The organism is Microbacterium sp. Z11_20 (assembly GCF_057197605.1).
Genome location: NZ_JBXVOQ010000001.1, coordinates 452,140 through 508,404, shown reverse-complemented (window position 1 = coordinate 508,404; position 56,265 = coordinate 452,140). Strand labels below are relative to the sequence as shown.

The 56,265-nt window shown below is 70.2% G+C and carries 53 protein-coding genes and 1 pseudogene (2 of these 54 cut by a window edge); 12 read left to right on the top strand and 42 right to left on the bottom strand.

Annotated elements, in window-relative coordinates:
• Together AC2DFQ_RS02455 and pgl are read left to right on the top strand one after the other, a co-directional pair.
• Positions 1-444, top strand: partial view of a glucose-6-phosphate dehydrogenase assembly protein OpcA gene (locus AC2DFQ_RS02455; protein WP_484509421.1) — the final stretch only. Its footprint begins 504 nt before the window's first position; the window shows 444 of its 948 coding nt (coding positions 505-948); the start codon falls outside the window, past its left edge; its stop codon occupies positions 442-444.
• The gene (pgl, locus tag AC2DFQ_RS02450; protein WP_484532836.1) at positions 437-1,228 is read left to right on the top strand and encodes a 6-phosphogluconolactonase; all 792 of its coding nucleotides are present in this window, start codon (positions 437-439) and stop codon (positions 1,226-1,228) included. Before AC2DFQ_RS02455 ends, pgl begins: the two co-directional genes overlap by 8 nt.
• 18 nt (positions 1,229-1,246) lie before the next feature.
• On the opposite strand, the gene AC2DFQ_RS02445 is transcribed toward pgl, so the two are convergent.
• The 10 genes from AC2DFQ_RS02445 to uvrA form a co-directional block, all read right to left on the bottom strand.
• Entirely contained in the window at positions 1,247-1,600 is a 354-nt protein-coding gene (locus AC2DFQ_RS02445) for an RNA polymerase-binding protein RbpA (protein ID WP_484509423.1), read from the bottom strand.
• A 3-nt stretch (positions 1,601-1,603) separates the two neighbouring features.
• Positions 1,604-1,852: a preprotein translocase subunit SecG gene (gene secG, locus AC2DFQ_RS02440; protein WP_484509424.1), complete on the bottom strand. Its 249-nt coding sequence runs from the start codon at positions 1,850-1,852 to the stop codon at positions 1,604-1,606.
• 83 nt (positions 1,853-1,935) lie between these two features.
• Positions 1,936-2,727: a triose-phosphate isomerase gene (tpiA, locus tag AC2DFQ_RS02435; RefSeq protein ID WP_484509425.1), complete on the bottom strand. Its 792-nt coding sequence runs from the start codon at positions 2,725-2,727 to the stop codon at positions 1,936-1,938.
• Positions 2,718-3,932 (bottom strand): phosphoglycerate kinase, encoded by a 1,215-nt coding sequence (locus AC2DFQ_RS02430; protein WP_484509426.1) that lies wholly within the window; start codon positions 3,930-3,932, stop codon positions 2,718-2,720. Before AC2DFQ_RS02430 ends, tpiA begins: the two co-directional genes overlap by 10 nt.
• A gap of 9 nt (positions 3,933-3,941) precedes the next feature.
• Positions 3,942-4,946, bottom strand: a complete 1,005-nt coding sequence (gene gap / locus AC2DFQ_RS02425; protein WP_484532835.1) for a type I glyceraldehyde-3-phosphate dehydrogenase — start codon at positions 4,944-4,946, stop codon at positions 3,942-3,944.
• 101 nt (positions 4,947-5,047) lie between these two features.
• On the bottom strand, positions 5,048-5,674 hold the full coding sequence (locus tag AC2DFQ_RS02420; protein WP_484509428.1) for a superoxide dismutase: 627 nt from the start codon (positions 5,672-5,674) through the stop codon (positions 5,048-5,050).
• Between the two features lie 127 nt (positions 5,675-5,801).
• Positions 5,802-6,779, bottom strand: a complete 978-nt coding sequence (gene whiA, locus AC2DFQ_RS02415; protein WP_484509429.1) for a DNA-binding protein WhiA — start codon at positions 6,777-6,779, stop codon at positions 5,802-5,804.
• A 73-nt stretch (positions 6,780-6,852) separates the two neighbouring features.
• Positions 6,853-7,734 carry an RNase adapter RapZ gene (gene rapZ, locus AC2DFQ_RS02410; RefSeq protein WP_484509430.1) on the bottom strand — a complete coding sequence of 294 codons (882 nt, stop codon included), beginning with the start codon at positions 7,732-7,734 and terminating at the stop codon, positions 6,853-6,855.
• A gap of 21 nt (positions 7,735-7,755) precedes the next feature.
• Positions 7,756-9,702: an excinuclease ABC subunit UvrC gene (gene uvrC, locus AC2DFQ_RS02405; protein ID WP_484533124.1), complete on the bottom strand. Its 1,947-nt coding sequence runs from the start codon at positions 9,700-9,702 to the stop codon at positions 7,756-7,758.
• A 20-nt stretch (positions 9,703-9,722) separates the two neighbouring features.
• Complete coding sequence (gene uvrA, locus AC2DFQ_RS02400) at positions 9,723-12,656, bottom strand: excinuclease ABC subunit UvrA (protein WP_484509431.1); 2,934 nt, start codon at positions 12,654-12,656, stop codon at positions 9,723-9,725.
• A gap of 117 nt (positions 12,657-12,773) precedes the next feature.
• Here uvrA and AC2DFQ_RS02395 point away from each other — a divergent pair, with 117 nt between their 5' ends.
• A complete protein-coding gene (locus tag AC2DFQ_RS02395) occupies positions 12,774-13,010 on the top strand; it encodes a hypothetical protein (RefSeq protein ID WP_484509432.1) in 237 nt (78 codons plus the stop codon).
• A 39-nt stretch (positions 13,011-13,049) separates the two neighbouring features.
• Here AC2DFQ_RS02395 and uvrB read toward each other — a convergent pair whose 3' ends face one another.
• Both uvrB and coaE read right to left on the bottom strand, forming a co-directional pair.
• Positions 13,050-15,131, bottom strand: coding sequence for an excinuclease ABC subunit UvrB (gene uvrB / locus AC2DFQ_RS02390; protein WP_484509433.1), 2,082 nt, complete (start codon positions 15,129-15,131; stop codon positions 13,050-13,052).
• A gap of 63 nt (positions 15,132-15,194) precedes the next feature.
• Positions 15,195-15,791: a dephospho-CoA kinase gene (coaE, locus tag AC2DFQ_RS02385; RefSeq protein ID WP_484532834.1), complete on the bottom strand. Its 597-nt coding sequence runs from the start codon at positions 15,789-15,791 to the stop codon at positions 15,195-15,197.
• Between the two features lie 129 nt (positions 15,792-15,920).
• Here coaE and AC2DFQ_RS02380 point away from each other — a divergent pair, with 129 nt between their 5' ends.
• Complete coding sequence (locus AC2DFQ_RS02380; protein WP_484509435.1) at positions 15,921-16,289, top strand: response regulator transcription factor; 369 nt, start codon at positions 15,921-15,923, stop codon at positions 16,287-16,289.
• Positions 16,290-16,298: 9 nt separating this feature from the next.
• Here AC2DFQ_RS02380 and AC2DFQ_RS02375 read toward each other — a convergent pair whose 3' ends face one another.
• Positions 16,299-17,465, bottom strand: a complete 1,167-nt coding sequence (locus AC2DFQ_RS02375; RefSeq protein ID WP_484509436.1) for a hypothetical protein — start codon at positions 17,463-17,465, stop codon at positions 16,299-16,301.
• Positions 17,462-19,102 (bottom strand): sensor histidine kinase, encoded by a 1,641-nt coding sequence (locus tag AC2DFQ_RS02370; RefSeq protein ID WP_484509437.1) that lies wholly within the window; start codon positions 19,100-19,102, stop codon positions 17,462-17,464. The genes AC2DFQ_RS02375 and AC2DFQ_RS02370 overlap by 4 nt, the downstream gene beginning before the upstream one ends.
• A 108-nt stretch (positions 19,103-19,210) precedes the next feature.
• Here AC2DFQ_RS02370 and AC2DFQ_RS02365 point away from each other — a divergent pair, with 108 nt between their 5' ends.
• Positions 19,211-19,984 (top strand): GNAT family N-acetyltransferase, encoded by a 774-nt coding sequence (locus tag AC2DFQ_RS02365; RefSeq protein WP_484532833.1) that lies wholly within the window; start codon positions 19,211-19,213, stop codon positions 19,982-19,984.
• 15 nt (positions 19,985-19,999) lie between these two features.
• Here the strand turns inward: AC2DFQ_RS02365 and AC2DFQ_RS02360 are convergent, their stop codons facing one another.
• On the bottom strand, positions 20,000-20,548 hold the full coding sequence (locus tag AC2DFQ_RS02360) for a GIY-YIG nuclease family protein (protein ID WP_484532832.1): 549 nt from the start codon (positions 20,546-20,548) through the stop codon (positions 20,000-20,002).
• A 126-nt stretch (positions 20,549-20,674) separates the two neighbouring features.
• Between AC2DFQ_RS02360 and AC2DFQ_RS02355 the strand changes: the two genes are divergently transcribed.
• Entirely contained in the window at positions 20,675-20,860 is a 186-nt protein-coding gene (locus AC2DFQ_RS02355; protein WP_484532831.1) for a hypothetical protein, read from the top strand.
• Here the strand turns inward: AC2DFQ_RS02355 and AC2DFQ_RS02350 are convergent.
• The 13 genes and pseudogenes from AC2DFQ_RS02350 to AC2DFQ_RS02290 form a co-directional block, all read right to left on the bottom strand.
• A complete protein-coding gene (locus tag AC2DFQ_RS02350; RefSeq protein WP_484532830.1) occupies positions 20,838-21,311 on the bottom strand; it encodes a hypothetical protein in 474 nt (157 codons plus the stop codon). The two genes, AC2DFQ_RS02355 and AC2DFQ_RS02350, sit on opposite strands and share 23 nt — an antisense overlap.
• 9 nt (positions 21,312-21,320) lie before the next feature.
• The gene (locus AC2DFQ_RS02345; protein ID WP_484532829.1) at positions 21,321-22,550 is read right to left on the bottom strand and encodes an MFS transporter; all 1,230 of its coding nucleotides are present in this window, start codon (positions 22,548-22,550) and stop codon (positions 21,321-21,323) included.
• Between the two features lie 77 nt (positions 22,551-22,627).
• The gene (locus AC2DFQ_RS02340; protein ID WP_484509443.1) at positions 22,628-23,302 is read right to left on the bottom strand and encodes a response regulator; all 675 of its coding nucleotides are present in this window, start codon (positions 23,300-23,302) and stop codon (positions 22,628-22,630) included.
• The gene (locus AC2DFQ_RS02335; RefSeq protein WP_484532828.1) at positions 23,299-24,597 is read right to left on the bottom strand and encodes a sensor histidine kinase; all 1,299 of its coding nucleotides are present in this window, start codon (positions 24,595-24,597) and stop codon (positions 23,299-23,301) included. The genes AC2DFQ_RS02340 and AC2DFQ_RS02335 overlap by 4 nt, the downstream gene beginning before the upstream one ends.
• Before the next feature lie 10 nt (positions 24,598-24,607).
• Positions 24,608-25,426 carry an ABC transporter permease gene (locus AC2DFQ_RS02330; RefSeq protein WP_484532827.1) on the bottom strand — a complete coding sequence of 273 codons (819 nt, stop codon included), beginning with the start codon at positions 25,424-25,426 and terminating at the stop codon, positions 24,608-24,610.
• Positions 25,423-26,334 carry an ABC transporter ATP-binding protein gene (locus AC2DFQ_RS02325; protein WP_484509446.1) on the bottom strand — a complete coding sequence of 304 codons (912 nt, stop codon included), beginning with the start codon at positions 26,332-26,334 and terminating at the stop codon, positions 25,423-25,425. The genes AC2DFQ_RS02330 and AC2DFQ_RS02325 overlap by 4 nt, the downstream gene beginning before the upstream one ends.
• A 105-nt stretch (positions 26,335-26,439) precedes the next feature.
• Positions 26,440-27,618 carry an SGNH/GDSL hydrolase family protein gene (locus tag AC2DFQ_RS02320; protein ID WP_484532826.1) on the bottom strand — a complete coding sequence of 393 codons (1,179 nt, stop codon included), beginning with the start codon at positions 27,616-27,618 and terminating at the stop codon, positions 26,440-26,442.
• The gene (locus AC2DFQ_RS02315; RefSeq protein WP_484532825.1) at positions 27,615-28,208 is read right to left on the bottom strand and encodes a TetR/AcrR family transcriptional regulator; all 594 of its coding nucleotides are present in this window, start codon (positions 28,206-28,208) and stop codon (positions 27,615-27,617) included. Before AC2DFQ_RS02315 ends, AC2DFQ_RS02320 begins: the two co-directional genes overlap by 4 nt.
• A gap of 190 nt (positions 28,209-28,398) precedes the next feature.
• Entirely contained in the window at positions 28,399-29,871 is a 1,473-nt protein-coding gene (rpsA, locus tag AC2DFQ_RS02310; protein WP_484509449.1) for a 30S ribosomal protein S1, read from the bottom strand.
• A gap of 263 nt (positions 29,872-30,134) precedes the next feature.
• Positions 30,135-30,896 carry an HNH endonuclease family protein gene (locus AC2DFQ_RS02305; protein ID WP_484532824.1) on the bottom strand — a complete coding sequence of 254 codons (762 nt, stop codon included), beginning with the start codon at positions 30,894-30,896 and terminating at the stop codon, positions 30,135-30,137.
• An 89-nt stretch (positions 30,897-30,985) separates the two neighbouring features.
• Positions 30,986-32,272, bottom strand: a complete 1,287-nt coding sequence (locus AC2DFQ_RS02300; protein ID WP_484532823.1) for an HNH endonuclease signature motif containing protein — start codon at positions 32,270-32,272, stop codon at positions 30,986-30,988.
• A 98-nt stretch (positions 32,273-32,370) separates the two neighbouring features.
• Positions 32,371-34,821 carry a hypothetical protein gene (locus tag AC2DFQ_RS02295; protein WP_484533134.1) on the bottom strand — a complete coding sequence of 817 codons (2,451 nt, stop codon included), beginning with the start codon at positions 34,819-34,821 and terminating at the stop codon, positions 32,371-32,373.
• 260 nt (positions 34,822-35,081) lie between these two features.
• Positions 35,082-35,321: pseudogene (locus AC2DFQ_RS02290) on the bottom strand (DEAD/DEAH box helicase family protein); the annotation flags it as partial.
• A gap of 114 nt (positions 35,322-35,435) precedes the next feature.
• Here AC2DFQ_RS02290 and AC2DFQ_RS02285 point away from each other — a divergent pair.
• Positions 35,436-36,575, top strand: coding sequence for a hypothetical protein (locus tag AC2DFQ_RS02285; protein ID WP_484532822.1), 1,140 nt, complete (start codon positions 35,436-35,438; stop codon positions 36,573-36,575).
• Positions 36,576-36,593: 18 nt separating this feature from the next.
• Here AC2DFQ_RS02285 and AC2DFQ_RS02280 read toward each other — a convergent pair whose 3' ends face one another.
• Positions 36,594-38,129 carry an FAD-binding oxidoreductase gene (locus AC2DFQ_RS02280; RefSeq protein ID WP_484532821.1) on the bottom strand — a complete coding sequence of 512 codons (1,536 nt, stop codon included), beginning with the start codon at positions 38,127-38,129 and terminating at the stop codon, positions 36,594-36,596.
• A 270-nt stretch (positions 38,130-38,399) separates the two neighbouring features.
• Between AC2DFQ_RS02280 and AC2DFQ_RS02275 the strand changes: the two genes are divergently transcribed.
• On the top strand, positions 38,400-39,404 hold the full coding sequence (locus tag AC2DFQ_RS02275; protein ID WP_484509455.1) for an aggregation-promoting factor C-terminal-like domain-containing protein: 1,005 nt from the start codon (positions 38,400-38,402) through the stop codon (positions 39,402-39,404).
• Here AC2DFQ_RS02275 and AC2DFQ_RS02270 read toward each other — a convergent pair.
• The 4 genes from AC2DFQ_RS02270 to AC2DFQ_RS02255 all read right to left on the bottom strand — a co-directional run bounded on the left by AC2DFQ_RS02270 (position 39,401) and on the right by AC2DFQ_RS02255 (position 43,228).
• On the bottom strand, positions 39,401-40,006 hold the full coding sequence (locus AC2DFQ_RS02270; protein ID WP_484532820.1) for a GyrI-like domain-containing protein: 606 nt from the start codon (positions 40,004-40,006) through the stop codon (positions 39,401-39,403). The two genes, AC2DFQ_RS02275 and AC2DFQ_RS02270, sit on opposite strands and share 4 nt — an antisense overlap.
• A gap of 52 nt (positions 40,007-40,058) precedes the next feature.
• Positions 40,059-41,711, bottom strand: coding sequence for an ABC1 kinase family protein (locus tag AC2DFQ_RS02265; protein WP_484532819.1), 1,653 nt, complete (start codon positions 41,709-41,711; stop codon positions 40,059-40,061).
• Positions 41,712-41,803: 92 nt separating this feature from the next.
• Positions 41,804-42,409 carry a PadR family transcriptional regulator gene (locus AC2DFQ_RS02260; protein WP_484532818.1) on the bottom strand — a complete coding sequence of 202 codons (606 nt, stop codon included), beginning with the start codon at positions 42,407-42,409 and terminating at the stop codon, positions 41,804-41,806.
• Between the two features lie 168 nt (positions 42,410-42,577).
• The gene (locus AC2DFQ_RS02255) at positions 42,578-43,228 is read right to left on the bottom strand and encodes a hypothetical protein (RefSeq protein WP_484532817.1); all 651 of its coding nucleotides are present in this window, start codon (positions 43,226-43,228) and stop codon (positions 42,578-42,580) included.
• Between the two features lie 75 nt (positions 43,229-43,303).
• On the opposite strand from AC2DFQ_RS02255, the gene AC2DFQ_RS02250 reads away from it, so the two are divergent.
• Together AC2DFQ_RS02250 and AC2DFQ_RS02245 are read left to right on the top strand one after the other, a co-directional pair.
• Entirely contained in the window at positions 43,304-43,702 is a 399-nt protein-coding gene (locus AC2DFQ_RS02250) for a TIGR03618 family F420-dependent PPOX class oxidoreductase (RefSeq protein ID WP_484532816.1), read from the top strand.
• An 11-nt stretch (positions 43,703-43,713) separates the two neighbouring features.
• Entirely contained in the window at positions 43,714-44,655 is a 942-nt protein-coding gene (locus AC2DFQ_RS02245; protein ID WP_484532815.1) for an aldo/keto reductase, read from the top strand.
• Positions 44,656-44,733: 78 nt separating this feature from the next.
• Here AC2DFQ_RS02245 and AC2DFQ_RS02240 read toward each other — a convergent pair whose 3' ends face one another.
• Together AC2DFQ_RS02240 and pgi are read right to left on the bottom strand one after the other, a co-directional pair.
• Positions 44,734-45,636: an aggregation-promoting factor C-terminal-like domain-containing protein gene (locus tag AC2DFQ_RS02240; RefSeq protein ID WP_484532814.1), complete on the bottom strand. Its 903-nt coding sequence runs from the start codon at positions 45,634-45,636 to the stop codon at positions 44,734-44,736.
• Positions 45,637-45,779: 143 nt separating this feature from the next.
• A complete protein-coding gene (pgi, locus tag AC2DFQ_RS02235; protein WP_484532813.1) occupies positions 45,780-47,459 on the bottom strand; it encodes a glucose-6-phosphate isomerase in 1,680 nt (559 codons plus the stop codon).
• A gap of 115 nt (positions 47,460-47,574) precedes the next feature.
• Between pgi and AC2DFQ_RS02230 the strand changes: the two genes are divergently transcribed.
• Positions 47,575-48,015, top strand: a complete 441-nt coding sequence (locus tag AC2DFQ_RS02230) for a MarR family winged helix-turn-helix transcriptional regulator (protein ID WP_484509464.1) — start codon at positions 47,575-47,577, stop codon at positions 48,013-48,015.
• 22 nt (positions 48,016-48,037) lie between these two features.
• On the opposite strand, the gene AC2DFQ_RS02225 is transcribed toward AC2DFQ_RS02230, so the two are convergent.
• Together AC2DFQ_RS02225 and AC2DFQ_RS02220 are read right to left on the bottom strand one after the other, a co-directional pair.
• A complete protein-coding gene (locus AC2DFQ_RS02225) occupies positions 48,038-48,940 on the bottom strand; it encodes an NAD(P)H-hydrate dehydratase (RefSeq protein WP_484532812.1) in 903 nt (300 codons plus the stop codon).
• Positions 48,924-49,724, bottom strand: coding sequence for a histidine phosphatase family protein (locus tag AC2DFQ_RS02220; protein ID WP_484532811.1), 801 nt, complete (start codon positions 49,722-49,724; stop codon positions 48,924-48,926). Before AC2DFQ_RS02220 ends, AC2DFQ_RS02225 begins: the two co-directional genes overlap by 17 nt.
• A gap of 120 nt (positions 49,725-49,844) precedes the next feature.
• Between AC2DFQ_RS02220 and AC2DFQ_RS02215 the strand changes: the two genes are divergently transcribed.
• Entirely contained in the window at positions 49,845-50,906 is a 1,062-nt protein-coding gene (locus tag AC2DFQ_RS02215) for an NAD(P)-dependent alcohol dehydrogenase (RefSeq protein WP_484532810.1), read from the top strand.
• A 4-nt stretch (positions 50,907-50,910) separates the two neighbouring features.
• Here AC2DFQ_RS02215 and AC2DFQ_RS02210 read toward each other — a convergent pair whose 3' ends face one another.
• The 5 genes from AC2DFQ_RS02210 to AC2DFQ_RS02190 form a co-directional block, all read right to left on the bottom strand.
• Positions 50,911-52,050 carry a PQQ-dependent sugar dehydrogenase gene (locus tag AC2DFQ_RS02210; RefSeq protein WP_484532809.1) on the bottom strand — a complete coding sequence of 380 codons (1,140 nt, stop codon included), beginning with the start codon at positions 52,048-52,050 and terminating at the stop codon, positions 50,911-50,913.
• A 236-nt stretch (positions 52,051-52,286) separates the two neighbouring features.
• Complete coding sequence (locus tag AC2DFQ_RS02205; protein ID WP_484532808.1) at positions 52,287-53,402, bottom strand: acyl-CoA dehydrogenase family protein; 1,116 nt, start codon at positions 53,400-53,402, stop codon at positions 52,287-52,289.
• A gap of 49 nt (positions 53,403-53,451) precedes the next feature.
• Entirely contained in the window at positions 53,452-54,366 is a 915-nt protein-coding gene (locus AC2DFQ_RS02200) for an ABC transporter permease (RefSeq protein WP_484532807.1), read from the bottom strand.
• Complete coding sequence (locus AC2DFQ_RS02195; RefSeq protein ID WP_484532806.1) at positions 54,363-55,553, bottom strand: ABC transporter permease; 1,191 nt, start codon at positions 55,551-55,553, stop codon at positions 54,363-54,365. The genes AC2DFQ_RS02200 and AC2DFQ_RS02195 overlap by 4 nt, the downstream gene beginning before the upstream one ends.
• Positions 55,550-56,265, bottom strand: partial view of an adenine deaminase C-terminal domain-containing protein gene (locus tag AC2DFQ_RS02190; protein WP_484532805.1) — the final stretch only. The gene runs 1,096 nt beyond the window's last position; the window shows 716 of its 1,812 coding nt (coding positions 1,097-1,812); the start codon falls outside the window, past its right edge; the stop codon is at positions 55,550-55,552. The genes AC2DFQ_RS02195 and AC2DFQ_RS02190 overlap by 4 nt, the downstream gene beginning before the upstream one ends.

The following is a 56,265-nucleotide window of genomic DNA, read 5'->3' as shown; positions in this document are numbered from 1 at the left end:
GACTTCGCGTGGACGCGTCTGACGCGCTGGCGCGAGCAGCTGGCCGCCGTTCTCGACCAGCCGCCCTACGAGCCGGTCACCGCCGTCGAGGTGCGCGGTGCAGCCGACTCGCCGTCGACGGTGCTGCTGGCCGCGTGGTTGCGCCTGAAGCTGGGCGTCCCGGTGGATTCGGCCTACCTGCCCACCGACGAGTGGGCCAGCGGCATCAAGAGCGTGCGGCTGACCCGATCGAGCGGCGACACCCTCCTGGAGCGGCCCACCCCCGGCGTGGCCATCCTCACCCAGCCGGGCCAGCCCGTGCACGAGCTGGCCTTCCCGCGCCGGACGCTGCGCGAGTGCCTCGCCGAGGAGCTGAGGCGCCTGGATCCCGATGAGCTGTACGGTCGGGTCATCACCGAGGGCCTGGAGCTCCTGGCCCGCACCGACAGGAGCGACCGTGGCTGACTCGGGCACGGAAAAACGCGTCGTGATCAGCGACGATGCGGGCTCGCTCGCGGCGTCGGTCGCCCGCCGCCTGATCGACCGCGTGAAGAAGCAGGTCGACAACGGCAAGACCCTCCACATCTGCCTCACCGGCGGATCGATGGGCGGCGGCGTCCTCCGCGCCGCGGCCGAGGACCGCCGCACGGCGCGCATCGACTGGTCGAACGTGCACTTCTGGTGGGGTGACGAACGCTGGGTTCCGCGCGATTCGGACGACCGCAACGAGAAGCAGGCACGCGACGCGTTCCTGGATGCGCTCGACATCCCCGCCGCGAACATCCACCCGATGGCCTCCAGCGATGAGACCCTGGACCTCGACGCCGCGGCCGGGGCGTACGCCGACGAGCTGGCTCAGTTCGCGCCGTCGGACCGCACCGAGACGGGCCCTTGGCCGACCTTCGACATCTGCTTCCTGGGTGTGGGACCCGACGGGCATATCGCGTCGCTGTTCCCCGACCGCCCCGAGATCCAGGTCACCGATCGGGCGACCGTGCCCGTCCGCGACTCACCGAAGCCGCCGCCCGAGCGCATCTCGCTCACCCGCCCGGTGATCAACTCGTCCAAGCGGGTGTGGATGGTGCTGGCAGGACCGGACAAGGCATCGGCGCTCGGACTCGCACTTGCCGGTGCCAGCTACGTCAGCGTGCCGGCCGCCGGCGCGAAAGGCCGCAAGCGCACCATCCTCTTCGTGGACGAAGCAGCCGCGGCCCAGGTTCCGCCGCAGCTCATCGACCGCGAATACTGACGCGCGGGCGGCGCGGGCCTATTGGCCGCGGCGCTCGCGCAGCGACTGCAGGGCGTCGTCGAGGAGGGCTTCGGCCTCTTCCTCGGTGCGACGCTCCTTCACGTACGCCAGGTGCGTCTTGTACGGCTCGTTCTTCGCCAGCGCGGGCGGGTTCTCCTGATCGCGTCCGGCCGGAAGGCCGGAGTGCGGGGAGTCGATGGTCTCGGGGATCTCGTCCTCGGGGATGCCGGCGGCGAAGTAGCGCACCGTCTCGTTTCCGAGCGCGTCCCAGTAGGACACCGCCACGCGGTCGGCGTGGTAGCCGTGGTCCTGTTCGCCCATCGGGCCCGCGCCTACGCGCGTGCCCCGGATCGCGTTGCCGCCTGTCGCCATGTGTCAGAGTCCCTGGAACTTGGTGATGAGCCCCAGCGACACGATGGAAACGAACCACGCGAGCGCCAGGATGATGGTGAACCGGTTGAGGTTGCGCTCGGCCAGCCCCGACGAGCCCAGCGCGGAGGTCATACCGCCGCCGAACATGTCGGAGAGCCCGCCACCACGCCCCTTGTGGAGCAGGATCAGCAGGGTCAGCAGGAGGCTGGTGATGCCCAGCAGAACCTGCAGGACGAACTCGATGATCTGCACTGTGGATAGCCTTTCGTGGCGACCCTCCCCGGCCGCACAAGGGTCAAGTATACGGGCCGTGGCCACCCGCGCTCGAAGGAGGGCTAGACGCCGACGTGCTTCTGGTAGCGGACGATGGCGGCGAACTCGTCGACGACGAGGCTCGCCCCGCCCACCAGGGCGCCGTCCACGTCGGGCTCGCGCATGAAGCTCGCGATGTTGCCCGACTTGACCGACCCGCCATAAAGGACGCGGGTGCGTGCCGCTGCATCCGCGCCGAGCTTGTCGGCGACGACCTGCCGCAGCTTCGCGCACACGTCCTGCGCCTGGTCGGGCGTCGCCGCCTGCCCGGATCCGATCGCCCACACCGGCTCATAGGCCACGACGATGTCCGCTTCCGCCGGCACACCCTCCAGTGCTACCTGCAGCTGGCCCACCGGAACGGCGCTCGCGCCGAAGGTCTCCAGATCTTCGGAGGTCTCACCGACGCAGATGACCGGGACGATGCCGTGGCGGAGCGCGGCCTGCACCTTCTGGCCGACGATCTCATCGCTCTCGGCGTGGTACTGACGCCGCTCGGAATGGCCGACGATGACGTACCGCACGTCGAGCTTCGCGAGGAACTGCCCGGAGATCTCGCCCGTGTAGGCGCCGGAGTCCTGCGTCGACAGGTCCTGGGCGCCGAGGCCGAACGGGATCTTGTCGGCGTCCACGAGGGTCTGCACCGTGCGGAGGTCGGTGTAGGGCGGGAAGACCGCGACCTCCACGCTGCCGTTGTCGTGCTTGGCCTCCTTGAGCGTCCAGTGCAGCTTCTGCACGAATGCGACAGCCTGCAGGTGGTCGAGGTTCATCTTCCAGTTGCCGGCGATGAACGGGGTGCGGGTGGTTATGACCATCCGAGGACCTCCAGTCCGGGGAGCTTCTTGCCTTCGAGGAACTCCAGGCTGGCTCCGCCGCCGGTGGAGATGTGACCGAACTGGTCATCGCTGAATCCGAGCCGGCGGACCGCCGCGGCGGAGTCACCGCCGCCGACCACGCTGAGGCCGTCGACCTCCGTGAGCGCCTGCGCGACGGCACGCGTGCCGGCCGCGAACGGCGCCATCTCGAACACGCCCATGGGGCCGTTCCAGAACACGGTGCGGCTTTCCCGCACCGCGGCGGCGAAGGTCTCCGCGGTCTTCGGGCCGATGTCCAGGCCGAGGCCTGCCGCACCGAAGGCGGTGTCCTCGAGCGCGGTGGCATCGGTGACGACGTGCTCCGCATCGGCCGAGAAGGATGCCGCGACCACCGCGTCCACGGGGAGGACGATGTCCACCCCGCGCTCCGCGGCATCCGTGAGGTACTTCTTCACGGTGTCGATCTGGTCCTTCTCCAGCAGGCTCGCGCCGACCGAGTACCCCTGCGCGGCGAGGAAGGTGAACATCATCCCGCCGCCGATGAGGAGGCGGTCCACACGCGGCAGCAGGTGTGCGATGACGCCCAGCTTGTCGCTCACCTTCGACCCACCCAGGACGACCGTGTACGGACGCTCGGGGCGCTCGGTGAGGCGGTCCAGGACGTCGAGCTCCGCCTCGATCAGCAGGCCCGCCGCCGACGGCAGGATCTCGGCGAGGTCGTAGACGCTCGCCTGCTTTCGGTGCACCACCCCGAAGCCGTCCGAGACGAGCGCGTCACCGAGTTCGGCGAGTTGCGCGGCGAAGGCGCGGCGCTCGGCGTCGTCCTTCGCGGTCTCGCCCGGGTTGAACCGCAGGTTCTCGAGGACCGCGATGTCGCCGTCCTCGAGGGCCTCCACTGCCTCGTGGGCGGACTCGCCCACCGTGTCACGTGCGAACGCGACCGGCTTGCCGAGCAGCTCGGACAGACGCTGGGCGACGGGCGCGAGGCTGTACTTCGCCTCGGGAGCCCCCTGGGGACGGCCGAGGTGCGAGCACACCACGACGCGCGCGCCGGCGTTGATGAGGGCATTGAGCGTGGGCAGCGACGCACGCACGCGGCCGTCGTCCGTGATGACCCCGTCCCCGAGGGGAACGTTCAGGTCACAACGGACGATGACGCGCTTGCCTGCGAGCGACCCCAGAGAGGCGAGGGTGCGCAGAGCCATGATCCGGCCTTACAGGCGCTCGGCGACGTATTCGGTCAGGTCGACCAGGCGGCTGGAGTAGCCCCACTCGTTGTCGTACCAGGCGGAGAGCTTGACCTCGTTGCCGAGGACGCGCAGCAGGCCCGCATCGAAGATGGCCGAGTGCGGGTCGGTGACGATGTCGCTGGAGACGATCTCGTCCTCGGTGTACTTGAGGATGCCCTTCAGCGGACCGGCGGCGGCGGCCTTGTAGGCCTCCTTGACCTCTTCGACGGTGACCGGTCGCGAGGCGACGACGGTCAGGTCGGTGATCGAGCCGGTGGGAACGGGTACGCGCAGCGCGAAGCCGTCCAGCTTGCCCTGGAGCTCGGGCAGCACGAGGCCGAGGGCCTTCGCGGCACCCGTGGAGGTGGGGACGATGTTGATGGCGGCGGCACGCGCGCGGCGCAGGTCGCTGTGCGGGCCGTCCTGCAGGTTCTGGTCGGCCGTGTACGCGTGCACCGTGGTCATGAGGCCCCGCTCGATGCCGAAGGCGTCGTTGAAGACCTTGGCCAGCGGCGCGAGGCAGTTCGTGGTGCACGAGGCGTTGGAGATGATGTGCATCGTGGCGGGGTCGTAGGTCTCCTCATTCACGCCCATGACGAACGTGCCGTCCTCGCCGGTGGCGGGGGCGGAGATGAGGACCTTCTTGGCACCGGCGTCGATGTGCTTGCGCGCCAGCTCCGCCTTGGTGAAACGGCCGGTCGATTCGATCACGATGTCGACGCCGAGCTCGCCCCACGGGAGGTTGGCGGGGTCGCGCTCCTCGAAGACGCGGAACGACTTGCCGTTGACGGTGATGGAGTTCTCGTCGAACGACACGTCGGCGTCGAGGCGACCGGTCACCGAGTCGTACTTCAGCAGGTGCGCCAGGGTCTTGTTGTCGGTGAGGTCGTTGACCGCGACGATTTCGAGGTCGGCACCCTGTGCGAGCGCCGCGCGGAAGTAGTTGCGTCCGATCCGGCCGAAGCCGTTGATCCCGATCTTGACGGTCACGGAGTCACTCCTGAATGTTGGTGCGCTTTTGCGCTCTGATGAGGGTTTTCCAGGGGACGACGGGCGTCCCGGCGGGGGTCCCGCCGGGACGCCACCGTCGCTTACGACAGTACCAGCAGACCCGCCGTCTTCTGGCGGGCGGTGGCGAAGCGCTCCTGCGCGTTCGCCCAGTTCGCGACGTTCCAGAACGCCTTGACGTAGTCGGCTCGCACGTTCTTGTAGTCGAGGTAGTACGCGTGCTCCCACACATCCAGGAGGAGGAGCGGGACCGTCGCGGCGGCGATCTGGCCCTGCTGGTCGAAGATCTGCTGGATGACGAGGTTCTCCCCGATCGAGTCCCAGAACAGACCCGCCCAGCCCGAACCCTGCACGCCCAGGGCGGCAGCGGTGAAGTGCGCCTGGAACTTGTCGAACGATCCGAACGCGTCGTCGATCGCGGCCGCGAGGTCACCGGTGGGCTTGTCGCCACCGTCCGGAGACAGGTTGGTCCAGAAGATCGAGTGGTTGACGTGGCCGCCGAGGTTGAAGGAGAGGTCCTTGGTCAGCTTGTTGACGTTCGCGAGGTTGCCGGTCTCGCGGGCCTCCGCGAGCTGCTCGAGGGCGGTGTTGGCCCCGGTCACGTACGTCTGGTGGTGCTTGTCGTGATGCAGCTGCATGATCGTCGCACTGATGTGCGGCTCCAGCGCGGCGTAGTCATAAGGGAGGTCGGGCAACGAATACTTCGCCAATGTTCTCTTCTTCCGTTCGGCGCGCGCCGATACCTCGGCGCAGCGAGGATGACGTGTTCATCCTACTGAGCGGCAACACGCGCGCACCCGGGTTGCTTCCCCACGTGGCGCGCGCTATCGGCGGAGCTCAGTCCTCGGCGCCGGCGGGGACGGCCGACTCGGTGTCGGGGAGCCCCAGAACCTCGGCCTTCTTGTCGGCCATGGCCAGAAGGCGGCGGATGCGACCGGCCACCGCATCCTTCGTCAGCGGGGGGTCGGCGTGGTGGCCGAGTTCGTCCAGGCTCGCGTCGCGGTGCGCGAGACGGAGTTCGCCGGCCTCGCGGAGGTGCTCGGGCACCTCGTCGCCGAGGATCTCCATGGCCCTCTCCACGCGCGCACACGCGGCGACGGCGGCCTGAGCCGAGCGGCGGAGGTTGGCGTCGTCGAAGTTCACCAGCCGGTTCACTCCCGCGCGCACCTCGCGGCGCTGCCGCAGCTGGTCCCACTCGGCAGCCGTCCGCCGCGCACCCATCTCGGCCAGGGTCGTCCGGATCGCCTCGCCGTCGCGGACGACCACGCGCGGCACGCCGCGCACCTCGCGCGCCTTCGCCGGTACGCCGATGCGATGGGCAGCGCCGACGAGGGCCATGGCGGCCTCGGGCGAGGGACACGCGATCTCCAGCGACGCCGATCGGCCGGGCTCGCTGAGTGAGCCGGCGGCGAGGAACGCGCCGCGCCACACGGCCGCGAGGTCACCTCTCGATCCGGTCGTGAGCTTGTTGGGAAGGCCGCGGACGGGACGGCGACGCTGGTCGAGCAGTCCCGTCTGACGCGCGAGGGTCTCCCCCGCCTCGATGACGCGCACCGCATAGTGGCCGCCGGCGCGTCCACCCGATCCCTGCACGTGCACGAGTTCGGGGCGCACGCCGTACAGCTCCATGAGGTCGCGCGCGACGCGACGGGCGAGTTGCTCGGAGTCGAGCTCCGCCTCGACGGCAACGCGGTTCGCGATGGAGTGCAGCCCCCCGGAGAAGCGCAGCAGAGCCGTCAGCTCGGCGATTCGTGCCGTCGGCCGCGGGTCGCGGACGGTGGTCAGCTCGGCCTTCGCGTCGGCGGTCAGCGGCACAATTCTCCTCGGGACGGCGGGTGGGGGACGACGTTACAGCCTACTCGCGGCCTCGCGTCTCAGACGACCGGGCTTATTCGCGGCCGAGATCGCGATGCGCGACCCGGACGGCGACGCCGGGGGTCGACCGCAGCCGCTCGGCCAGTTCGCGCGCCATCACGACGGAGCGATGGCGTCCCCCGGTGCACCCGATCGCGACGACCGAATGCCGCTTGTTCTCCCGCTGGTATCCCTCCAGCACCGGGCGGAGGGCTGCGGCGTAGGCGTCGAGGAACTCCTGGGCGCCGGGCTGGGCGAGTACCTCGTCACGCACCGGGGCGTCCTCGCCGCTGAGGGCGCGCAGGTCGTCCTTCCAGTACGGGTTCGGCAGGAACCGCATGTCGGCGACCATGTCCACGTCGGTGGGGAGCCCGTACTTGAACCCGAAGCTCATGAGCGTCACCGTGTGCCGGGCGGCGCCCTGCTCGCTGAAGAGCTCGACGGCCCGGGTCGTGAGCTGGTGGATGTTGGTGGCCGAGGTGTCGATGAGCACGTCGGCCGACTCCCGGACGCCCGCGAGCTGCTCGCGCTCACGACGGATGCCGTCCAGGATCGTGCCCTCGCCCTGCAGCGGATGCGGTCGCCGCACCGCCTCGAAGCGTCGGACGAGCACGTCGTCGGCAGCATCCAGGAACACCAGGCGCACCTGGCGGCCGGCACGGATCGCCTCCATGACGTCGGGCAGATCGGCGAAGAGTTCGCGGCCGCGCACGTCGACCACGACGGCGACGCGGGGAACGGCGCCGCCGGCGAGTTCGGTCAGCTCCAGCAGCGGCCGCAGCATCTGGGGCGGAAGGTTGTCGACGACGTACCAGTCGAGATCTTCCAGGGCGTTGGCGACGGTGGTGCGGCCGGCACCGGACATGCCGGTGACGATCAGCACTTCGCCGCGATCGCGGTGTGCTTGATCGGTCATGACCACCCCCGTGACCCCAGCCTATCGAGCCAGGTGCGTGTGAATCGACTCCGCGAGCTTCGGCCCGATCCCCGGCAGCTGGGTGATCTCCTCTGGTGTGGCTTCGCGCAGCGCCGTCACCGACCCGAAATGCCTCAGGAGCGCCTTGATACGCGCGTCGCCGAGCCCCGGCACCTCGGCAAGCACGCTGGAGATGTCGCGCTTGCGACGCTTGCGCTGATGGGTGATCGCGAACCGGTGGGCCTCGTCGCGGAGGCGCTGCAGCAGGTACAGCGCCTCGCTCGTGCGCGGCAGGATGACGGGGAAGTCCTCCCCCGGCAGCCACACCTCCTCGAGGCGCTTGGCGATGCCGCACAGGGCGATCTCCTCGTGGCCGGAGTCGGCGAGGGCGCGGGCGGCGGCCTCCACCTGCGGCTTCCCGCCGTCGACCACCAGCAGCTGCGGCGGGTAGGCGAAGCGCGGACGCTTGCGGGCCGTCACGACCTCCGCCTCGGGGTCTGTGACGATGTCCGCCCCCGGATCGACGACGACGGCGCCGCGCGCGCCCGCGGAAGCGTCCGGCTCGTCTCCGCCCTGGGACTCGGGGCGGTCGAGGTAGGCCAGGCGCCGGGTGAGGACCTGGTACAGCGAATCGGTGTCGTCGGTGGTCTCGGGCACCCCGAACGAGCGGTACTGGTCTTTGCGCGGCAGGCCGTCTTCGAAGACCACCATCGATGCCACGACGTTCGTGCCCGACAGGTGCGACACGTCGTAGCACTCGATGCGCAGCGGTGCCTCGGCGAGGTCGAGAGCCTCCTGCAGGTCGGACAGCGCCTGGGTGCGGGCGACGTAGTCGCTCGTCCGCCGGGTCTTGTGCAGCATCAGCGCCTGCTGGGCGTTGAGTGTGGCCGTCTTCATCAGCTCGGCCTTGCGCCCGCGCTGGGCGACCTGGATCGTGACGTTCTTGCCGCGGCGTTCGCGCATCCAGTCTTCGAGCTCGGCGGCGTCGTCGGGAAGCGAGGGGACGAGCACCTGCCGCGGGATGTCCCCGGCGGCGGCATCGCCGTAGGTGCGCTGCAGCACCTGGTCGACCAGTTCGGCGCCGGAGATGTCGATCTCCTTCTCGATCGTCGTCGCGCGGACACCGCGCACGCGTCCGCCGCGGATGACGAAGTGCTGCACCGCGGCGGCGAGTTCGTCCTCCGCGATGCCGAACAGGTCGGCGTCGGTGTCGGGCGCGAGCACGAGCGCGCTCTTGTTCAGTACCGCGTCGATGGCTTGCAGCTTGTCTCGGTAGACGGCGGCCGACTCGTAGTCCATCGCGGCCGAGGCCTCCCGCATCCGCGCGGTGAGGGTCTTGCGGAAACGCTGGTCGCCGCCGGCCATGAACGCGACGAAGTCGTCGACGATCGCGCGGTGCTCCTCGATCGTGACCTTCATCGAGCAGGGCCCGCCGCAGCGTCCGATCTGTCCGGGGAAGCACGGACGCCCGCTCTGCATCGCCTTCTTGTACGACGCGTCACTGCACGTGCGGATCGGGAAGACCTTGATCATCAGGTCGATCGTGTCGTGCACGGCCCAGACCTTGGGATACGGGCCGAAGTACTTGGCCCCGGGGATGCGCCGGTTGCGGGTCACGATCACCCGGGGCGCCTCGTCGGCGAGCGTGATCGCCATGAACGGGTACGACTTGTCGTCGCGATAGCGGACGTTGAAGGGCGGATCGAATTCCTTGATCCACATGTACTCCAGCTGCAGCGAGTCGACGTCGCTGGCCACGACCGTCCACTCCACGGATGCGGCGGTCGTCACCATGCGCCGCGTCCGCTCGTGGAGCGACCTGAGGGGTGCGAAGTAGTTGGACAGCCGCGCGCGGAGGTTCTTGGCCTTCCCGACGTAGAGCACGCGACCATCGGCGTCGCGGAACCGGTAGACGCCGGGGTTGGTGGGGATCTCGCCGGGCTTCGGGCGGTAGGGAAGCTGCGACATCCGTTCTCGGGATGCCACGCTCAGCCCGCCTTGCGCTCGAGCTCCGGCTCGCGTCTGCGGATGGGCTCGGCGAGCGAACGACCCGCCAGCACTTCGGCGAGGAACACGCCGGTGTAGCTGGCCTCGACGCGCGCGACCTGCTCGGGCGTGCCGGTCGCGACGATCGTGCCGCCTCCGGAGCCGCCCTCGGGTCCGAGGTCGATGACCCAGTCCGCCGATTTGATGACGTCGAGGTTGTGCTCGATGACGATGACCGTGTTGCCTTTTTCCACGAGACCGTTCAGCACGTGCAGGAGCAGCGAGACGTCTTCGAAGTGCAGACCGGTGGTCGGCTCGTCGAGCACGTAGATCGAACGGCCGTTGCTGCGGCGCTGGAGCTCGGTGGCGAGCTTCACGCGCTGCGCCTCGCCGCCGGACAGCGTCGTGGCCGACTGGCCCAGCCGGACATACCCGAGGCCCACGTCCACGAGGGTCTTCAGGTAGCGGTGGATGGCCTGGATCGGCTCGAAGAAGTCGGCGGCCTCGGAGATCGGCATCTCCAGCACCTCGGCGATGTTCTTGCCCTTGTAGTGCACGGCGAGCGTGTCGCGGTTGTACCGCTTGCCGTGGCACACCTCGCAGTCGACGTACACGTCGGGGAGGAAGTTCATCTCGATCTTGATCGTGCCGTCGCCGGAGCACGCCTCGCAGCGCCCGCCCTTGACGTTGAAGCTGAACCGGCCGGCCTGGTAGCCGCGCACCTTCGCTTCGGGGGTATCGCTGAAGAGCGTCCGGATGCGGTCGAAGACCCCCGTATAGGTCGCCGGGTTCGATCGCGGCGTGCGGCCGATGGGCGCCTGGTCCACGTGCACGACCTTGTCGAGGTTGTCGAGGCCCGTCACACGGGTGTGCTTGCCGGGGACGCGGCGCGCTCCGTTCAGGCGTGAGGCGAGGACTTCGTAGAGGATGCCGTTGACCAGCGACGACTTGCCCGAGCCGCTCACCCCGGTCACGGCGGTGAGGACGCCCAGGGGGAAGTCGACGGTGACGTTCTTCAGGTTGTTCTCGCGCGCCCCCACGACCGTGATCTGGCGCTTCTTGTCGATCCGTCGGCGCTTGGGCGGCGTGGCGATGGCGCGGCGGCCCGACAGGTAGGCGCCGGTCAGCGACCGCTCATCCGTCAGCAGCCCGGACAGCGGTCCGGAGTGCACGACGTTGCCGCCGTCCACGCCCGCGCGGGGGCCGATGTCGACGACCCAGTCGGCGGCGTGGATGGTCTCCTCGTCGTGCTCGACCACGATGAGGGTGTTGCCGAGGTCGCGGAGCTTGATGAGCGTCTCGATGAGGCGGCGGTTGTCGCGCTGGTGCAGCCCGATCGAGGGCTCGTCCAGGACGTACAGGACTCCGGTGAGTCCCGACCCGATCTGCGTGGCGAGCCGGATGCGCTGGGCTTCGCCGCCGGAGAGCGTCGCGGCGGCGCGGCCGAGGCTCAGATAGTTGAGACCGACCTGGATGAGGAAGTCCAGCCGCGCGCGGATCTCCCGGAGGACCGCCGCGGCGATGTGCGCCTCGCGGTCGGTCAGTTCGAGCTGCGCGAAGTACTCCTGCGCCTCGGCGAGGCTCAGGCGCGACGCATCCGCGATGGAGTGGCCGTGGACGTGCACCGCGAGCACCTCGGGCTTCAGGCGGTCGCCGTTGCACGCCGGGCACGGCACTTCGCGGAGGAACTCCGACCAGCGCTGACGCTGCGTGTCGGACTCGGCTTGCAGATACTGGCGCTCGATGTAGGGAACCACACCCTCGAAGCCGGACGTGTACCGCATCTCGCGGCCGTAGCGGTTCTTCCACTTCACGGTGACGTTGTAGTTCTCACCACGCAGCACGGCCTCTTTGACCGCCACGGGCAGCTTCTTCCACGGCGTGTCGAGGGAGAACTTCAGGTCGCGCGCGAGCCCCTCGAGGAGCCGCTCGTAGTACTGGAACAGCCCCTTGCCCTGCGTCGTCCACGGGATGATGACCCCATCGCGGATGGAGAGTTCTTCGTCACCCAGCATCAGCTCGACGTCCACCGACATGCGGGTGCCCAGGCCCGAGCAGGTCGGGCACGCGCCGAACGGGGCGTTGAACGAGAATGTCCGCGGCTCGATCTCGGTGAGCTGGATCGCGTGCCCGTTGGGGCAGGAGAGCTTCTCCGAGAAGGACTGCCACGCAGCATCCCCCTCCTCGTCGACGAAGTTCACCTGCATGATGCCGCCGGCAAGGCCCAGTGCCGTCTCGACCGAGTCGGTGACGCGTCCCAGGATGTCGGGGGCGGCGACGAGACGGTCGACGACCACGGCGATGTCGTGCTTGTAGCTCTTCTTCAGCGCCGGCGGCTCGGCCAGCTGGACGAGTTCGCCGTCGACGACGGCGCGCGCGTACCCCTTGGCGCTGAGCTCCTTGAAGAGATCGACGAACTCGCCCTTCTTCTGCGTCACGACCGGCGCGACGATCTGGAAGCGCGTGCGCTCGGGCAGCTCCATGAGCTGGTCGGCGATCTGCTGCACCGTCTGACGCTGGATCTGCGCACCGCACTCGGGACAGTGCGGGACTCCGATCCGCGCCCACAGCAGACGCATGTAGTCGTGGATCTCGGTGATCGTGCCCACGGTCGAGCGCGGGTTGCGGTTGGTCGACTTCTGGTCGATCGAGACCGCCGGGCTGAGGCCCTCGATGAAGTCGACGTCGGGCCGGTCGACCTGGCCGAGGAATTGCCGGGCGTACGCGCTCAGCGACTCGACGTAGCGTCGCTGGCCCTCGGCGAAGATGGTGTCGAACGCCAGGCTCGACTTCCCCGATCCGGACAAGCCGGTGAAGACCACGAGAGCATCGCGGGGGATGTCGAGGTCGACATCCTTCAGATTGTGGACGCGCGCACCGCGAACACTGAGCTTTCCGCTGGTGTTTCCGGGCAGGACGGCAGGAACGATGGGCACCCGTCAAGTTTAGGCGGGGGTTCTGACACCGGCTTCAGGTTCGCGACGAGCGCATCCCGCTCCGGCGGGCGGCGGCCCACGTTGCACGCAGCGTGTCGAGCGCCAACACTGGGGAGCATGGCACGAAAAGATGCGGGACGCCGTCCGCTGCGCGAGCGCGTCCGTGAAGCCGGCGGGTGGTACACCTACCTGAACACCCGGCTCATCCGCATCGCGGGGCCGGCTTCGGTCGGACCCTACGAGACCACTCCCGAACCCGAGCGCTCCGAGCGGGCATGCCCGCTGTGCGGGAAGGCCATGTCGGCGCACACCTTCGACCGCACCGGCCCGAAGCCCCTCATGCACTGCCCCTGACCCGCTCCCCGTGTACCGCGGCGGTTAACGGCGAGCGGGTCAGGCGTGTCCGGCGCGCTCCATGGCTCGCAGCTCCTTCTTGAGGTCCTGCACCTCGTCGCGCAGACGCCCGGCCAGTTCGAACTTCAGCTCCGCGGCGGCGGCGAGCATCTGATCGCTCAGGTCGGCGATGGTCGCCTCCAGCTGCTCGGCGCCCTCCGCCGCGATGCCCGTGCGGCGCAGCTGCGGCGTGGGCGACTTGCCCTTGCCGTTCTTCGACGCCGCCGCATCGCGACGCGAGAGCAGCTGCTTGGTGTCGCTCGCCTCACGGGCGAGCACGTCGGTGATGTCGGCGATCTTCTTCCTCAGCGGCTGCGGGTCGATGCCGTGCTCGAGGTTGTACGCCACCTGCTTCTCACGGCGACGATCGGTCTCTTCGATCGCCTTGGCCATCGAGTCGGTGATCCTGTCGGCGTACATGTGCACCTCACCCGACACGTTGCGCGCCGCGCGCCCGATGGTCTGGATGAGCGACGTGCCGCTGCGCAGGAACCCCTCCTTGTCGGCGTCGAGGATGGCGACGAGCGAGACCTCCGGCAGGTCCAGGCCTTCGCGGAGGAGGTTGATGCCGACGAGGACGTCGTAGACACCCGCACGCAGCTCGGTGAGGAGCTCGACGCGGCGGAGCGTGTCGACGTCGGAGTGCAGGTACCGCACCCGCACCCCGTGCTCGCCGAGGAAGTCGGTGAGCTCCTCGGCCATCTTCTTCGTCAGCGTCGTCACCAGCACGCGCTCGTCGCGGCTCGCCCGCACCCGGATCTGCTCCAGCAGGTCGTCGATCTGTCCCTTCGAGGGCTTCACGATGATCTGCGGGTCGACGAGCCCGGTCGGACGGATGATCTGCTCGACGACGCCGTCGGCGATGCCCATCTCGTAGCGTCCCGGTGTGGCCGAGAGGTACACCGTCTGCCCCACGCGGTTCTTGAACTCGTCCCATCGCAACGGCCGGTTGTCCATGGCGCTGGGGAGCCGGAAGCCGTGCTCGACGAGCGTGCGCTTGCGCGAGGCGTCGCCCTCGTACATCGCCCCGATCTGCGGCACCGTGACGTGCGACTCGTCGATGACCATGAGGAAGTCGTCGGGGAAGAAGTCCAGGAGCGTGTGCGGCGGGTCGCCCGGACCGCGGCCGTCGAGGTGGCGGGAGTAGTTCTCGATGCCCGAGCAGAAGCCCAGCTGCTGCAGCATCTCGAGGTCGAAGGTGGTCCGCATGCGCAGGCGCTGGGCTTCCAGGAGCTTCCCCTGCGACTCGAGCTCCTTCAGCCGCTCGGCCAGCTCGTGCTCGATCGTGCCGATGGCGCGCTTGACGGTGTCGGTGCCGGCCGCGTAGTGCGTCGCGGGGAAGATCGGGATGGCCTCCATCCGCTGCAGCACGTCGCCGGTGAGCGGGTGCAGCATGTAGAGGGCTTCGATCTCGTCACCGAACATCTCGATGCGGATCGCGAACTCCTCGTACACCGGGATGATCTCGATCGTGTCGCCGCGCACGCGGAAGTTGCCGCGGGAGAAGTCCACGTCGTTGCGGTTGTACTGCATCGCGATGAACTTGCGGATGAGGGTGTCGCGGTCGTAACGCTCCCCCACCTGCAGCGCGACCATGGCGCGCAGGTACTCCTCGGGCGACCCGAGTCCGTAGATGCACGAGACGGTGGAGACCACGATGACGTCGCGGCGTGACAGGAGCGAGTTGGTCGTGGAGTGCCGCAGCCGCTCCACCTCGGCGTTGACCGAGGAGTCCTTCTCGATGAAGGTGTCGGTCTGCGGGACGTACGCCTCGGGCTGGTAGTAGTCGTAGTACGACACGAAGTACTCGACGGCGTTGTTCGGCATCAGCTCACGGAACTCGTTCGCCAACTGCGCCGCGAGGGTCTTGTTGTGCGCGAGCACGAGCGTGGGGCGCTGGACCTGCTCGACCAGCCAGGCCGTCGTGGCCGACTTCCCGGTTCCGGTGGCGCCCAGCAGCACCACGTCGGTCTCTCCCGCGTTGATCCTCGCCGCCAGCTCCGCGATGGCCTGCGGCTGGTCGCCGGACGGCTGGTACTCGCTGACGACCTCGAACGGACGGACGGATCGGGTGGCCTGCATGTTTCCAGCGTAGGCCGACCGTCCGACGCCGAGGGCGAGCGTTCGCCGACCGCGGATGCCGCGTCAGCCGGTGAGGCGCTCCCACAGCTGGTCGGCCTGGCGGAGGGTCTCTTCGAGCGATCCGGACGTGTCGATGACCTCGTCCGCGAGCGCGAGCCGCTCCTCGTCCGGCACCTGCGACGCGATCCGCGCGCGCGCGTCGGCCTCGCTCATACCGCGCTCGGCCACGAGCCGCCGCACCCGGGTCTCGGCCGGCGCATGCGCCACGACGACGACGTCCCACGGATCGGCCGCCCGCGCCTCGGCCAGGAGCGGGACGTCGTACACGACCACCGCGCGCGGGTCGGCGGTCATCGCATCCGCGAAACGCCGCTCGGATTCGGCGCGCACGGCCGGGTGGACGATGTGGTTGAGCACGGCCAGACTCTCGGCGTCGCCGAACACCCTCGCGCCGAGGGCCGGCCGGTCCAACGATCCGTCCGGCCGGATGACCTCGGCGCCGAACGCACGCTCGATCTGGGCGAGCACGGGTGAGCCCGGCTGCTGCACGTCGCGGACGATCTGGTCGGCGTCGACGATGACCGCGCCGTGGTGGGCCAGTCGCCGCGCGATCGTGGACTTGCCCGAGGCGATGCCGCCGGTCAGTGCGATCAAAGGCATCTCCCGAGCATGGCACGCCTCCGCCCGGCGGCGCCCGCACCGCTTACCCCTGCGCTGACGATGGAGGGGTGTATTACGATCTCAGATGTCCGCCCGCACCCCGACGTCGGCGGAGTACCGAGGTAACGGATGTCGAACCCGCGCGTGGCGGTCATCATCGAAGACGACGCCGATATCCGCACGCTGATCTCGACCGTCCTGTCCGGGTCCGGTTTCGACGTCCACACCGCCTCCGCGGGCCTCGAGGGCATTGAACTCGTCCGCGAATACGCCCCGGCCGTGACGACGCTGGATGTCAGCATGCCGGGGATCGACGGATTCGAGACGGCTCGACGCATCCGGGCCTTCAGCGACACCCGCATTCTCATGGTGACCGCGCGCGCCGACGAGGACCATGCCCGCCAGGGCCGCGAGGCCGGTGCGGATGACTACATCACCAAGCCGTTCCGCCCGCGCGAGCTCCGCGCGCGCGTCCAGGCCGCCCTCGGCGAGGAGTGACCGGGTCCGTCATCCTTCGGCGAGGATGACGGATGCGTCGTGGCTGGAGGCCGAGCGCTTCGCGGCGTCCTTGGCAGCGTCCGCCAGCGCGTCGAAGTCGTAGCCCACCTGGTCGGTCAGCGCGACCCCCACCGACACCACGGGGAGCACCGAGAGGCTGAGCTCGGCCATGTCATCCAGCACACGGCGATGGATGATGCTCGCGGTTCGACGCACATCCGCGAACGAGGTCGTGAGGAATGCGGCCAGCAATGTCGTGCGGCCCGCCTCGCCGACGATCGCGGCACTCGGCGCGTGGCGGCGCACTCCGCTCCGCCACGCCGCGGCGACCGCCTCGGCCTCGCTCGGCCCGAAGGCGGTCGCAATGCGCACGAGGTCCTCGACGCCGACGGCGATGATGCACATCGTCTCCTTCTTGAGGCGCGCGGTGTCCAGGATCGCGGAGGTGAGAGCCCGGAAGGACTCCGGCAGCAGCACGCCGTCGTGGGCGACGTGCAGCGTGACGGTGTCGCGCTGCCCGCGCAGGTTGGACTCCCCTGCCCGCAGGACGGACGTGGTCACCACTGTCGCGATGGTGAGGACGATGGTGAGCAACGACGCCGCGATCGTGCCGAACCAGGTCTGGAACAGGTCGCTCTCGGACCCTGCGATGAGGAACACCGCGGTGCGCACGATGAACCACACCGCCTCGATGAAGAGGACGACGGTCAGCCCGATCGCGCTCCACTGCGTGGCCAGCGCACCGCGCCGCGTCTCCACGGCGCCGACCGCTGCGAAGACGGCATTCCCGAGGAAGGTCGCCACGGCACCGGCCCAGTCGCCGCCATCGGGGCCGGCCAGCAGGGCCGAGAGGATCACGACCGTGACACCGGCAGCCAGGGCGATGCCGCTCACTCGGAGACTGCGGCCGTTGAAGGCGCGGCAGCCGAGCCAGAGGAACCCCGCGGTCGCCACGAAAGCACCGTTGCCGAGGGCGACGGCCACGAAGGCTCCCGGCTCCACGGACCAGACGAGGTAGCTCATCACGCTGAGGATCCCGGCCAGGAAAGCGATGGCCCACAGCCGCCCGGCTGCGCCCTCTTTGCGCAGCAGCGTTTCGACGAGGTAGAAGACGCCCGACACGACGATCACCAGCGCCGTGACCAGACTGACGGTGAAGGGATCCAAGATGATCATTCGTCGTCCTCCTCGAACGCGACGGGCAACCGGACGGTGAACGTGGCGCCCTTGCCCGACTGGGTCTGCACGAAGATCTCGCCGTGGTGTGCCCGGGCGATATCGCGGCTGATGGCCAGGCCCAGGCCCGAGCCGTGCGTCGTGGAGTTGCGCACGGCGTCCGACCGGAAGAACCGCTCGAACAGGTGCGGCTGCTCCTCGGCGGAGATGCCGGGGCCCTCATCGCTCACGGTGATCCACACATGCACCCCGTCGCCGCTGATGCCCGCGTGCACGATGCCGCCGTCGTAGTTGTACTTGACGGCGTTGGAGAGCAGGTTGTCCATGACCTGGCGGATGCGGTGGGGGTCGACGGCGGCCACGACCGAGCCCATGGCGGTGGTGTCGATCGTGATGTGCCGCTCGGCGGCACGCGGCGCGATGGACTCGACGGCGGAGGCGAGAATGACGGAGACATCGACGGGCTCGGGATGGATGAGGAGTTTCACTCCCTGGCGGGAGGAGGCCGAGATGGCCAGGATGTCGGCGACGAGCTCGAGCAGGCGCCCGGCGTTGCGCTCGGCGACCTCGAGGTCGCGGCGCGTCTGCTCGGCAAGCCCCGGCCTGTCCAGCGCCAGCTCCAGGTAGCCGATGATCGACGTCAGGGGCGTGCGCAGCTCATGTGAGACGGATGCCACGAGATCTTCGCGCGCACGCAGCGCCTGCTCCTCGTTCGTGACGTCGCGCGACACCACGATCGATCCCGCGGGCGATCCGTCCAGGTCGGTGAGCCGCCGGGCGGTGATCATCAGCGCGCGACGCCCCTCCCCGGGGAGCCCGTACCAGACGAGCTCGTTCTCGAACGTCTCTCCTCGGCGGGCGCGCGACAGCGGCGCCTCCCACGGTTCCAACCGCCGCGTGCCGTCGGCGGCGAAGGCGGGGACCTCCTCGCCGCTCCACGCCGAGCGTCCTTGAAGAACCGCATGCGCCTGGTTGGTCACCACCAGTTCGCCGGAGGGTGTGATGCGCGTCACACCGAAATCGACCGCGTCCAGCACCTCGGTGACGATGTCCTCCTGGCGCCGCGCCCGGTCGACCGAACGCCGGAGATGCGCCGACTGCTTCTCGAGCAACTCGCGCTGCACATCCGCGCGGCGGGTGAACAGCGCGACCAGCCACCCGAGGGCGGCGAGCACCATGGGCAGGAGGAAGGTCGACGCGGAGACGCGCCCGACCGAATCCAGCCAGATGAGCACCACCAACAGCGCCGTGATCACGATCGTGGAGGTGATGACCCCGGCGAATCCGAACACGGCGGCGACCCAGATCGCCGGGAACACCCACAGCAGGCCCAGCCCGGCAGTGGGAGCCCCGTCGCGGATGAAGGCGACCGCGATGATGTCGATGACGGGCAGGATGCCGGCGGCCCAGAACGGCAGCCGCTTCCAGGGCACGAGCACCGCCGCCGCAGCAGCCAGATAGACGATCCCGAATCCGATCACATAGGTGGTGGGCTGGGTCACCTCGTCCAGCAGCAGGGCGACCACGCTCACCACGAGTGTGACGCCCGCCAGAAGGGCCTGATTCAGCAGCACCGTGCGGTCGCGGGTGCTGTCCTCGCCGCGAGCACGGAGCTCGTTGTCGGACAGCCGGGCCATGGGGATGACAGTAGCGCCCCGCGGACAGCGGCGCCCGCAGCACAATACGTAGTGTTTTACGTAGGTGCCCGGTTCTCTCCTGCGTCGGCGGTGCCTACCGTTGTGGCCATGAGTCTGACAACGGACACCGCCTACGACCTCACGGCCCTGCTGGCGAACTACCGCCGCTTCTGGCAGGGATGGGGAATGGAGGGGTCGGTCACCGGCCCGCTTCAGATCTACCGCAGCGGCGCGCAGTACCCGCGCCTGAACGGGGTCACCCACAACGAGATGCACCCGGATGAGGTCGTCGGAGACGTCCGGCGGCGGATGACGGGCGTCCCCTGGATCTGGGAAGTCACGGACCAGTCCCACCCTCGGACGCGCGAGACGCTGAGTACTCTCGGCGCACCGCACTACGGCACGAGCACCGTCATGGCGATGGATCTCACCCGCTCCTCGGCCTACTCCGCTCCGAACGCGCCGACGGGCATCATCGAGTGGGAGCGCACCGGCAAGGCCGCGGAGTGGGTGCGGGCGTACGCCGCGCCGATGGAGGTGCCCGACGCCGTCATCCCGCAGATCGCGGCGCTGGACCCGGCGCGCAGGTACGACGAGGACCGGCTGATCCGATACGGGTACGTCGCCGACGGGGCCATCCGCGCGACCGTCGAGATGCTGATCACCGGGGACCTCGCCGGGATCTACCTCGTCGCGACCCAGGCGGCCTACCGGCGGCGCGGCGCGGCGACCGCTGTCGTGGCCGCTGCCGTATCCCGAGCGCGTGAAGAGGGCCTTGCCCAGGTCACCCTGCAGTCCAACGAGATGGCCATCGCCGTGTACCGCCGGATGGGCTTCGAGGCGGTGAGCGAGATCCAGATGTTCGGGCCGCCGGCCACCTGACACCTCGCCCCGGCGTCAGCCGCGGTGGGCGAGTGCGTCGCTCTGCCAGCGGGCCCACAGCGTCCACGGGTCGCCGGCACCCGCGCCGAGCACCGCGATGTGCGCGGTGAGGGTGCCGGAGAGCCGGAACCACTCCGTGCCGGGGTAGCGGTCCACGGCGAACTCGACGTGGCGCCGGGCCTCGAGGCTCCGGTCGCCGCGTTCGAACGCGAGGAGCTCGTCGTGGCGGATCGCCGCCAGCCGCCGGCGGGGGTTCGCCGTGGTGCCGATCTTCACCCGGTCGGTGTAGCGGAGGTAGTAGACGACGTCCACACGCGGCGGCGGGAGGTCGTCGTCGGGCACGTCGCCGTGCCGCCACTCGCACGCCGCGCACTGCCAGCCGCTCGGCCATCGGACACCCAGACGTGACGCGCACACGAGGCACGGCGAGGGCAGCAGGTCGGTGACGCCGTGCTCGCGGGCGTCCCACTCCCCCGCCACCGCGTAGTGCCGGGGGCACAGCGCGAGCGGTGCGTCGGCGTCCACGGCAGCGCCGCATCCGTCGACCAGGCACGTCCTTCGCATCCGCCGAGCGTACGGCCCGGCGCCGACACGGCTGTCCCCCATACGGTCTACAGACACGCGGATGAGTGCCGCTTAGGCTCGAAGAGCGTCGTCGGATACCCCCCCACCGAACAGATGCGAGCAAGTATGGATGACCTGCTGCTGTCGATCCTTTTGTTGGTCGCCGGCATCGGGCTCGTCATCGGGATCGCGCGCGTGCCCCCCGCGCGCGCGATCCCGATGACGGCCTCCTCCCGTACTGTTCCGCCGCCCGCGCGCGACGCCCTCGCTGACGGGGCCGGGCCGCGCGTCAGCGTCCCGGCAGGCCGGTGAGGGCGTCGCGCCACAGGTCGCGGAGGCGCCGGTTCGGTTCCGGTGCGACGCGATTTCCCGAGCGGAACTGATACCGCCAGGCCACCTCCGGGACGACGACCTCCAGGATGTCGCGCGGCACGCGGTCCTCCTCGACGACGAGCGTGTCGAACGCCACATCGACGAAGCGGGCCGTGCGGCGGGCGTCGGCGAAATGCACGTCCTCGTACGGATGCGTCAGCACCGTGCCATGGCCGATGAGTCCGTGGGAGCCGCCCTGGCGGAGGAACCAGGCATCCGTGCCGGGCTCGACCTCGCGCCGGGATCCGACGGACCATTGCGTGACATACGGGGTACCGGCCGCGACGCCCGTCACCACGGCAGCGTAAGAGCCGGGCCACTCATCCCACAGGCTCGGATTCCATCCCAGGATGATGCCCGCGTCGACCCAGTAGTCGGATGCCTCGGCCATGCGCCGACCCTAACGCGATGTCCGGCCGACGGCGGTCAGGCCCCGCCCGCGGAGAACTCCCGCCGCCAGAGCACCGGCCACCACGCAGGTCGCGATGACGGCGGCGAGGAACGCTTCCCACCCCGAGTCGGCGAACACCCATCCGAGCGCCCATCCGAGGGCGCTCGATCCGCCGTAGTAGCCCAGGTAGTACAGCGACGATGCCTGGGCTCGCGTGTCGGGGCGTGCCGCGGCGGGGGCCCAGCCCGAGGCCACCGTGTGCGCGCCGAAGAAGCCGGCCGTGAACACCACGAGCCCGACCAGCAGCACCGGCACGGCCGGCACCAGCATCACGAGCAGTCCCAGGATGCTGAGAGCGATGGATGCCAGGAGCACCGGGAGCCGCCCGTGCCGCGTGGCGAGCACACCCGCCCAGGGCGAGGACGCCGTACCGGCCAGGTACGCGAGGAAGAGCAGGGTGACGATCCATGCGGGCAGCGCGAAGGGCGGCGCGGTGAGGTGGAATCCGAGGTAGTTGTAGATCGCGACGAAACCGCCCATGAGCAGGAAGGCCAGCGCATAAAGCGTGAGCTGCACCGGCGAGCGGAGGTTCAGGCCGAGTCGGGCGGCGATGCGCGGCCCGGGGTCGGGGGCGTGCCGGTGCGGCACGAATCCGCGCGCCCTCGGCACGAGCCAGAGGAACAGCACGGCCGCCGCCGCGCACAGCCCGGCAACGGCCCACAGGCCCGCGCGCCACTCGGTGAGGTCGGCGACGGGACCCGAAACGAGCCGCCCGGCGAGCCCGCCCACGGTGGTGCCGGCGATGTAGCTGCCGGCCGCAGCTGCGGCGTGTCCCGCATCCACCTCCTCGCTGAGGTACGCCAGTGCCACCGCCGGCACGGCGCCGAGCGCGGCGCCCTCGACGAGACGGATGGCCAGGAACAGCCCGATGTCGCCCGCCAGCGGTGCCGCGATGCCGAGCGCCGTCGCGGCGAGGATGCCGATCCCCATGGCGGCGACCCGGCCGATGCGGTCGGCGACCATCGACCACGGGATGACCGCCAGCGCCAGGCCCAGCGTGCACGCGGAGATCGACAGTGCGGCGGTGGCGGGTGCGATGCCGAGGTCGTCGGAGATCATGGGCAGCACCGCCTGCGGCGAGTACAGCTGCGCGAACGTCGCGACGCCGGCGAAGAAGAGACCGGCGAGGAGCCGACGGTAGACGCGGCTTCCTGGCAGGTGTCCGGTGAAGCCGCTCACTCCCCCACGCTAGGGGATCCGCGAACCGGCCGAGATCCGCCGCCCCGCGATCCGCTCACGATGCCCGGCACGCCGGCTCAGGGGCCCCGGTCGTCGGGGGCGACGTGGCCCCAGCGGTGGGCGAGGATGACGGCGTGCACGCGGTCACGGGCGGCGATCTTCGCCAGAACGCGTCCCACGTGGGTCTTCACCGTCGATTCGCTGAGGAACAGCGACTGTGCGATCTCGGCGTTCGTGAGGCCCCGCCCGATCGCGCGGAAGACCTCGTTCTCGCGTTCGGTGAGGAGCGTCGCGGGATCGGGACCGGCGGGTGTCCCCGGCATCCGCGAGGCGACGTGGTCCAGGAGCCGGCGCGTGACGCGCGGCGCGAGCACCGCGTCTCCGCCGTGGACCGAGCGGATGGCGGCAGTCAGGTCGGCGCGCTGCACGTCCTTCAGGAGGAATCCGCTCGCGCCGGCCTGGATGGCTCCGAAGGCGTACTCGTCGAGGTCGAAGGTGGTGAGGACGAGCACCCTCGCCCGCGGTTCGGCCTGGACGATCCGCTCGGTCGCCGCGATGCCGTCCACGCCGGGCATCCGCACGTCCATGAGGATGACGTCCGGCCTCAGCCGGGCCGCCTGGGCGATGGCCGCCTCGCCCTGGGCCGCCTCCCCGACGACGATCATGTCGGGTTCTGCCTCCAGCACGAGGCGGAATCCGACGCGGATGAGCTCCTGGTCGTCGACCAGAAGGATGCGGATGGGGTCGCTCATGCGCGTGCCTCCCCGGGCGCCGAGAACTCGGCGGGCACATCCCGCGCGTCGGCGGCAGCCGCGGGGAGCACGGCGTGAAGCTCCCACGTGCCGTCGCGGGTGAGCGCGGACGTCACGCTCCCCCCGACGTGCGCCGCCCGTTCGATCAGGCCCTGGATGCCGAATCCTCCCGACCCCCTGGGTCGCGAAGCACCGTCGTTCCGCACTGTCACGTGCACCTCCGCATCCGCGTAGCCGATCCGCACCTCGATGCCCGTCGCATCCGGGGCGTGCCGCATGGCGTTGGTCACGCCCTCCTGCACGATCCGCCCGATCGCGAAGCGCACGGCGTCCGACCCGGAGGGCGATCCCGTGACGGCGAGCGTCACGGGGAAACCCGCGCGCTGGGCGGCGGCCACCGTGGCCTCGGCGGCCACGGGCTCCATGGGCGCGAGCGGGGCGTCGGGGGCGCTCTCCCGAAGCACGCCGAGCATGGCTCGCATCTCCGTCAGCGCCTCGCGTGCGGTCGCGGCTGCCGCATCCATGGCACTGCGCGCCCGCTCGCGGTCGGGCGTCGCCGCCGCGCCTTCGGACAGGGCGACGACCACGGTGAGCGAGTGCGAGACGATGTCGTGCATCTCGCGCGCGATCCGCGCCCGCTCGGCCGCTGCGGCCAGGCGCGACTGCTGGTCGCGTTCCACGAGGAGCTGGCGCGACCGGGCGAGCACCGCCTCGAGGTATCGCTTCCGGTTGCCGACGTTGACGCCGATGAGCGAACCGATGAGTCCGAGCACCGCTTCCGCGATGACCGCGGTGCTCGCCGTCTGGAGGGTGAGGCTGCCGCTGCCCACCAGAGCGAGCCCCAGGAGGCCGAGCGTTCCGATGGCGATGCCGTACCCGACCCAGCACGCGCGGGACGAGCGGTAGACCGCCAGCGAATAGGTGGCGACGAGCACGAGAGGGCTGCCGCTGGTGGGATCGAACAGCAGAAAGGTCGCGGCGCTGACGAACCACGCGGCGAAGACGAGGGTCGGTTGTCTCCTGCGCGACAACAGCAGGACGGATGCCGCGGCGACGGCCGCCAGCGGGATCGCGGATGCCCAGGGCAGGTCGACGGCCGACTCTCCGTCCCGCAGATCGGCCGGCTGGAACGGCGCCGCGGGAAGGAGCGAAAGCACCAGGCAGATCAGGGCGATCAGGATGTCGGCGAAGAGCGGATGGCGCGCCCAGAACTGCCGGATGAGCCCCGGGGCGCGCGGCAGCCGCAGTTCCTCCTCGGCGGGCGAGGAGGAACGGCGGCTGCGCGGGCTCGGCACGGCGTCGACTTTACGCGTCGCGCATCCGGAGCACCGCCCAGGCGGCGAGGAGCCCCGCGACAGCCCATCCGCACAGCGTGACCAGTGCCGCGGTGGCGCTCAGCCCGGTGTCGGGAAGCGGCAGGATGAGGCTCTGCGACGCCGCCGACGGCAGGTACGCGCTCAGATCGGTCAGCCACTGCCACGCCGTGGGGTCGAACGCGGGGAAGATGCCCACGACGATCGGCAGGACGAACAGGAGAGCGATCGTGGCCGCGATCGCGCCGGCGCCACTGCGCAGGAGGAACCCCAATGCCGCCCCGATGAGGGCGAAGATCGCCATCGAGAACGCCGCCGCCAGGAGCGGCAGGAACGATTCGTCCGCCGCGCCCCACGCGATTCCATTGCCTCTCGGCTCGAGGATCGGAGTAATCGCGAGGGCTGCGCCGACGAAGATCACGAGGGATGCCGCGAACATCAGCCCGGCGACGACGACGGCCTTCGCCGCGAGCACCGACGCGCGGCTCGGGTCGGCGGTGAGGGTGGACCGGATCATCCCGGTGGAGTACTCGCCCGTCACCGCGATCACCCCGAGGATGCCGGCGAGCAGCATCGTGAACTGGACGGGCAGGACGACCGCCTGGATGCCGGCGAACCCCGGACCGTCCACCGCCAGCGCGATGAGCACGGCGATCCCGATCGTGAGCAAGGCCACGATGCCGATCGACCACCAGGTCGATCGCAGGGTGGACAGTTTGATCCACTCGCTGCGGAGCGCCCGGGGGAAGGTGAGCCGGTAGGGGCTCGTCCGGAGCCGCGGCGATGCCGATGTCACGGATGCGGTGGTCATGCCATCTCCTTCGTCCGGTACTCGACCGATTCGCCGGTCAGGGCGAGGTAGGCCTCTTCCAGGGACCCGGTGGTCGGGGTCAGTTCGTGAAGCGCAATGCCGCGTTCGGCGGCGAGGTCGCCGATGCGGGCGGCCGGGAGCCCATGGATGTCGAGCGAGTCGGGGCTCGTCGTGACGACCTCGACTCCCTGCCCGGAGACGGCCGCCGCCAGCTCGGTCGCGCGCGGCGTGCGCACCCGGACGGCCGCGGTGGTCCAGGCCCGAACGAGCTCCTGCAGCGGGGCATCCGCCAGCACCTTTCCCCGTCCGAGCACGATGACGTGGTCGGCCGTCTGCGCCATCTCGCTCATGAGGTGGCTGGAGAGCAGCACGGTGCGCCCTTCGGCGGCGATGCGGCGCACGAACTGCCGCACCCACCGCACGCCCTCGGGGTCGAGTCCGTTGACGGGCTCGTCGAGGATGAGCGTGTGCGGGTCGCCGAGGAGCGCCGCGGCCAAGCCGAGCCGCTGGCCCATGCCGAGCGAGAAACTGCCGGCGCGCTTCCCGGCGACCGAACCGATGCCCGTGAGCTCCACCACCTCGTCGACACGGGACGCGGGGATGCCGTGGGTCGCTGCCATGGCGCGCAGATGGTTCCTCGCCGTGCGGCCGGTGTGCACCGCCTTGGCGTCGAGGAGCGCCCCGACCTCGGTGAGCGGCGCGCGCAGGCGCCGGTAGTCGCTGCCGTTGACGGTGCTGTGGCCGGACGTCGGCCGGTCAAGGCCCACGATCATGCGCATCGTCGTGGATTTGCCCGCGCCGTTGGGGCCGAGGAACCCCGTGACCTTGCCCGGGCTGACCGTGAACGACACGTCGTCCACGGCCGTCTTGTGTCCGTACCTCTTCGTGAGGCCTTCCGCTGTGATCATGTCTCCGACGCTACGGATGGCCCCTGCCCGCCCACATCCCCCTGCGGTGCCATCGTGCGGTGCTCGGGCCGGCACCGTCGGCTGACACCCGGTCGCCGGCCGGGGTCAGAGGCGGCCGGAAGCGCGCTCCAGGGCGTCGGCGAACCCATGGCGGGCGAACCGCTCTCCGATGAGGAGGTGGGTCGCAGCGTCGGGGTGGAGGGCGTCGGGGAGGGGATGCGCCTGCGCATCCTCCTCGCCGTAGAGCCGGAGTCCGTCGACGTAGTGCAGGTGGCGGTCGGAACGGCGTCGATCCGTCACGATGCGCGCGAGCTCCGCCCGGATCACGGTCAGGGTGAGCTTCCCCGCGGCCCGCTCCGCCGGGTCGCCCGTCGCGATGAAACGCACCTCGCCCTGCGCCAGCGCCTCCGGGTCGAAGGCCCCCGGGCCCGGCGTGTCCTCGTGGATCGCGCAGAAGATGGGCGAGACGACGACGATCGGTGTGCGGGGATGGCCGTCGCGGATCGTGTCGAGGAAGCCGTGCACCGCCGGGCCGAAAGCGCGCAGCCGCATCACATCCGTGTTGACCACATTGATGCCGAGCTTGAGGCTGATCACGTCCGCGGGGGTGTCGCGCATCACGCGCGCGACGAAGGGATCCATCAGCGCGCTTCCGCCGAACCCCAGATTGACCAGCTCGACTCCCGCGATACGCGCGGCGACTGCGGGCCAGATCCCCGTCGGCCGGGTGGCGTTGGAGCCCTGGCTGATGGAGCTGCCGTGGTGGACCCAGACGGGCCGCGTGTCCTCCGCCGGGAGGACGGGCGCATCGGCGCGGAGCTCGAGGAGTTCGACCGTCTCGTTGTGCGGGAGCCACAGTTCGACGGCTTTCTCCCCGGCGGGCAGGTCTCCGAACCGAGCGGTGCTCGCCGGGCCCTCCTGGGTGGAGCGCGCGCCGGTGGCCATGTCGATCACGGTCGTGATCCCGTCGGAGGTCGTGGACCAGGCGGCCGGGCGGCCGTCCACCACCAGGTCGACGACCCCGTCGGGGCGCGCCGGGAGTCCGGCATACGCCACACGCCTGCGGCGCACGTCCAGTTCGATGGCCGTCGCGGTGGTGCGGAAGACCAGTCGGACGCCGGAGGGCTGGGACTGCACCATGGCGAGCTGGGCATCGGATGCTTCGGCCCGGGCCCACGCGGGCAGCCGGTGCGGCAGCAGCCCCCGCTCGGTGCGTTCGAGCTCGGCCGCGCCCCGCACCAGCCCCTCGTCGAGGGGTACCACGCGCAGATCGTTGAGGGTCATGGTTCTCCCGGGGTCGTGTGCCACGCCGCCGGGCCCTGCGAAAGGAGCCCGTCGAGCGCGTCGATGATGTGCACCCAGCTCTCCTCGGGAGCCGGGGCGGTGTGGGCGAAGCTGCCGCTCATCTCGAGGGTGATGAAGCCGCGCGTCGTGCTCCCCAGCAGGCGGACGGCATGGACGGTCGCGCCGGGATCCAGCCCGTACCCGCGCAGGACCGCCTCGGCGAGGCGGGCATGGCGGGGGCCGGCGCTGGACGCCGCGGTCTCGCCATCCACGGTCGCCAGCATCGCTGCGAACCGGCCGGGGTGTTCCCGCGCATAGTCGCGGTAGGCGTTCATCAGCGCGGCGATCGCGTCACGGCGCGATAGACCCGCCACCGCCTCGGCCGCGCGGTCGGCGAGTTCTTCGAGGGCCAGGAGCGTGATGCGGACGCTGAGATCGCCGGTGCTGAGGATGTGCGAGTAGAGGCTCGCCGTCTGGACGCCGAGCCTCCGCGCGACCGCCGCGACCGTCACCCGGTCGAAGCCGAGCTCGTCGGCGAGCTCCGCGCCCGTGCGGACGATGCGGTCGACCGTCACGCCCGCTCGTGCCATCGCCCGCTCTCCCATCCGGTAGACCTACAGGCTTTAGGTTATCACCAATGTGGCGTAGGTAGGCAAGCGCCCTGCCGACCGCGACAGGGCCTGCGCGTCGAACAGGGCGTGAGGCGACGGGGAAACGAAAAGCGGGCCGGAACCCGAAGGTTCCGGCCCGCTTTGGGTGGAGCGTTACATCAGTGCTGGATCAGCGACCCGACAGCTTCTCGCGCAGAGCGGCGAGAGCGGCGTCGTCGGCCAGGGTGCCGGCCGAGGCCGACTCCGAGGAGTACGAGCCTCCGCCACCGGTCGATGCCGGAGCATCCGCGCTCGGAGCCGGAGCGTTCGCCTCGGCCTCGAGGGCCTTGGCGACGGCGGCCTTGTGGGCCTCCCAGCGAGCCTGGGCAGCGGCGTACTCCTGCTCCCACTTCTCGCGCTGCTCGTCGAATCCTTCGAGCCACGCGTTGGTCTCCGAGTCGAAGCCCTCGGGGTACTTGTACTCCCCGCGCTCGTCGTACTCGGTGGCCATGCCGTAGAGGGCCGGGTCGAACTCGGTGCCGAACGGGTCGACCGACTCGTTCGCCTGCTTGAGCGAGAGCGAGATGCGGCGACGCTCGAGGTCGATGTCGATGATCTTGACGAAGACCTCTTCGCCGACCGACACGACCTGCTCGGCGAGCTCGACGTGGCGGCCCGACAGCTCGGAGATGTGCACGAGGCCCTCGATGCCGTCTGCGACGCGAACGAACGCACCGAACGGAACGAGCTTGGTGACCTTGCCCGGTGCGATCTGGCCGATCGCGTGGGTGCGGGCGAAGACCTGCCACGGGTCTTCCTGCGTCGCCTTCAGCGACAGGGAGACACGCTCGCGGTCCAGGTCGACCTCGAGGATCTCGACGGTGACCTCCTGGCCGACCTCGACAACCTCGGACGCGTGCTCGATGTGCTTCCACGAGAGCTCGGAGACGTGCACGAGGCCGTCCACGCCACCCAGGTCGACGAACGCGCCGAAGTTGACGATCGAGGAGACCGTGCCCTTGCGGACCTGGCCCTTGTGCAGGTTGTTGAGGAAGTTCGAGCGCGACTCGGACTGCGTCTGCTCCAGCAGAGCGCGGCGCGAGAGAACCACGTTGTTGCGGTTCTTGTCGAGCTCGAGGATCTTCGCCTCGATCTCCTGGCCGAGGTACGGCGTGAGGTCGCGGACGCGGCGCAGCTCGATGAGCGATGCCGGCAGGAAGCCACGGAGGCCGATGTCGACGATGAGGCCACCCTTGACGACCTCGATCACGGAGCCGGTGACAACACCGTCGGTCTCCTTGATCTTCTCCACGTCGCCCCAGGCGCGCTCGTACTGCGCACGCTTCTTGGACAGGATGAGGCGGCCTTCCTTGTCCTCCTTCTGGAGAACCAGCGCCTCGACGTGGTCGCCGACCTTGACGACCTCATTGGGGTCAACGTCGTGCTTGATGGAAAGTTCGCGCGAGGGGATAACGCCCTCGGTCTTGTAACCGACGTCGAGGAGCACCTCGTCGCGGTCGATCTTCACGACGGTGCCTTCGATGAGGTCGCCGTCGTTGAAGAACTTCAGGGTCAGTTCGACCGCGGCCAGGAAGTCTTCAGCAGAGCCGATGTCGTTGATCGCGACCTGCTTGGTGGCCGGGGCGGTCGTTGCGGTAGTCATGTAGTGGGCTGTCCTAGTTGGGTTTGTGTCGGGCTTCTGCTCGTGCCTCTCCCCCGGTTGAGGATGAGGCATTCCGCAGCCATACGATCGTTGAGCGGGAACGCTCAGCAACCGAGACGAAACGGCGCGAGCCGAAGCGAAGCGGATTGATTTCGTGCGATGTCACCCAGGCCGGGGCCTGGACGTGCGGAACGAGCCACACGAGTGACACTCAAGACTAGCAAACGCTGGCGGGGTGCGAAATGTTCCTCCACCCCCCGAGCTCAGCAGCGCGCAAGGGTGCGTTCCAGTACGTGCCGTTCGGCGGTGCTGATACCCAGTTCCCACGCGGCGAGCACGGCGGTGTAGTCGTGGGCGTACTCGCAATGCGATGCCTCAGACGGCGGCAACCAGTCCGCGGGCCCCGAGCTCCCCTTCGACTGGTTCACCGCGCCCGCGGTCGCCCGCAGATTGTCCGGGTCGTTCGCGAACGCGATCCGCTCCTGTTCGCTCCAGAACTCCGCACCGTGCCGCCAGGCCCACGCGAGCGGCACGAGATGGTCGATCTGGACGAGCACCGATGTGTCCGCGCCCGACACGAACTCGACCTGCTCGCCGGTATAAGGGTCCACCAGGATGCCGGAGAGCACCTTGCATCCGTTCGTGCCGACCTTGAGGACCGCATCGTGAAGATCCCGCCGCAGCACGTCATTGCGGGTGTCGCACCCGTTGCGGTCGTGGTCGTGCCATGCCCGTCCGAAAGACTCCCGGTAGTAGCGGGCGATGGACTGCCCCGACACCGTCTCCAGCGCGGCGAGAGCGTCGAGGGCTTCCGCGGCCTCCGCACGCGTGTCCGCGGGCGCCACGGTGTCTGCCGGCGCCGCGGTGTCTGCCGGCGCCGCGGTGGAGCCGGGAGCCGAGTGCGGCGCCCACAACGGTGCGACCACCACGACCGCCAGGCTCACGACGAGAATCGCGAACAGCGCCGTCAAGCCGCCCCGGATCGGCTGTGCCCGGCGGCCGCTCGAGACGCGCCTCTTGGACATCACTGCGCTCTGCTCACTTCGCTCTGCTCACTGCGCTCTGCCGATCACTCGCACCATCATGGCGTGAACGCACGCCCCCGACGCTGTGCTCACGCGGCGCGGAAGACGGGAACCCGGCGCTCCGGTTGGACGACGTAGCGCCGACCGAGGGGTGAGGTCCATTCGATCGCTCCGCCGCCGTCGACCTGGCGTACGTGCCATCCGCCGTGGTGCTTGATCGTGTGGTGCCCTTGGCAGAGCGGGGCGAGATTGGACAGCTCCGTCGCACCGCCGTCTTCCCACGCGACCTGATGATCGATCTGACATCGGGAGGCCGGAAGTGCGCACCCGGGGCCCATACATCGGCCTGCCCGCCAGCGGGCGAGTTCTTGCAGAGCGCCGGGCGGTCGGTACTTCGTGCGTCCGACGGAGAGCACCATCCCGGTTTCGGGGTGCGTGAGGATCCGCATCCACCCGTCGGCCGTGCCGACCAGTTCCCGTGCCCGTTCGATCGGGATGGGCCCGACCCCCTCCACCATGGCCGGCTCGCTCCGGGCGGCCAGTTCGTCATTCAGGAGGGCGAGAGCGGGGACCGTGACGGCCACCGTCGCCCGGATGCCCTGGGCAGCGTCGGGATGTGCAGCCACCGCGCCATCGATGAGGAGATCGCCCACCACGTCGGCCCGGAGCTGATCGAGCGTGCGTTCCTCGCCCTCCTCGGCGGCGAGAATCTTCGCCATGGCGGTGACTCGTTCGTGCACCGCGTGCGCCTCGACGGCCGGGAGGTGGATGAGCAGCCACGCCATCCCGTCGGCCGACGGCTCGATCACGACTCGCCGAGTCGCGATCGCGTCACGATGACGCTCCGCCAAGGTCGCCGCGCGGACGGTCTCGACCAGTCTGCGCAGCAACCGGCGGAACGTGCCGAGAGGATGCGCCTCGGCCAACTCGACCGCGATGGGGACCACTTCCTCCCGCAGCGCCGGCTCGACCGTGTCGACCAGCTCCACGAACACCTCCGCGTGCCGCTCGGTGGTCTGCGCCCGGGAGAGCGACGCGAGCATCGCGGGGTACCGGGCCACGAGGCCCTCGGCGGTGATCAGCAGCCGGTCGGCGGCATGCTCGGTCATCTGCAACGCCACAGCCAGCTCGAGGCGCAGCGACCGCTCGATGATCTCCGGCGACGCTCCGCGGAACGTCGTCGCCTCCGTCAGCGCCTCACGGTGCATCGCCTCGACACGCTCGAAGCGCTGCGCGGCGAACACCGACATCATCGTCGACACCTCGGTCACCAGGTCGATCGGGTCGAGCTCGTCGGGGAGGCCGGGGGCTTCGTGCCACAGCGCCTCGCCGTCCACGCCGGAGTACTCCAGCGGGTCAAGGCGGTCTGTGGTCATGGGAAAAGACTAGAACATACCTCCGACATTCCCCGCGCCGCCGAGCGGAACCACCCCGGGGCGAGGGCGCGAGCAGAGGCGTCGCAACGGTGAGCCGCTCACCGCCACTCCTCTCGCGTGACGGGCAGCGCCCACTCGCCGCCGCCGCGACGGGCCCGGGCCATGAGGGCGAGCCGACCAGGCCGGTCCATCGCGTGGAGGAGGCAGGGGCCGACCTCGCGCTCCCACGCCGCGGCGAAGGCCTCCGCATCCCCGCGCCGACGGCCGATCACGGCGGGAACGGAGAGGAAGTGCCTCGGGCGTTCGCGATCGGCCCGCCTCAGCACCGCACGCACAACGCCCGTACGGCCGCCGCTCCCGGTCTCGATCAGGAAGCGCGGGGTCCGCACGACACCGAACAGCTCGGTCAGCGCGGCGGCGAACGTGCGCTGATCGGCCAGCGCGGCGGTCGGCGCCTCGATCGCGATGGGGACGAAAGCGCCCTGCGGTTCGCCCTCCGACACCGCGGCCGACACGTCCGTATCGGCGACGCGTCCGGCCCGGCGGAGGGCCTCCCACACGACGGTGCCGATCCGGCGGTAGGTCTCGGCGGCATCCCTGGACTGCGCGCGCGTCTGGAGCCACGCTCGCGCGAGAGGCGGCGCCGTGCTGAGCCCGAGGGCGAGCGCCACCGCTCCGGCGATGATCCCCGCTTCGGGAGCCGCCAGGACGAATCCGACCAGCGGAGCGCCTGTCGAGCCGAGCGCGGTGGCCGCCGCCACGCCCCCGAACGCGCCGCCCAGCGCGCGGGAGGCCGGCGCGCTCGTGCGGAACACCGGCTGCTGGTGCCGCCGCGGCACGAGAGCGCTCACGCTTTCCCGATCGTCGTACTCCTCCCCGATCCGCCACGCACCGCGGGTGACCGACCGCGCCGGAACCTCCTGCAGACCGTTCAGGGCGTCGACGGATGCCGCCGGATGCTTCGCGCGCACGCCCTCCAGCGCCACGCATTGCTCTGCGGTGAGGGCGATGGACAGCCCCCGTACGACGCGCGACGGCTCGTCGGCGTGGAGGCCCCACAGCCGTGCGTGCTTGCGGCGGAGCCGGTTCAGATCGGGTTGCGTCTGCAGCGGGAAGGCCGGCGGAAGGAGCGCGGTGACCGTCCAGTTGTGCGCGACCTTCTCCGGCCACGACGGGTCGAGCCGCAAGGTGCGCCCGCGCAGCTGCTGGGTCGCCGATGCCGTCGCGACCGCGGTCAGATCGATGAGGGTGTGAACGGCCGGGCAGTCCCAGCCCTCGCCGAAGAGTCCCCGCGTTCCCACCACGACCTGCACCGTTCCGCGCACGAGGAGTGCGGATGCGGCGCGCACGAGCCCCGCCGATCCGGCGCCCGGCGCGTGCACCTCTGACAGGTGCGGCGCCTCGAGCACCGGCGCCGCCACCACCGGGACGCCCAGCAGCTCTTCGAGCGCGGGAACGAGCACGTCGGCGTCACGCGTGGCGATGCGCGTGCGCGTGCCGGTGACGAGGATCGGCCGCACCCCCGCGGTGGCCGCATCCGCGACCAGGACGGCGAACGTGCGGAGCGCGCCGGCGATGCCGACGAGCCCGCCGTGCGTGTTGCCGTGCTCGGCGAAGTCGGTCAGGACGAGGGCCCGCAATCCCTCCCCGCCCAGAGCCTCGCGCTCGAGGCGGAGGATGTCGCACGCGGCGTAGTCCTTCGCGAGCGAGGACGCGAGCATCGTGTCGACCGGGTCGCGCGTGCGGCGCACCCCCCGGTCGGTGAGCGCATGGCCGAAGTCGGCCAGGGTGCGCCGGATGCGCTCCCATCTCGGCTGTTCGGCGGGATGGGGCAGCAGGCGATCCAGTGCGAAACGGGCGAGCAGTCGCAACGACTCGTCGGTGGTCGGGGGGCGCCGCGCGACATCGGGCAGCCGCGCGACGAGCGGGTGCTGCGGAGCCACCGTGGCGAGCATCGCGGCCGCCGCCTCAGACCCCGCGAAATCATCGGCGAACGCAGCGCCCAGGCCCACGTCCACGGAGTCGGCCTCGGAGAGGTGCGGCGGCGGCTCGAGCTCGGACCGGCCGGCATGCGGCTCGGATTCGGGCTGAAGGCGGTCGACGAGGAATCGCAGGCCGGTGTCGTGCGCGAAGGTCGCACGGAGGAGCACGGCGAGACCCTCGGCGTGCGCGGCGAGGAAGGCGAGCTCGTCGCCGGTGGGCTCGACGAAGCGGACGAGGTCGCGGTAGGGAGCGAGGTTTCCCTCTCGCACCACCGCCGGAACCGGCACCTCGTAGTCGACCTCGCCGAGGAGCGCCGTGTAGTTGTCGTACTCGTCGGCGTCGTCCGGCGAGGGGAGGGTCGCGGTGAGCCCGATGAGCAGTGGGGCCCCGCCCGCGGCCCGCAGCCGGGCGACGAGGGCGGCGATCACGACCGCCCAGTGGTCGAGCAGATGATGGCACTCGTCGAGGACGATCGTCTCCACCCCCTCGGCGACGAGCCGGTCGATGAGCGCGAGGGCGTTGGGATGCAACGCCGACGCGAGCACGTCGGCGTCCTCCCGCACCACCCGTCGGCGCAGAGTCCGTGCCCGGCTCGCGATGCCGCGCCGGTAGACCTTCGGGTTGCCGGCCTCGAGCTCGTCGAGCCACCTCCCCGCCGCGTCCGAGGAGAGCCCGTCGGTTTCGAGCTCGTCGCGCCAGCGCGCGCGGGCGAGCCCGCGAAGGGAGTGGCCGTGTCCAGCACGCTGAGGGCCTGATAAGTCAGGGCGGTGAGGTCGCCGGGGCGCTCGGGATCCTCAGAGACCCCCGCCGGGTGGGGGGCCAGGGATGCTCCGGCCCGAGCCCACTGCCCCCGGATCGTCGTCGTCGGAGCGAAGACGACCGTGCGGCGCCCTCGGCGCGCGGCGAGAAGGAGCCCGAGCAGGGTCTTGCCGGAACCGGGTGGGGCGACGATGTGCAGCGGCGAACCGGCATCCACGTCGACGCGTTCCAGCACGTCCGCCTGATAACGGCGAAGGCGGCCGGAGAATCGCCACGACGCGAGCGGGGTCGGTGTCGCGGACGGCATCCGTTCAGCCTAGGAGGCATGCTTGATCCAGCACTCGCGCCCGAACCCGATCGGGCGCGTCGAATGCCGTCATCCGCCGTGCCTCTGAGCCGGCCGATGCGGGGAGGCCGAACGATGACCATGGATCTGCGGTGGCTGACCGCGCCCGAAGCAGAGGTCGCTGCCGCGATGGCGGCCGTGCGTCACGATTCGCGACCGACGTGGGTCCCCACCCGGCGCACGGTGCTCGTGCACGTGAATCACTGCCTCATCCTCTGGTACCTCTGCATCGCCTTCATGATCATCGGGGTACGGGTGGATTCCTATCAGGACGGGGAGACCCGCGCAGCCGATGTCATCGGACTCCTGGTGATCATCGCGCTGCTGGCGGCGTGGCTGTACGGCAGCCACTGGCTGCGCCGCTGGGCGGCCCTCCCGCCCTCGCCCCGCGCGCGACTGAAGAACTGGCGGCGCGACCTCACCGCTCTCGCCAACGGGTTCGTGCCGCGCCCGAGTACGGTAGCGACCTTCTCCGCACTGATCACCCCGGCGACCCGGGGCGTGAACGTGTATCCGCGATTCGTCGCCCCCGGCGTGGAGTTCGGCACCCTCGCTCACCGCCGCGCCCGCTCGACCCGATGGCACTACATCGCCGTCCGGCTGCCCGCGCCGCTGCCGCATCTGATCCTGGACGCGACCTCGAACGACGGTGCGCGCAGCGACCTCCCCGTCGCCGTCGGCCGGAGCCAGCGGCTCTCCCTCGAGGGCGACTTCGACCGCTGGTTCCGTGCCTACTCCCCCGCCGCGTACGGCGCCGACGCTCTGTACGTCCTCACTCCCGACGTGATGGCTGCCCTGATCGACGACGCGAGCGGCTACAACGTGGAGATCGTCGACGACACGCTCGTCTTCTTCGCGTCGCCGGTCGACTTCAGCGCCCCCGCTCATTGGGAGTCGGTCGGCGCTGCGCTGACCAGCGTCGTCCCGCGCGTCATGTCCACGGCGCGCCAATACGTCGACGAGCGGGTTCCCGGTCAGGAGGTGCCCCGCGCGCTCGTCGCGCTGCGGGCCGCGCGCGACGAGCCGGACGTCGTCTGGGTTCCACCGACGCCGCGCATCGGTTCCGACGGCCGGCGGCTCGACATCCGCGACCCCAACCGCGGGGTGTGGCCGATCATCGGCGCGATCGGGTGGTTCGCGCTGCTCATCTTCCTGTACGCCGTACCCGGGATCTTCGCGTTCGCCGGGTTCATGTCGGTCGTCGACGGACGGTGACCTGACGCCCTGCCGCCCTCAGTCCCCGAGCCCCGGCCAGACGCCCTGCTTACCCGGCGCGAGGATGCCGGCCGGGTCGAGCGCATCCTTGAGGCGGCCGTGCAGCCTCCCGAGGGCGCGATCGTTCCAGCCGAACGATGCGGCGATGTCGTCCATGAAGGCGAGGTGTCCGCGATACTCGCCATACCCGTCGCGCGCCAGGTCTGCGATCAATCCGTGCACGAGGGCGCGGCCGCGCGCCACCTGCTCGGCGTCGTCGCGGTCGTAGAGCACCTCGGTGACATGGACGATCGAGCGCCCCGCCGCCGTGAACGCCCCGCAGTAGTCGAATCCGGCGGCCTCGAAGCGTTCGCGGAGGCGGGAGACCTGGGCGAGGGCCTCCGTCCCGTCGAGGGGCAGGACCGGCGCGAAGGAGACGTGCCCGCCGCGACCCCCGAACCAGAACGACAGCTTCTCGGCGTACATGTCCGGGATGCCGGCCTTGATGCGATGGCCGTACGCGATGTCCTCGGGCCCGGCATCCCCCGCGTATCTCGTCACCGTGACGCGGCTGCCCGGGATCGCCGCGAAGGCCCGCTCGACCACCCCGATGCGGGCATCGAGCATTTCGGCGTGGTCGTAGAGCGCGAAGGTCATGTTCCAGCGGCCGACACCGTAGCGCTCCATGATCCGTTCGTGCACGCCGGGTGCCAGGATGCCGCGGTCTTCCTGCCACGCGCTGCGGGGACCGGAGAACGCGGCCGCACCCAGCGGGTCACCGATGACGACCGTGCTCTGGATCGTGCCGTCGAGCTTGAGCGGACGCATCGCATCGATCAGCGGTGCCAGATCGTCGAATCCGTCCACGGCCACGTCGACCGCGGCCCACGCCTCGGGCTTCGGCATCAACCACAGACCCATCTTGGTGACGATGCCGAGGTTGGATTGGAAGAAGAGTCCGTCCACGGCGGGGCCGAAGCCGGGCTTGTAGAGCTGCCACGTCCTGCTGCCCTCCATCGCGCCCATGCCGGTGCGGACGACTTCCCCGTCGGGCAGGACGACCTCCAATCCGCACACCTGGGCGGAGTGCTCCCCGTACGCGGTGTATCCCAGCCCGCGCTCCAGCGCGTTGCCGATGACACTCCCCCACGACAGGTCGGGGGCTGACGTCCAGAACGGAGCACCGCTGTCGCGCACGGCGGTGTAGAGGTCGGAGAACCGCACCCCCGGCTCGACCAGCACCGTACCGCTCACGCCGTCGATGTCCAGCACGCGGTCCATGCGGGACAGATCGACGACCACACTGCCGCTCATCCGAGGGCTCCGGCCGCCGTATCCGTTGTTGCGGCCCTGCGAGATCGGCCACAGCGTGACCCCGGTCTCCGTCGCGAGCCGTGCCAGGGCACTGACCTCCTCGACCGTCGCCGGCCGCACGACGAGGCTCGTGCGGAACTCGTCCGGGTCCCCGACCGGAAACGGGTCGGAATAGTGCTCGAGCGCGTCGTCACCGAGGACGTGCGCCGCACCGAGCAGCGCGCCGGCGGCGGCACGGAAAGCAGGAAGACCAGCGACCACGGGGCACTCCTCATCGAATGTATATAGGAACTACAACCGCCTACCGTAGCGGGTGGCGGTGACCATCCGGCGGGCCCCGCTGACGACCCGCGCATCGACGCCCGCGGCTGGCCGAATAGGCTCCGGATCGGCCTTTCCCCGGACGCGATCCGACCACACCACCCAGGTAACGCCCAGGTAACGACTGCCAAGCTTGGGGTTTTATGTCCGCATGACGCGGACGCGAGGCGCCGATTCATCGGCGTGGACCCCTTATACGGAACCGGTTTCATGCGCCCGAACACATCATCCGTCTCCACCCGCCGTACCCGCCGTCAGGCCGAACGCCGCACGCGCCGCCGCCCGGTTCTCGTCGTCGGGAGCCTTGTCCTCGCCGCCGCCTGCACGGTCGGAATGACCGGCACGGTGCCTGTCCCCCAGGCCGCCGCAGCCACCCCCTCGCCCGCCGGCACCTACGCTCTCGCCTCCTTCGGCGCGGCGATGGAGATTCAGCCCGCCGCTCCCGAGCTCGTCGAGGCGCAGGATGCGGTCGCCGCCGCCGGCGCTTCCGTTGAGGCCGCGGCCACCGTGCAGGCCGACATCGCCGCCTCAGGCCTCGACATCGGTCAGCCCGACACGTCGGTCGACACTGCATCGCTCGAGGCCGCAGCCGACCGACTCGAGGGCGCCCACGTCCTCCCCGTTCCCCTCATGCCGGCGCTCACCGAGGATGTTGCCGAGCTCGTCGCATCCGTCGACATCCGCGTCGCCGAGCTGCGAGGCGGCCTCGAGGGCGCGATCCAGAAGAAGGCCGAAGAAGAGGCCGCGGAGAAGGCGCGCATCGAAGCAGAGGCGGCCGCTGCGGCAGCCGCTGCCGCAGCGGCGAAGGCGGCGAAGCCGTCCACGGGCGGTGGTGGCGGCAGCAGCAGCCCCGCCGGCTCCGGCGGCACAGCGCCGCTCCCGGCCGTGCCCGCCGGTACGGGCGACAACAGCCCCGCGGGCGCTCAGGCGACCGCCCGTGGCATGGTCGCCGCTCGCGGGTGGGGCGAGGATCAGTTCAACTGCCTCGTGTCGCTGTGGAGCAAGGAGTCGGGCTGGCGTGTGAACGCGTCGAACTCCTCCAGCGGCGCCTACGGCATCCCCCAGGCACTCCCCGGCAGCAAGATGGCCTCGGCCGGTGCCGACTGGCAGACCAACGCCGGCACGCAGATCTCGTGGGGCCTCGGGTACATCTCCGGCCGCTACGGCACGCCGTGCGGGGCGTGGGAGCAGTCGGTCCGCGTCGGCTGGTACTAAGGCCGTGTCACCGGCTGTCGCAGGATGGTCTTGAGCTTCGCCGGAGCGGTACGGCGGGGGTCGCTCAGGTAGATCTCGTGATGGCGGCCGCTCATCTGCAGCCCATGGCTCGGGATGAATTCGTCGTGCATCGCCGCGAGCACCGGCGCCTCGTCGTCGTAGGAGCCGACGTGGAGGATCTGGACACACCGGCCCTCGGCCACCGTGTCGACACGCAGTCGCTCGAGAAGCGGAGCATCCCCTGCCGCGTCGAGCGCGCGGACGACGTCGTCGTCGGAGACCCAATCGGGCACGAGATTGAGAAGCATCCAGTTCCACTGCGACGTGTCGCGTGCGGAGGTGAAGGCCTCCCTGTCGTCGGCCCACCAGAGCGCCTCGAGCGGCGGGACCACGTAGTCGCGATCGAGCTCACGCCTGCTGAGGAACTTCAGCTTGTACGCGACGGGGTAGATCGTCTCCAGGGCGGCGCGATACTCCGCGGCGGTGTTCGGGTCGCCGGCCCCTTCCAGGGTGAGGTACCGCAGCGGGGGCATGTCGACGATCTCGAAAGTGCGCTGGGCGCCGTATCCGGCGATCTCCTTCTTGAGATCCACTGTGGTCACGCGACCAGCATGGCCGATGCCGGCCCACCATGTGGTGAGGAGCCGACGGAAGTCAGTCGAAGCCGCGGCGGCCGGCGAACCCCGCGAAGAGCGCGTAGAGCAGGGGCACGACCGACACGGCCATGAGCACCGCCCCGAAGACCGCCTCTTCCGGGCGCAGCAGGATGCCGCCGATCAGCAGCCCTGCGAACAGCACGGCCGCGAGCACGCGGCGCCCGAGACGCTCGAGCGCGCGGATTCGCCGCTCGATCCGCGGGGATTGCGCCGAGAGCCGTCCCTCCTCTATCCGCGTGATCACCTCATCGACCCGTCGCGGCAGCCGCATCATCGTGCCGGCCGCCGATGCCGCCTCTGCCGCGAAGCCCTGAACGACGTTGCCGCTCTCTTCGCGGATCAGGCGATCGGCATAGGGCTCGACGGCATCCCAGACGTTGAAGGCCGGGTCCAGCGAGCTGCACATCCCGGACGTCAACGACATGGCGCGGATGATGAGGAGGAAGTTCTCCGGCAGCTGGAACGGCAGCGACCGCAGCACGTCGCCGAACTCCGTCGCGAAGGCGCGGAACTCCCGCGGATCCACCTGCTGAAGTTCGGCGAACCCCATCCCGCCGAACCGGGCGAACACCGCAGTCAGCGCGCGTTCGAGTTCGGCGTTGTCGGCTGACGGCAGCAGGGCGCCGACGTCCTGGATCGCAGCGACCAGACCGCGGCCGTCGCGCGATGCCGCCGCGATGATCGCCTTTCGCAGACCGGCGCGGAGGTTGTCGGGAACCTCGCCCATCATCCCGAAGTCGATGAAGGTGAAGCGCCATGCGCGCCCGCCGTCGTCGGCCATGCCGAGCGGCGTGACGAAGATGTTGCCCGGATGCGGGTCGGCGTGGAAGAAGCCGTGCGCGAAGACCTGCTCGAACATGACCGCGGCGAACTGTGCGGCGACCTCGGACGGATCGATCCCGGCAGCGCGAAGCCCCTCCCGGTCGTTGATCTTGATCGCGGTGACATCCTGCAGCGTCAGCACCCGCCTGGTCGTCCGCTCCCACACCACCTCGGGCACGGCGACGCGGCCGTCGCCGGCGAACGAAGCGGCGAACCTCTCCGCATTCGCGGCCTCGTGGAGGTAGTCGACCTCCTCGAAGCTCGTGGCGGCGAACTCTTCGACCAGCGCCGGCATGTCCACTCGGTCGGCCACCGCCTTCACCCGGGTGAGCCACTGCCCCACGCGGCGCAGGGCGCGCAGGTCGACGTCGATGACCTGGTCGATCCCGGGCCGCTGGATCTTCAGGACCACCGCGGCGAGCCCCGTGTCGGCGGCATCCGCCTCGGCGAGCCGCGCCCGATGCGCCTGGCCGAGGGATGCAGCGGCCAACGGCGTCGGATCCACGAACGCGAACGCCCGCTCGAGCGGCACGCCCAATTCGGACTCGGCGAGCTCGCGGATCGCCGGGAACGGCACCGGCGGTACCTCATCCTGAAGCCCCTGCAACTCGCTCGTGATCTCCGGGGGCAGGACGTCCAGCCGCGAGGACATGAACTGTCCGACCTTGATCATGAGTCCGCCGAGATCCACCGCCAGCACGTGGAAACGCCGCGCGATGCGCTGCAGTCGGATCGCCCGGCCGCGCGCGGCCAGCCGGGCGAACCCGATGCGAGGCAGGAAGAGCTCGTACCACCACGACTGCACCAGGTATCGGGCCGCGAACCGCATGATGCGGCGATAGCGGGCGCGCATCGCGTAGGCGTCAGTCGCCGAACTCCCCTGACGCCCGTGGGCAGGCAGGGGGCCGGACGCGGACAACCTCAGCCCTGAGCGAGGATGGAGAAGAGCTTCCGACGTGCCTCATCCAGCACGGCGACGGCTTCCTTCACCTGCTCCTGGCTGCCCGAGCGACCCACCTGTGCGGCCGCCTGGGCGAGATCCATGCCCGCCTTGGCCAGCGTCGAGTGACGCCCGCCCTCGCGCGCACCCGAGGTCTCCCAGGGTGCGGACTTGTCGGTCTCGGCGCCGGCGACGATACGTCCCTCGTCGGTGAGCGAATAGGTCTTCCGACCACCCGACTCCTCGGCGTCGATGAGTCCCTCGTCGGCGAGGAGCTGCAGCGTGGGGTACACCGAACCGGGGCTCGGCTTCCAGCTGCCGCCGCTGCGCTCTTCGATCTCGGAAATGATCTGGTAGCCGTGCATCGGCTTCTCGGCGAGGAGCGCGAGGACCGCCGCGCGCACGTCGCCGCGCTGCATCCGCGTGCTGGGCTTGGGCATGAAGGACTTGCTGAACTGCTCCATCGCGTCCCACAGGCCGTTGATCGGCCAACCGGCGCCGGAGCCCGAACTGGAACCCGAACCCGTGCTCGGGCGGCCTGCGCCGCCGAATCCGCCGAACGCGTCGCCCATGAATGAACCGCTCATGATGACCTCCCTGTGCCGAGCACGAACAGCTCGACGATACATAACGATATATCGCTCAAGCCCGGCCGAACCGGTTCTGCGGTGAACTACCAGGTTGGGCGGGACTGTACGACGGTTGCGGGCCGCGGCGACTCTCGCCGGTCACAGCGCTCTGCGGGCCGAGAGGGCTCAGAGATCGCTGAAGTCATTGGCGGGCGCCTGAATCTCACTGACTGTGTCGCCCTCCAGGCCGAGCAGGAGGAACTGGACGCCCGTTTCCCCAGGGTTGGTCAGCGACTGGGTACCGGGCACCTCGACCGCCCCGATGCCCAGCCAGTCTGCGATTCCGTCACCGTCCTCGTCATAGGAGTCCCATGCTCCCGCGGTCAGGGCCTCGGCCCGCGTGGAGCCCACCGTGATCCCCTCGGCGGTTTGCACGTGGGCTCCACCGAGAGTGGCCGATCGCACCCAGACGTTCGCCGTGCCACCGGAGACACTCACCTCGACGTCGTCCCACTCGTAACGCGTTCCCATGCTCGTACCGTTGCCCCACGGGTCTTCGATGTCACTCACCGCGGGCGCCGAACCGACCAGTGAGCCGACGAACGTGACGATCTCGTCGCCATCGTCGAAAGCGACGCCGGTTCCGCCAGCGGGGTTAGCGAAGCCATCGAGCGTGATGGTGACAACCGGTGCGGGCGCGGACGGGGTGGGGCTGGAGGCGGGCGACGACGCCGCCGGGCTCGCCGCCGACGGCGGGGACTGCTCGGCAACCGGAGCGGCGCAGCCGGTCAGAAGGAGGGCCGCCGTCAATAGTGCGATCGCGCGAGGGCGTGACATGACCAGACTGTACTGCCCCCGACTGCCCTGCGCATCCTTCCCCCGTCCACACCGTGCTTCCCCTACCCTGTGGATATGCCGAACAGCTGGGAAGACGTCCGCCCGTATCTCGTCCGGGGGGCCGTCGCCCATGTGGCGACACTGCTGCCCGACGGCTCACCGCACTCCGTGCCGGTGTGGGTCGACGTCGAAGGCGACAGGCTCGCGTTCTTCTCCCTCGCCGGCTCACGCAAGGACAAGAATCTGCGCGCCGACCCCCGCGTCGCACTCTCGATCACGCACCCGGACAATCCGCTCGACATGGCGACCGTCCGCGGCCGTATGGTCGAGCGGATCGACGGGGATGCGGCGATGGAGATCGTCGACCGGATCGCACGTCTCTACACTGGCAAGGACCACGCCTACCGCTCGGGCTATGCCGTGTTCCTCATCCAGCCCGAGGTGTGCTGGGCGCACGACTACACCGCCGAGTAGCGCGCGTCCGCGTGGCCCGCATCGGCTCGAGCGACCTCGACGTCGTCCCCCTCGCCCTCGGTGGCAACGTGTTTGGTTGGACCGCCGACCGCGACGCCTCTTTCGCCGTGCTCGACGCCTTCCACGCGGGCGGCGGCGACTTCCTCGACACCGCAGACGGCTATAGCGCGTGGGTCAGCGGGCACTCCGGTGGCGAGAGCGAGACGCTCATCGGCGAATGGCTCGCCGCCCGGAAACCCCGCGATCTGGTGGTCGCGACGAAGGTGAGCAGCCACCCCGATTTCCGAGGACTCTCCCCGAAGAACGTCCGCGCCGCCGCCGAAGCGTCGTTGACGCGGCTGGGGCTGGACACCATCGACCTGTACTACGCACACTTCGATGACGCCGACACTCCGCTCGAAGAGACGGTCGCCGCCTTCAACGACCTCGTCACGGACGGCCTGGTGCGCTATACGGCGGTGTCGAATTACTCAGCCGACCGCATCCGCTCCTGGATCTCACTCGCTCAGGCCGCCGGCGGGGCCGTCCCCGTCGCCATCCAGCCGCGCTACAACCTCGTACACCGAGGCGATGTCGAGACGCACGTCATTCCGATCGCCGAGGAGTTCGGAATGACACTCGTGCCGTACCCCGCCCTGGCGACCGGCTTCCTCACCGGCAAGTACCGGTCCCCCGATGCCGCAGGACAATCGCCGCGCGCGGGCGGCGCGTCGCAGTACGCCACACCTCGAGGACTGGCGATCATCGATGCGCTCGAGGAGATCGGCCACGACCATGACGTCGCGATCGCGAGCATCGCCCTGGCGTGGCTCCGGCAGCAGCCGGCCGTCGCGGCGCCCATCGCCAGCGCATCCAGGCCGGAGCAGGTCGGCGACCTGCTTGCGAGCCTGCGGGTGGAGCTCACCGCCGACGAGGTCGCACGGTTGAACGACATCTCGAACCCTGCGGCATAGCCGAGCACTCCGATCCGCGGGCCGGTATCCGCGTGCCGGCTCCCTGCCGCTGCCGAGCTCTGCCCTGCCGGGTGATTCTCAGTACCAGTTGACGGCCTGCGACTTGCCCCACGCCGCGCACGGGCTCCCGTAGGCGCGATCGATGTAATCCAGCCCCCACGCGATCTGCGTGGCGGCGCTGGTCTGCCAGTCGGCGCCGGCGCTGGCCATCTTGCTGCCGGGGAGCGACTGCGGGATGCCGGTGGCCCCACTCGACGCGTTGTACGCCTGGTAGTTCCAGTTGGACTCCTTCTCCCACAGCGACGCCAGACACGAGAACTGGTCGCCGCCCCAGCCGAAGCGCTCGGCGGCCATCTGCTGTGCCAGCGCCTTCGCGCCGGCCGGAGTGTTGGCCGCAGCGCGGAGGTCCGCCTGCCGCTGCGCCTCGGCGGTGGCTGCGGCCTCCGCCTGCCGCTGGGCCTCGGCGGCAGCCTCCTCCGCCGCCTTCTGAGTGCGCGCCGCTTCCAGAGCGGCGCGCACTTCTGCCGTGCGCTCGTCGACGATGCGCGTCTGCGCTTCGGCGTCTTCGGCCACCTGCGGGAAGAGCAGCGCCGGGACGATCCCCGCGGCCGACAGCCGCCCGATCGCAGAGCGCAACGCTTCCGTGTCCACCGAGGCGGAAGCGTCTCCGACACTGAGCCCCGAGCCGGCGACCTCCGTCGTGACGGCCGTCGCCCGGGCGACCGCGGCCTCGGCGTTGGCCAGGGTGAGCTGGGCGTCGGCGGTGCTCATGCTGAGAGGCTGGAGCAGCGCCACAGACTCCGCGACGAAGACGTTCGTCTCGTTCTCCCGGATGACCGACTCGCCCACCCGCTCGGCGGCGGCGGCTGCCACGCCGGTCGTTCCGACGACAGCGAGCGCGGCCCCCGCGCAGGCCGTGGCGATCGCGGCGAAGCGGCGGGAGGAACGGTGGGATGGCGTGACGGTGCGAACTGCAGGCATGACGAACGTACGTCCTTGAGGGATCGGCGCCAGCGTGGCGCAAGGCGTCTTCGGGTAAGACACCAAGCCTCAAGTCTGCGCGCCCCACCCTGGACGAACCCTCCGTACGCCCCAGACCTCCGCCTGGGCGCGCTCGCGGCGGGTCAGGGGCGCTGAGACCGGTAGTACGCGAGCAGCGCCTTCGTGGACGCATCCTGCGCCTCGAGCGCGGCGGCATCCCCCTCGATCGCAGGGGCGATCTGGAGGGCGAGCTGCTTGCCGAGTTCGACCCCCCACTGGTCGAAGGAGTTGATGCCCCAGATCGTGCCCTGCGTGAAGGTGATGTGCTCGTACAGCGCGATGAGCTGCCCGAGCACCGACGGGGTCAGCGCCGGTCCGAAGATCGACGTGGTCGGGCGGTTGCCCGGGAACGTGCGCGCCGCCACCAGCGCGCCGCTCGTCCCCTCCGCCTCGACCTCCTCCGCAGTCTTGCCGAACGCCAGCGCCTTCGTCTGTGCGAGGAAGTTCGCCAGGAACAGCCCGTGCACGTCACGGCCGTCGTCCTCCAGCGGATACGCCGGGTTCGCGAAGGCGATGAAGTCGCCGGGGATGAGACGTGTTCCCTGGTGGATGAGCTGGTAGAACGCGTGCTGTCCGTTTGTACCGGGTTCACCCCAGAACACCTCGCCGGTGTCCGTGGTCACCGGCGTGCCGTCCCAGCGCACCGACTTGCCGTTGGACTCCATCGTCAGCTGCTGCAGGTATGCGGGGAAGCGGTTCAGCTGCTGCGCGTAGGGCAGAACGGCGTGCGACTGTGCACCGAGGAAGTTCGTGTACCAGACATTCAGGAGCCCCATGAGGACGGGGACGTTCTGCGCGAGCGGCGTGGATGCCACGTGCTCGTCGACCGTGTGGAAGCCCGCGAGCAGCTCGCGGAACGCGTCGGGTCCGAGCGTGATGGCCAGCGAGAGGCCGATGGCGGAGTCGACGGAGTACCGACCGCCGACCCAGTCCCAGAACCCGAACGCGTTGGCCGGATCGATCCCGAACTCGGCGACCTTGTCGAGGGCGGTAGAAACCGCGACGAAGTGGCTGGCCACAGCGTCGGTGCGGGATGCGTCGGAATCGTCGATCGCACCGCGCTCGGCGAGCCGCGCCCAGAGCCAGTCGCGCGCGAGACGCGCGTTGGTGAGGGTCTCCAACGTCGTGAACGTCTTCGAGGCGACCACGAACAGGGTGGTCTCGGGATCCAGGCCCTCGGTCTTCTGCGCCGCATCCGTCGGATCGATGTTGGAGACGAAGCGCGCCTCGATTCCGGCGTCCGCGTAGGGCTTCAGGGCCTCGTAGACCATCACGGGGCCGAGATCCGAGCCGCCGATGCCGATGTTGACGACGTGCGTGACCTTCTTGCCGGTGATCCCGCGCCACCGGCCCGACCGCACGCCTTCGGCGAACTCCGACATCCGCCCGAGCACCTCGTGCACGTCCGAATCGATGTGCTGGCCGTCGACGACGAGCTCGGGTTCGGCATGGCCGGGCCGCCGCAGCGCCGTGTGCAGCACCGCGCGGTCCTCGCTGGTGTTGAGGTGCACGCCCCGCAGCATGGCGGCGTACCGCTCGGCGACACCGGTCTCTTCGGCCAGCTTGACGAGGGAGGCGAGGATCTCGTCGGTGACGAGGTTCTTCGACAGGTCGACGTGCAGATCGCCGAGCGTGTGCGTCATCCGCTGGACGCGGCTCGGATCGAGCGCGAACCACGCGCGGAGATCCGGCACGAAGGTCTCGCGAGCGGCGGTCAGCTCGCGCCAGGCGGACGTGGACGTGGGGTCGACAGGAGCGGTCACCCCTCCACGCTAGCGAGGTCTGAGCATCCTGGCTCCGTCGTCGCCGGTCGGCGTGCTAACGCGGCACCGTCACGTACTTATGATTGCATAATCATACCCGGCGTAGACTCATGCCATGACCGCCATGCCCGGAGCCGACGACCTCGCCGCCCTCGCCGACGTCGTCCTGGATCTCGCGCACCGGCTGGACATCCGCAACCCCGCACTGCGCGACGTCGTCCCGCTCACCGGCACCGAGATCGCGGTCCTCCGCGAAGTGCACCGCACCCCGGGCACCACCCCGAGTCAGGTCGCGGAGGTGACCGGACTGGCTCGCAGCAACGTGAGCACGGCCATCCGCACCCTCGAGACCGGCGGACTCGTCATTCGCCGGCAGACGCCGGATGACGCCCGCTCCGTGACTCTCGTCGCCACGCGCAAGGCGCAGACCAGCATCGCGCGGATCAACGCCTACTGGGCCGCCCGTCTCGCGGAGGCGCCGGCGGACGCGGTCAGCCGCGCGGTGGCGGCAGTGGAGGCGCTCCGCGAAGTGGCGAACTCACTCGACCAGGGGTGACGTCCGGGTCTCCCCCGAGCGGTCAGACGATCTCGCGCAGCGCGAGGGGCAGTTCTGCGACGAGCTCGCGGGCGAGGAACCCGAGCCCCAGTCGCTCGGTGAGGCGGTCGCCCGCACGCCCGTGCACCCACGTGCCCCACACCGCCGCGTGCACGAGGTCGGTGCCGCGCGCGACGAAGCCGGTGACCGCGCCGGAGAGAACGTCGCCGCTGCCCGATGTCGCAAGACCGGGGCCGCCGGTGCCGACCTGCCACGACGCACCGTCCGGTCCGGCCACCGTGTCGTAGCAGGTGACGACCGCGCGATACTGGCGAGCGACCTCGTGCACATCCGCTGCCAGATCGTCGCTCGCGTCGCGCGGCTCGGGTGCGCCCTCCAGGAGAAGCGCCAGCTCTTCCCGATTCGGGGTGAGGACGAGACCGTCGGGCAGGCGCGCCCGATCGATGCGCGGAAGCACGCCCAGGGCGTATGCATCCAGCACGAGGCAGCGCGGGCCGGCATCGGCCACGGCCAGCAGCGTGTCTGCTGTCTCATCGGCATCGTCGAAGCCCGGTCCGACGAGCACGGCGTCGGCGGCGGCGAGCTTGTCGCGCGCGGCGGAATCGAACGGGTCCGTCGCCTTCTCGGGCAGTGTGAGGATGGCCGCTTCGGGCAGGACGGTGCCCAGCTGCACGCTCACGGTGCCCGGTGCGTAGACACCCACCCGGCCCGCGCCCACCCGCAACGTCGCCTCCGCGGCAAGGATCACTCCCCCGGGCGTACGCCGCGATCCGCCGATCACGATGACGTCGCCCCGCGACTTCTTGTCGGCGCCGGGGTCCGGAAGACCCCACTCCTTCAGCAGCTCCGGCGTCACCGTCTGGGCGGCGCCGGATGCGGCGGAGGCTGCCGCGTCCGACGGCTGGCGTTCACTCGGCGCGGACATCGGAGCCCCCCGGGTGGACTGCGTCCGTATCGGCTGCGTGCGGGGAGTCCTCGTGCGCCTCTCCTGGACCCGCCTCGAGATCGGGCGCGCCCTCGTGCACGGTGACGTCGGCGCCTTCCTCGCGGAGATGGCTCACATCGGCGAAGGACGACACCTGCCACCCCGAATCCGTCGAATCCAGTCGCGTGATCGAGGCGTTGAGCACCGGGTTGGCGGCGGCGAACTCGAGGAGTTCCTCCTCCTGCAAGCTCATCAGGAGTGACGTGATCAATGTCACCACCGCGTCATGGGCGACGATCAGCGCGGACTCCTCCGGACGGGCGAACAGGTCGCCGAGGAACGACCGCAGTCGGAGCGCCACGTCGGCCCATGACTCCCCGCCGGGCGGCCGGTGGTAGTACTTGCCCAGGTGGCGGCGGCGCTCGGCCTCTTCGGGATACCGCCGGACCACACCGCTGGTCGTCAAGAGGTCGAGGATCCCCAGTTCGCGGTCGCGGAGGCGTTCATCGAGGCCGACGACGGCGGGGTTCTCCCCGAGCGCGATGGCGAGCGTCTCGCGTGCACGGAAGTAGGGCGAGACCCAGTAGGTCGCGATCTCGTCGCGGTGCTCCCCCACCCACACGCCGAGGGCGCGCGCCTGTTCCTCCCCCGTGGGAGACAGCGGGACGTCGGAGTCCCGGATGTCCAGCGGGATGCGTTCGAGACCTTCCCGTTCGGCGCGTGTCGCAGCGACATTTCCCACACTCTCGCCGTGGCGCGCGAGCCACAGAGTTCTCATCGGCATTCGCCCATCGTAGAAGTGCCTGGGCGATCGCGAGCGGGGGTTGCGCTCGCCTGTCAGGGCGGACCGACCCGACGAATTACCCGCTAGACAGACAAACCAACTAGTTGGTAATGTGCTGGCATGAACGCAATCGCCTTGCAAGCCGCCGAGTACGGCGCGCCCCTTACCCCCGTTTCCATCCCGCGTCGCGCGCTTCGGCCGGACGACCTGGAGGTTGCGGTCACCTACTGCGGCGTCTGCCACAGTGATCTCCACGCGCTGCACACGAGCCCAGACGAGGGCGGGACCTTCCCGCTCGTTCCCGGCCATGAGTTCGTCGGCGAGGTGGTCGCCGTCGGCCCGGAGGTGACGAACTTCCGCGTCGGCGACTTCGTGGCCGTGGGCAACATCGTCGACTCGTGCGGCGTCTGCCGCATGTGCCGCGCCGGCCAGGAGAACTTCTGCGAGCAGGTCGCGACGCTCACCTACGGCGGACGCGACCGCGTGGACGGAACGATCACCGCGGGCGCGTACTCCACTCGGTACGTCGTTCGCGAGCATTTCGCCTACCGTCTTCCGGACAACCTCGACCCTGCGGCCGTTGCGCCGCTCATGTGCGCGGGAATCACCGTGTGGGAGCCGCTGCGGATCGCCGGGGTGGGGCCCGGCACGCGCCTGGGGGTCGTGGGGCTCGGCGGCCTCGGCCACCTCGCGGTCAAGCTCGGCAAGGCCCTCGGAGCCGAAGTGACCGTGTTCACCAGGTCGGCGAGCAAGACCGAGGACGCACTCGCGCTCGGCGCATCGCACGTCGTCGTGTCCACGGATGCCGACGCCATGCGCGCGCGGCTGAGCTCGCTCGACGTCATTCTCGACACCGTCTCCGCCGATCACGACCTCGCACCGTATCTGCACGTCCTGGACCTCGACGGCACCCTGTTCTCCCTCGGGTATCTGGGTCCCGTCACGGTGGAGACGGTGGATCTCGTCTACGGGCACAAGAAGCTCAGCTCGTCCGGCGGCAGCGGGCACCGCTACACCCAGGACCTCCTGGACTTCTGCTCCGAACACGGTGTCGTTGCCGACGTGGAGGTGGTTCCCGCGTCCGGAATCGCCCAAGCACTCGACCGGCTCGGACGAAACGACGTCCACTACCGGTTCGTGCTGGATCTGCGGGACCTCGGCGAGAGCACGATCCTCGCCTGACGCGCTACGGCTCCTCCGCAAGCGGCACGCGGAGGAGCCGGTCGTCGTCCCCGCCGGGTGAGCCGCGACCGTCGGTGTTGTTGGTGAGAAGCCACAGATCGGTTCCGACGACGACGGCATCCCGCATCCGGCCGTACTCCCCGCCCCACAGGGCCGTCGGCTCGCCGGAGAGCACGCCGCCGTCCACATCCAGCATCCAGATGCGCTCCCCCCGCAGCCCGGCGACGAACAGCGTGCGCCCGGTGGCGGCCAATCCACTGGGGCTCGCCTCGGACGGCGCCCACGTGACGGCGGGATCGAGGAATTCGGGATCGTCCGCGATGCCCTCGTGCACCGGCCAGCCGTAGTTGCCACCCGGCTCGATGCGATTGAGTTCGTCGACGGCGTTCTGCCCGAACTCGCTGGCCCACATCGTGCCGTCGGCCGTCCACGCGATGCCCTGCACGTTGCGGTGACCGAGCGAGTACACGGCCGAGTCGAACGGGTTGCCCGGTGCCGGTTCGCCCTCGGGGGTGAGCCGGAGAATCTTGCCGGCGAGGGATGCGGCGTCCTGCGCCGCGTCGCGCAGCCCGGCGTCACCGGTGGCCACGTAGAGGAATCCGTCGGGGCCGAACGCGATGCGTCCGCCGTTGTGATTGCCCGCGCGCGGGATGCCGTCGATGACGATCTCCGCAGGCCCCAGCGTCCGGCTCCCGGCGGCCCCGGTCAGGGTCATCCGCACGACCCGGTTGTCGTCGGTGGTGCCGTGGTAGGCGTAGAGCCACGTGGAGGCGTCGCCCTCCCACACCGCCATGCCGTGGAGTCCGCCCTCACCGCCGGCCGCGACGCCGGGCACCGTGCCGACCTCGCCGGTGCGCCCGTCGGCCGCGACCTCGACCACGGTGCCGGCGTTCCGCTGGCTGACGAGCTGGGTCCCATCGGCCAACGGGATGACCGACCACGGCGCCTCGAGGCGCGTCGCCACCACGCTCGGCTCCCCGGCCGGGCGGTGGGTGGCCACGGGTGCACCCGTGGGGGCGGTGTCCGTCGCCGACGGGACGGCGGATGCGGTCGAGGCGGGCGCTGCGCCACTGTCGGAGGTGGAGCATCCGGCCAGCACGAGCGCACCCGCGATCACGGCGGCCCATCGTGCGGTCCCGGCCATGGCGGTCCTCCTTCGCGGGCCCGGGCTTCCACCCTCGGCGGGAACGCGGCGCAACACAAGGGACACGGTGCTGCACCTGCGGACACGGGGCTGCAGCTCCCGACCCGGTGCTTCACCTTCCGGCCGTTCAAAACTCAGGAGAATGGGGCCATACGGCGGCTTTCCGGGTCCTCAGTTCGGCGTGTCTCCTGAGTTTTGAACGGAAAACTCGGGGCGGACCGTCCGGCGGGGGGTGATCAGGCGGCGTCGAACACCCAGCCCCCGACGATCTCCGAGCTGAACGGCACCGAGTACGCCATGAGCGCGCCGGCCTGCGCATCGCGGAAGAGGCGCTGGATCGGCGAGGTCACGAGATACCCGCCGCCACCGCCGACACGCACCGCGGTGGCCGCCGCACGCTTGACGACCTCGTTCGCGAGCATCTTCGTCTCCGTCGCGGCCGGCATCGCCTCCGGCGACCCGGCGTCCGCCAGCCACGCCGAACGCTCGGCCATCAAGGACGCCGCGGTCACCTCGGCCCACACGGTGCCGGTCTCCTGCCGCACCCAGGCGGCATCGGAGAGGCTCCCTCCGCCCCGGGTCTTCTTCGCCGCGACGGCGAGGGCGTCGAGGGCCGCCTCGGCGATGCCGATCGACAAAAACGCGAACCCGACGGTGATGAGGTTTGCGTAGGTCGGCGCCGGCGGTCCGCAGAGACGCCCGCGGTGCAGCGGCGTTCGATCGAACAGGATGGTGCGGCTCCGCGTGGCCCGCATCCCCATGGTCTCCTCGATCGGCGGGAATGACACGGTGTCATCGACGGTGACGCCGAAGAAGGCCGGACCGCCCTCGACGCGCGCGTTCAGGAAGAGGTGGTCGGCGACCTCCGAGCCCGACACGAACAGCTTGCTGCCCGAGAGCGACCACCCCTCGCCCGACGGCTCGGCATCCTGCTGAGACGACAGGAAGTAGTTGCCCCCGGCCGGCTCCGACAGCGCATTGGCGAACCGGCGCCCCGCGCGGAGCTCCGCCGCGAAGAACTCCGCCTCCTCCTCGCCCGACAGGGTCACCAGGGCGTGGGCCGCCCCGATGTGCATGAGCCACACGGTCGCTGCGGCCGGATGCGCCGCCGCGAGCGTGCGCACCACCTCGCCGAGGGTGGCATACGACAGCGCCTCGCCACCGTGCGCGCGCGGCAGGAACGCCGCATCCAGGCCACTGTCTCCCAGCGCGCGCAAATGCTCGATCGGAAGGCGTGCGGCACGGTCATCGTCGGCGGCGGTCTCGGCGAAACCCGCGGCGAGGGCAGCGACGGTATCGACCCAGTGCTGTTCGGCCTCGGGGACGACAACGGGAGAAGAGCGGCGGAGCATGGGAGTCCTTTCGGGGGTGGCGGAGTGTGTCGGATGGGCGCGGTGCCGGTCAGGCCGGGCGGAGCGCCGCCGCGCGGCGGCGCAGCTGCGCACGGGAGGTGAGGATGAGCACGACGAGGGTCACGACGTAGGGCAGGGTCGCATAGATCTCACTCGGCAGCTGGATGCTGGTGGACTGCGACAGCAGCGAGAAGCTCTGCAGGAACCCGAACAGCACGGCGCCGAGGGCGATCCCGACCGGCGTCATCCGGCCCATGATCACGATTGCGAGCACGATGTATCCGCGGCCGGCGGTCATGTGCGGCGTGAAGGCGCCGATGGAAGCGAGCGCGATCGCCCCACCCGCGACCCCCGCCAGTGCTCCGCCGATGAGGAGGGAGCGAGCACCGACCGTGTGCGGGCGTACGCCCCGCAGCGCCGCCGAGGCGGGGTCGGCGCCGACGGAGCGCACCTGCAGACCGAACCTCGTGAAGCGCATCACCGCCCACGCGGCGACCAGCAGGAGGGCGGCGCCGTAGACGAACGGGCTCTGCCCGAACAGCGCCGGTCCGATGAGCGGGATGTCTGCGAGCGGCCCGAGGTCGATGCGTCCGAGCGTGCTCACGCTCACGTTCGTCTGCCCCGCCGGCACCCACACCTGGTAGAGGTAGGTCGACAATCCGAGCCCGAGCATCGTGATCGCCAGGCCCACGACGATCTCGTTCGCTTTGAGGGCGTAGACGAGCGAGTTCATCAGCACGGCGAGGAGGAGCCCCGTGACTCCCGCGGCGAGGACACCCGCCCACGGGCCGAGGATGCTCGCGGCGAAGACCCCCGAGAACGCGCCGAGGATCATCATCCCCTCGATGCCGAGGTTGAGCCGGCCGGCGCGTTCGACGAAGCCTTCGCCGATACCGGCGATCACCAGCGGCGCGGCCAGCGCCAGCGTGCCGGCGAGGATCGACGCCCACAGCTCGAGGGTCATCCCTTCGCCCCTTCCTCGATGACCGGCACGTCCGCCGCACCGACCGCTGCGGCGTCCTCGATGACCGGTTCACCCGAGGCGGCGCTCGCCGAGGCGATCTCGTCGGAAGCGAACGCACCGTCGTCCGGCGCGGGGGTGGGCGCGGGATGCGCGGGAGCGACGAGGCCCGGGCGGGAGGCGGCGATGACGGCGACGCCCAGCAGGAGGACCCCCTTGATGACCTCGGCGATCGAGGACGGGATCGTGCCGGTGGCCGACTGCATGCCCATGGCCCCGACTGTCAGGGCGGAGAAGAAGACCGCGGCCGCAGCGATGCCGATCGGCAGGAGCCCGCCGAGAAGCGCGACCGCGAGCCCGGAGAACCCGACGCCGCCGGAGACGGATGCCAGGAGCCGGTCGTTCACGCCCGCGACCTGCATCCAGCCGACGACGCCGGCACCCGCCCCGGAGACGAGCATCGTCGCGTACAGCGTGCGGGCGCGCGTCGCGCCCAGGCGTCGGGCGAGGGCGGGCCGCTCGGCGAAGACCCCGATGCGGGTGGCGTGCCGGGTGCGGCGCCACCATTCGAAGACTCCGACGGCGACCAGGACGAGGAGGATGCCGAGGTGAGCACGGGTGCCGGGCAGGAGGTCGGGAAGTGAGGCCGCGTCGGGCAGGCGTTCGCTCTGCGGTGTCGCGGTGTCGTCGGGACTGGCCAGCCACGTGCGAAGCGTCCAGCCCAGGAAACCGGTCGCGACGTAGTTGAGCAGGAGCGTGGAGAGGATGACGTTGACGTGCCAGCGCTCGGCCAGCCACGCCGGGAGAAGCGCGAAGGCCGCACCCCCGACCGCGCCGGCCACGATTCCCACGAGCCAGAACAGCGGTGCGGGCGCCGAGTCGCCGAGCAGCGACCGCAGGCCCATGATCGCGGCGGTCGCGGTGACCGCGCCGATCGTGACCTGGCCCTCCGCGCCCACGGAGAAGACCCCGGCGCGCAGGGCGGGAACGAGGGTGAGCGCGACGATCGCCACGGGCACCGCACCGACGAGGAGTTCGCCCACCCGGTAGGGCGAACTCGAGACGCCCTCCACCAGTCCCCGCAGCCCCACGAGCGGATCGGCGCCGGCGAAGAGGATGAGGGCGGTGGCCACCGCCAGCACCCCCACGACGACGGCGGCGGTGAGCGTGAGGGAGCGCATCCGCGTCATGTCCGAGCCTCGTCGTGCGCGTGCCCGCAGGGATCCACGGGGCCGGGAAGGAGCACGTCCACGAACTGCTGAGTGGCGGCATCGATGAGACCGAGTTCGGTCACCCCGAGGTCGGGCACGACGTACAGGCCGACGAAGGACAGGATGATGTACGGCGACGCGATGGTGCAGCCGAGCTCGTGGGTCGCGGCGTGGCCGGCGGCGAGCGCGGCGGCGGTCTCCTCCCAGGGGGCCGCACTCATCATTCCGCCTACCGGCAGCGGCACCCGCGCACGCACCTCGCCGTCGGCGACCGTGACGAACCCGCCGCCCATCCGGCCGAGCTCCTCCACCGCGAAGCGCATGTCGGCGTCGCTCGCGCCGACGACGGAGACGTTCATGTTCGGGCAGTTCATCGTGATGGCGACAGCGCCGCGGCGCAGCCCGAATCCGCGCACGAACCCGATGCCGGTGAGCGCCTCCCCGTGGTGCCGGTCCACCACGGCGATCTTCAGGACATCCCGCGACGGATCGGACATCACCTCGCCGTCCACGACGTCGAGGTCGGCGGTGAACGCGCGCTTGAAGTACCCCCGGTACATCTCCATCGCTCGCACCGACACGCGTTCGGCGCCGCCGGGAGCACGGACGGCGAACAGGTCTGCGGGAAGCTCGGAGGGCAGGTGGACGGTGCCGAGCGTCCATTCCGGAATGGTGTCGGTGTTCTCGAACA

Coding starts and splice junctions, on each gene's coding strand:
- AC2DFQ_RS02355 (WP_484532831.1), top strand. CDS start 20,675: ATGGATGACCTGCTGCTGTCGATCCTTTTGTTGGTCGCCGGCATCGGG.
- AC2DFQ_RS02255 (WP_484532817.1), bottom strand. CDS start 43,228: ATGTCACGCCCTCGCGCGATCGCACTATTGACGGCGGCCCTCCTTCTG.
- AC2DFQ_RS02370 (WP_484509437.1), bottom strand. CDS start 19,102: ATGGCCCGGCTGTCCGACAACGAGCTCCGTGCTCGCGGCGAGGACAGC.
- AC2DFQ_RS02445 (WP_484509423.1), bottom strand. CDS start 1,600: ATGGCGACAGGCGGCAACGCGATCCGGGGCACGCGCGTAGGCGCGGGC.
- uvrB (WP_484509433.1), bottom strand. CDS start 15,131: ATGCAGGCCACCCGATCCGTCCGTCCGTTCGAGGTCGTCAGCGAGTAC.
- AC2DFQ_RS02275 (WP_484509455.1), top strand. CDS start 38,400: ATGCGCCCGAACACATCATCCGTCTCCACCCGCCGTACCCGCCGTCAG.
- AC2DFQ_RS02375 (WP_484509436.1), bottom strand. CDS start 17,465: ATGATCATCTTGGATCCCTTCACCGTCAGTCTGGTCACGGCGCTGGTG.
- uvrC (WP_484533124.1), bottom strand. CDS start 9,702: ATGTCGCAGCTTCCCTACCGCCCGAAGCCCGGCGAGATCCCCACCAAC.
- coaE (WP_484532834.1), bottom strand. CDS start 15,791: ATGCCTTTGATCGCACTGACCGGCGGCATCGCCTCGGGCAAGTCCACG.
- AC2DFQ_RS02315 (WP_484532825.1), bottom strand. CDS start 28,208: ATGGCACGAGCGGGCGTGACGGTCGACCGCATCGTCCGCACGGGCGCG.
- tpiA (WP_484509425.1), bottom strand. CDS start 2,727: ATGGTCATAACCACCCGCACCCCGTTCATCGCCGGCAACTGGAAGATG.
- AC2DFQ_RS02200 (WP_484532807.1), bottom strand. CDS start 54,366: ATGACCCTCGAGCTGTGGGCGTCGATCCTCGCCGGCACGCTGGCGCTG.
- AC2DFQ_RS02205 (WP_484532808.1), bottom strand. CDS start 53,402: ATGCTCCGCCGCTCTTCTCCCGTTGTCGTCCCCGAGGCCGAACAGCAC.
- AC2DFQ_RS02350 (WP_484532830.1), bottom strand. CDS start 21,311: ATGGCCGAGGCATCCGACTACTGGGTCGACGCGGGCATCATCCTGGGA.
- AC2DFQ_RS02240 (WP_484532814.1), bottom strand. CDS start 45,636: ATGCCTGCAGTTCGCACCGTCACGCCATCCCACCGTTCCTCCCGCCGC.
- rpsA (WP_484509449.1), bottom strand. CDS start 29,871: ATGACTACCGCAACGACCGCCCCGGCCACCAAGCAGGTCGCGATCAAC.
- AC2DFQ_RS02225 (WP_484532812.1), bottom strand. CDS start 48,940: ATGTCCGCGCCGAGTGAACGCCAGCCGTCGGACGCGGCAGCCTCCGCC.
- AC2DFQ_RS02265 (WP_484532819.1), bottom strand. CDS start 41,711: ATGCGGTTCGCGGCCCGATACCTGGTGCAGTCGTGGTGGTACGAGCTC.
- AC2DFQ_RS02330 (WP_484532827.1), bottom strand. CDS start 25,426: ATGACCACCGCATCCGTGACATCGGCATCGCCGCGGCTCCGGACGAGC.
- AC2DFQ_RS02305 (WP_484532824.1), bottom strand. CDS start 30,896: ATGTCCAAGAGGCGCGTCTCGAGCGGCCGCCGGGCACAGCCGATCCGG.
- AC2DFQ_RS02430 (WP_484509426.1), bottom strand. CDS start 3,932: ATGGCTCTGCGCACCCTCGCCTCTCTGGGGTCGCTCGCAGGCAAGCGC.
- AC2DFQ_RS02300 (WP_484532823.1), bottom strand. CDS start 32,272: ATGACCACAGACCGCCTTGACCCGCTGGAGTACTCCGGCGTGGACGGC.
- AC2DFQ_RS02340 (WP_484509443.1), bottom strand. CDS start 23,302: ATGAGCGACCCCATCCGCATCCTTCTGGTCGACGACCAGGAGCTCATC.
- AC2DFQ_RS02395 (WP_484509432.1), top strand. CDS start 12,774: ATGGCACGAAAAGATGCGGGACGCCGTCCGCTGCGCGAGCGCGTCCGT.
- AC2DFQ_RS02360 (WP_484532832.1), bottom strand. CDS start 20,548: ATGCGAAGGACGTGCCTGGTCGACGGATGCGGCGCTGCCGTGGACGCC.
- AC2DFQ_RS02365 (WP_484532833.1), top strand. CDS start 19,211: ATGAGTCTGACAACGGACACCGCCTACGACCTCACGGCCCTGCTGGCG.
- AC2DFQ_RS02285 (WP_484532822.1), top strand. CDS start 35,436: ATGACCATGGATCTGCGGTGGCTGACCGCGCCCGAAGCAGAGGTCGCT.
- AC2DFQ_RS02250 (WP_484532816.1), top strand. CDS start 43,304: ATGCCGAACAGCTGGGAAGACGTCCGCCCGTATCTCGTCCGGGGGGCC.
- AC2DFQ_RS02195 (WP_484532806.1), bottom strand. CDS start 55,553: ATGACGCGGATGCGCTCCCTCACGCTCACCGCCGCCGTCGTCGTGGGG.
- AC2DFQ_RS02320 (WP_484532826.1), bottom strand. CDS start 27,618: ATGACCCTCAACGATCTGCGCGTGGTACCCCTCGACGAGGGGCTGGTG.
- AC2DFQ_RS02210 (WP_484532809.1), bottom strand. CDS start 52,050: ATGGCCGGGACCGCACGATGGGCCGCCGTGATCGCGGGTGCGCTCGTG.
- rapZ (WP_484509430.1), bottom strand. CDS start 7,734: ATGACCGATCAAGCACACCGCGATCGCGGCGAAGTGCTGATCGTCACC.
- AC2DFQ_RS02260 (WP_484532818.1), bottom strand. CDS start 42,409: ATGAGCGGTTCATTCATGGGCGACGCGTTCGGCGGATTCGGCGGCGCA.
- AC2DFQ_RS02230 (WP_484509464.1), top strand. CDS start 47,575: ATGACCGCCATGCCCGGAGCCGACGACCTCGCCGCCCTCGCCGACGTC.
- AC2DFQ_RS02220 (WP_484532811.1), bottom strand. CDS start 49,724: ATGCCGATGAGAACTCTGTGGCTCGCGCGCCACGGCGAGAGTGTGGGA.
- AC2DFQ_RS02215 (WP_484532810.1), top strand. CDS start 49,845: ATGAACGCAATCGCCTTGCAAGCCGCCGAGTACGGCGCGCCCCTTACC.
- AC2DFQ_RS02380 (WP_484509435.1), top strand. CDS start 15,921: ATGTCGAACCCGCGCGTGGCGGTCATCATCGAAGACGACGCCGATATC.
- AC2DFQ_RS02325 (WP_484509446.1), bottom strand. CDS start 26,334: ATGATCACAGCGGAAGGCCTCACGAAGAGGTACGGACACAAGACGGCC.